The 54,603-nt window shown below is 68.8% G+C and carries 53 protein-coding genes and 1 tRNA gene; 25 read left to right on the plus strand and 29 right to left on the minus strand.

The genetic code is table 11. The features are described 5' to 3' along the window. The first annotated feature begins 618 nt into the window (after positions 1-618). Positions 619-1,455 carry a hypothetical protein gene (locus F0L46_RS04560; protein ID WP_149815855.1) on the plus strand — a complete coding sequence of 279 codons (837 nt, stop codon included), beginning with the start codon at positions 619-621 and terminating at the stop codon, positions 1,453-1,455. A 21-nt stretch (positions 1,456-1,476) separates the two neighbouring features. Here F0L46_RS04560 and F0L46_RS26020 read toward each other — a convergent pair whose 3' ends face one another. The 3 genes from F0L46_RS26020 to F0L46_RS04570 all read right to left on the minus strand — a co-directional run bounded on the left by F0L46_RS26020 (position 1,477) and on the right by F0L46_RS04570 (position 3,591). After that, positions 1,477-1,647 (minus strand): hypothetical protein, encoded by a 171-nt coding sequence (locus F0L46_RS26020; protein WP_188311851.1) that lies wholly within the window; start codon positions 1,645-1,647, stop codon positions 1,477-1,479. A gap of 144 nt (positions 1,648-1,791) precedes the next feature. Next, on the minus strand, positions 1,792-3,006 hold the full coding sequence (locus F0L46_RS04565) for an NADP-dependent isocitrate dehydrogenase (RefSeq protein WP_149815856.1): 1,215 nt from the start codon (positions 3,004-3,006) through the stop codon (positions 1,792-1,794). A gap of 141 nt (positions 3,007-3,147) precedes the next feature. Beyond that, positions 3,148-3,591 carry a phospholipase A2 family protein gene (locus F0L46_RS04570; RefSeq protein ID WP_149815857.1) on the minus strand — a complete coding sequence of 148 codons (444 nt, stop codon included), beginning with the start codon at positions 3,589-3,591 and terminating at the stop codon, positions 3,148-3,150. Between the two features lie 137 nt (positions 3,592-3,728). Between F0L46_RS04570 and F0L46_RS04575 the strand changes: the two genes are divergently transcribed. The 4 genes from F0L46_RS04575 (at position 3,729) to murI (ending at position 8,099) form a co-directional block, all read left to right on the plus strand. Then, positions 3,729-4,478 carry an RNA methyltransferase gene (locus F0L46_RS04575; RefSeq protein ID WP_149815858.1) on the plus strand — a complete coding sequence of 250 codons (750 nt, stop codon included), beginning with the start codon at positions 3,729-3,731 and terminating at the stop codon, positions 4,476-4,478. A gap of 65 nt (positions 4,479-4,543) precedes the next feature. Then, positions 4,544-5,695 carry a dienelactone hydrolase family protein gene (locus F0L46_RS04580; protein ID WP_149815859.1) on the plus strand — a complete coding sequence of 384 codons (1,152 nt, stop codon included), beginning with the start codon at positions 4,544-4,546 and terminating at the stop codon, positions 5,693-5,695. 126 nt (positions 5,696-5,821) lie between these two features. Beyond that, entirely contained in the window at positions 5,822-7,123 is a 1,302-nt protein-coding gene (locus F0L46_RS04585; RefSeq protein ID WP_149815860.1) for a flavin monoamine oxidase family protein, read from the plus strand. Between the two features lie 106 nt (positions 7,124-7,229). Continuing rightward, on the plus strand, positions 7,230-8,099 hold the full coding sequence (gene murI, locus F0L46_RS04590; protein WP_149815861.1) for a glutamate racemase: 870 nt from the start codon (positions 7,230-7,232) through the stop codon (positions 8,097-8,099). 12 nt (positions 8,100-8,111) lie between these two features. Here the strand turns inward: murI and F0L46_RS04595 are convergent, their stop codons facing one another. From F0L46_RS04595 to F0L46_RS04605, 3 genes are all read right to left on the minus strand, one after another. Next, a complete protein-coding gene (locus F0L46_RS04595; RefSeq protein ID WP_149815862.1) occupies positions 8,112-8,849 on the minus strand; it encodes a TerC family protein in 738 nt (245 codons plus the stop codon). Positions 8,850-8,924: 75 nt separating this feature from the next. Beyond that, positions 8,925-10,004: a tartrate dehydrogenase gene (locus F0L46_RS04600; protein ID WP_149815863.1), complete on the minus strand. Its 1,080-nt coding sequence runs from the start codon at positions 10,002-10,004 to the stop codon at positions 8,925-8,927. Between the two features lie 139 nt (positions 10,005-10,143). After that, positions 10,144-11,013, minus strand: a complete 870-nt coding sequence (locus F0L46_RS04605) for a DUF2182 domain-containing protein (RefSeq protein WP_149815864.1) — start codon at positions 11,011-11,013, stop codon at positions 10,144-10,146. 89 nt (positions 11,014-11,102) lie between these two features. Between F0L46_RS04605 and F0L46_RS04610 the strand changes: the two genes are divergently transcribed. After that, positions 11,103-12,305, plus strand: a complete 1,203-nt coding sequence (locus F0L46_RS04610; RefSeq protein WP_149815865.1) for a UbiH/UbiF family hydroxylase — start codon at positions 11,103-11,105, stop codon at positions 12,303-12,305. Positions 12,306-12,309: 4 nt separating this feature from the next. Here the strand turns inward: F0L46_RS04610 and F0L46_RS04615 are convergent, their stop codons facing one another. Continuing rightward, positions 12,310-13,392, minus strand: coding sequence for a CaiB/BaiF CoA transferase family protein (locus F0L46_RS04615; RefSeq protein WP_149815866.1), 1,083 nt, complete (start codon positions 13,390-13,392; stop codon positions 12,310-12,312). 7 nt (positions 13,393-13,399) lie between these two features. Further along, a complete protein-coding gene (locus F0L46_RS04620; protein ID WP_149815867.1) occupies positions 13,400-14,371 on the minus strand; it encodes an AEC family transporter in 972 nt (323 codons plus the stop codon). 292 nt (positions 14,372-14,663) lie between these two features. Here F0L46_RS04620 and F0L46_RS04625 point away from each other — a divergent pair, with 292 nt between their 5' ends. Next, positions 14,664-15,719 (plus strand): HpcH/HpaI aldolase/citrate lyase family protein, encoded by a 1,056-nt coding sequence (locus F0L46_RS04625; protein ID WP_149815868.1) that lies wholly within the window; start codon positions 14,664-14,666, stop codon positions 15,717-15,719. Between the two features lie 49 nt (positions 15,720-15,768). Further along, positions 15,769-16,098, plus strand: coding sequence for a heat shock protein HspQ (gene hspQ, locus F0L46_RS04630; protein WP_149815869.1), 330 nt, complete (start codon positions 15,769-15,771; stop codon positions 16,096-16,098). Here hspQ and gcvA read toward each other — a convergent pair. Both gcvA and F0L46_RS04640 read right to left on the minus strand, forming a co-directional pair. Then, on the minus strand, positions 16,095-17,000 hold the full coding sequence (gene gcvA, locus F0L46_RS04635) for a transcriptional regulator GcvA (protein ID WP_149815870.1): 906 nt from the start codon (positions 16,998-17,000) through the stop codon (positions 16,095-16,097). The genes hspQ and gcvA overlap by 4 nt on opposite strands. A gap of 283 nt (positions 17,001-17,283) precedes the next feature. After that, positions 17,284-19,002 (minus strand): SulP family inorganic anion transporter, encoded by a 1,719-nt coding sequence (locus tag F0L46_RS04640; RefSeq protein ID WP_149815871.1) that lies wholly within the window; start codon positions 19,000-19,002, stop codon positions 17,284-17,286. A 109-nt stretch (positions 19,003-19,111) separates the two neighbouring features. Here F0L46_RS04640 and F0L46_RS04645 point away from each other — a divergent pair, with 109 nt between their 5' ends. Then, positions 19,112-20,086, plus strand: a complete 975-nt coding sequence (locus tag F0L46_RS04645; protein ID WP_149815872.1) for a quinone oxidoreductase family protein — start codon at positions 19,112-19,114, stop codon at positions 20,084-20,086. A 136-nt stretch (positions 20,087-20,222) separates the two neighbouring features. Here F0L46_RS04645 and rimO read toward each other — a convergent pair whose 3' ends face one another. After that, positions 20,223-21,539, minus strand: coding sequence for a 30S ribosomal protein S12 methylthiotransferase RimO (gene rimO, locus F0L46_RS04650; protein ID WP_149815873.1), 1,317 nt, complete (start codon positions 21,537-21,539; stop codon positions 20,223-20,225). Between the two features lie 219 nt (positions 21,540-21,758). Between rimO and hydA the strand changes: the two genes are divergently transcribed. Then, the gene (gene hydA / locus F0L46_RS04655) at positions 21,759-23,225 is read left to right on the plus strand and encodes a dihydropyrimidinase (RefSeq protein WP_149815874.1); all 1,467 of its coding nucleotides are present in this window, start codon (positions 21,759-21,761) and stop codon (positions 23,223-23,225) included. Positions 23,226-23,231: 6 nt separating this feature from the next. On the opposite strand, the gene F0L46_RS04660 is transcribed toward hydA, so the two are convergent. The 4 genes from F0L46_RS04660 to F0L46_RS26030 all read right to left on the minus strand — a co-directional run bounded on the left by F0L46_RS04660 (position 23,232) and on the right by F0L46_RS26030 (position 26,476). Continuing rightward, positions 23,232-23,789 carry an RNA pyrophosphohydrolase gene (locus tag F0L46_RS04660; protein WP_149815875.1) on the minus strand — a complete coding sequence of 186 codons (558 nt, stop codon included), beginning with the start codon at positions 23,787-23,789 and terminating at the stop codon, positions 23,232-23,234. After that, positions 23,737-25,440, minus strand: a complete 1,704-nt coding sequence (locus F0L46_RS04665) for a Na/Pi cotransporter family protein (RefSeq protein WP_149815876.1) — start codon at positions 25,438-25,440, stop codon at positions 23,737-23,739. Before F0L46_RS04665 ends, F0L46_RS04660 begins: the two co-directional genes overlap by 53 nt. A 107-nt stretch (positions 25,441-25,547) precedes the next feature. Then, positions 25,548-26,213, minus strand: a complete 666-nt coding sequence (locus F0L46_RS26025) for an acetoacetate decarboxylase family protein (RefSeq protein WP_188311852.1) — start codon at positions 26,211-26,213, stop codon at positions 25,548-25,550. Next, positions 26,210-26,476 carry a hypothetical protein gene (locus tag F0L46_RS26030; RefSeq protein WP_188311853.1) on the minus strand — a complete coding sequence of 89 codons (267 nt, stop codon included), beginning with the start codon at positions 26,474-26,476 and terminating at the stop codon, positions 26,210-26,212. Before F0L46_RS26030 ends, F0L46_RS26025 begins: the two co-directional genes overlap by 4 nt. A gap of 202 nt (positions 26,477-26,678) precedes the next feature. Between F0L46_RS26030 and F0L46_RS04675 the strand changes: the two genes are divergently transcribed. Further along, a complete protein-coding gene (locus tag F0L46_RS04675) occupies positions 26,679-27,185 on the plus strand; it encodes a VOC family protein (RefSeq protein WP_188311854.1) in 507 nt (168 codons plus the stop codon). A 67-nt stretch (positions 27,186-27,252) separates the two neighbouring features. Continuing rightward, on the plus strand, positions 27,253-28,311 hold the full coding sequence (locus F0L46_RS04680; RefSeq protein ID WP_149815879.1) for an SDR family oxidoreductase: 1,059 nt from the start codon (positions 27,253-27,255) through the stop codon (positions 28,309-28,311). Between the two features lie 16 nt (positions 28,312-28,327). Here the strand turns inward: F0L46_RS04680 and F0L46_RS04685 are convergent, their stop codons facing one another. Beyond that, entirely contained in the window at positions 28,328-28,744 is a 417-nt protein-coding gene (locus F0L46_RS04685) for a hypothetical protein (RefSeq protein WP_188311855.1), read from the minus strand. 111 nt (positions 28,745-28,855) lie between these two features. On the opposite strand from F0L46_RS04685, the gene hpf reads away from it, so the two are divergent. Further along, positions 28,856-29,185 (plus strand): ribosome hibernation-promoting factor, HPF/YfiA family, encoded by a 330-nt coding sequence (gene hpf / locus F0L46_RS04690; RefSeq protein WP_188311856.1) that lies wholly within the window; start codon positions 28,856-28,858, stop codon positions 29,183-29,185. Between the two features lie 95 nt (positions 29,186-29,280). On the opposite strand, the gene F0L46_RS04695 is transcribed toward hpf, so the two are convergent. Then, entirely contained in the window at positions 29,281-29,571 is a 291-nt protein-coding gene (locus F0L46_RS04695) for a PilZ domain-containing protein (protein WP_149815882.1), read from the minus strand. A gap of 251 nt (positions 29,572-29,822) precedes the next feature. On the opposite strand from F0L46_RS04695, the gene F0L46_RS04700 reads away from it, so the two are divergent. The 4 genes from F0L46_RS04700 (at position 29,823) to F0L46_RS04715 (ending at position 33,670) form a co-directional block, all read left to right on the plus strand. Beyond that, positions 29,823-30,776 (plus strand): PIG-L deacetylase family protein, encoded by a 954-nt coding sequence (locus F0L46_RS04700; protein ID WP_149815883.1) that lies wholly within the window; start codon positions 29,823-29,825, stop codon positions 30,774-30,776. Positions 30,777-30,781: 5 nt separating this feature from the next. Continuing rightward, a complete protein-coding gene (locus tag F0L46_RS04705; protein WP_240539867.1) occupies positions 30,782-31,819 on the plus strand; it encodes a glycosyltransferase family 4 protein in 1,038 nt (345 codons plus the stop codon). Beyond that, positions 31,816-32,805, plus strand: coding sequence for a GNAT family N-acetyltransferase (locus F0L46_RS04710; protein WP_149815885.1), 990 nt, complete (start codon positions 31,816-31,818; stop codon positions 32,803-32,805). The genes F0L46_RS04705 and F0L46_RS04710 overlap by 4 nt, the downstream gene beginning before the upstream one ends. 115 nt (positions 32,806-32,920) lie before the next feature. Continuing rightward, complete coding sequence (locus F0L46_RS04715; protein WP_188311857.1) at positions 32,921-33,670, plus strand: class I SAM-dependent methyltransferase; 750 nt, start codon at positions 32,921-32,923, stop codon at positions 33,668-33,670. A gap of 13 nt (positions 33,671-33,683) precedes the next feature. Here F0L46_RS04715 and F0L46_RS04720 read toward each other — a convergent pair whose 3' ends face one another. Then, positions 33,684-34,997 (minus strand): lyase family protein, encoded by a 1,314-nt coding sequence (locus F0L46_RS04720; RefSeq protein ID WP_240539868.1) that lies wholly within the window; start codon positions 34,995-34,997, stop codon positions 33,684-33,686. Between the two features lie 290 nt (positions 34,998-35,287). Further along, on the minus strand, positions 35,288-36,055 hold the full coding sequence (locus tag F0L46_RS04725; RefSeq protein WP_149815888.1) for a sulfite exporter TauE/SafE family protein: 768 nt from the start codon (positions 36,053-36,055) through the stop codon (positions 35,288-35,290). 231 nt (positions 36,056-36,286) lie between these two features. Here F0L46_RS04725 and F0L46_RS04730 point away from each other — a divergent pair, with 231 nt between their 5' ends. From F0L46_RS04730 to cueR, 5 genes are all read left to right on the plus strand, one after another. Next, positions 36,287-36,877, plus strand: coding sequence for a GbsR/MarR family transcriptional regulator (locus F0L46_RS04730; protein WP_149815889.1), 591 nt, complete (start codon positions 36,287-36,289; stop codon positions 36,875-36,877). A 5-nt stretch (positions 36,878-36,882) separates the two neighbouring features. Next, positions 36,883-38,256, plus strand: a complete 1,374-nt coding sequence (locus F0L46_RS04735; RefSeq protein WP_149815890.1) for a cytochrome ubiquinol oxidase subunit I — start codon at positions 36,883-36,885, stop codon at positions 38,254-38,256. Positions 38,257-38,268: 12 nt separating this feature from the next. Beyond that, on the plus strand, positions 38,269-39,279 hold the full coding sequence (locus tag F0L46_RS04740) for a cytochrome d ubiquinol oxidase subunit II (RefSeq protein WP_149815891.1): 1,011 nt from the start codon (positions 38,269-38,271) through the stop codon (positions 39,277-39,279). A gap of 119 nt (positions 39,280-39,398) precedes the next feature. Then, the gene (locus F0L46_RS04745) at positions 39,399-41,909 is read left to right on the plus strand and encodes a heavy metal translocating P-type ATPase (protein WP_188311858.1); all 2,511 of its coding nucleotides are present in this window, start codon (positions 39,399-39,401) and stop codon (positions 41,907-41,909) included. Next, complete coding sequence (gene cueR / locus F0L46_RS04750; RefSeq protein ID WP_149815893.1) at positions 41,906-42,349, plus strand: Cu(I)-responsive transcriptional regulator; 444 nt, start codon at positions 41,906-41,908, stop codon at positions 42,347-42,349. Before F0L46_RS04745 ends, cueR begins: the two co-directional genes overlap by 4 nt. 38 nt (positions 42,350-42,387) lie before the next feature. Here cueR and F0L46_RS04755 read toward each other — a convergent pair whose 3' ends face one another. The 8 genes from F0L46_RS04755 to F0L46_RS04790 all read right to left on the minus strand — a co-directional run bounded on the left by F0L46_RS04755 (position 42,388) and on the right by F0L46_RS04790 (position 50,196). Continuing rightward, on the minus strand, positions 42,388-43,191 hold the full coding sequence (locus F0L46_RS04755) for an MBL fold metallo-hydrolase (protein WP_149815894.1): 804 nt from the start codon (positions 43,189-43,191) through the stop codon (positions 42,388-42,390). After that, positions 43,188-43,985 carry a TatD family hydrolase gene (locus F0L46_RS04760; protein WP_149815895.1) on the minus strand — a complete coding sequence of 266 codons (798 nt, stop codon included), beginning with the start codon at positions 43,983-43,985 and terminating at the stop codon, positions 43,188-43,190. The genes F0L46_RS04755 and F0L46_RS04760 overlap by 4 nt, the downstream gene beginning before the upstream one ends. A gap of 76 nt (positions 43,986-44,061) precedes the next feature. Continuing rightward, complete coding sequence (gene metG, locus F0L46_RS04765) at positions 44,062-45,609, minus strand: methionine--tRNA ligase (protein ID WP_149815896.1); 1,548 nt, start codon at positions 45,607-45,609, stop codon at positions 44,062-44,064. Positions 45,610-45,647: 38 nt separating this feature from the next. Next, positions 45,648-46,712 (minus strand): DNA polymerase III subunit delta', encoded by a 1,065-nt coding sequence (locus F0L46_RS04770; protein WP_149815897.1) that lies wholly within the window; start codon positions 46,710-46,712, stop codon positions 45,648-45,650. Positions 46,713-46,716: 4 nt separating this feature from the next. Further along, on the minus strand, positions 46,717-47,376 hold the full coding sequence (tmk, locus tag F0L46_RS04775; protein ID WP_149815898.1) for a dTMP kinase: 660 nt from the start codon (positions 47,374-47,376) through the stop codon (positions 46,717-46,719). 46 nt (positions 47,377-47,422) lie between these two features. Next, positions 47,423-48,619: a D-alanyl-D-alanine carboxypeptidase family protein gene (locus tag F0L46_RS04780; RefSeq protein ID WP_149815899.1), complete on the minus strand. Its 1,197-nt coding sequence runs from the start codon at positions 48,617-48,619 to the stop codon at positions 47,423-47,425. A gap of 73 nt (positions 48,620-48,692) precedes the next feature. Next, positions 48,693-49,760, minus strand: coding sequence for a septal ring lytic transglycosylase RlpA family protein (locus tag F0L46_RS04785; protein WP_240539869.1), 1,068 nt, complete (start codon positions 49,758-49,760; stop codon positions 48,693-48,695). Positions 49,761-49,965: 205 nt separating this feature from the next. Further along, a complete protein-coding gene (locus F0L46_RS04790) occupies positions 49,966-50,196 on the minus strand; it encodes a hypothetical protein (RefSeq protein ID WP_149815900.1) in 231 nt (76 codons plus the stop codon). Positions 50,197-50,424: 228 nt separating this feature from the next. Between F0L46_RS04790 and F0L46_RS04795 the strand changes: the two genes are divergently transcribed. Beyond that, positions 50,425-52,407, plus strand: a complete 1,983-nt coding sequence (locus tag F0L46_RS04795; RefSeq protein ID WP_210247601.1) for a transglycosylase domain-containing protein — start codon at positions 50,425-50,427, stop codon at positions 52,405-52,407. Between the two features lie 63 nt (positions 52,408-52,470). On the opposite strand, the gene F0L46_RS04800 is transcribed toward F0L46_RS04795, so the two are convergent. Both F0L46_RS04800 and F0L46_RS04805 read right to left on the minus strand, forming a co-directional pair. Next, a complete protein-coding gene (locus F0L46_RS04800; protein ID WP_149815901.1) occupies positions 52,471-52,785 on the minus strand; it encodes a ribbon-helix-helix domain-containing protein in 315 nt (104 codons plus the stop codon). Next, on the minus strand, positions 52,769-53,431 hold the full coding sequence (locus F0L46_RS04805; protein WP_149815902.1) for an AAA family ATPase: 663 nt from the start codon (positions 53,429-53,431) through the stop codon (positions 52,769-52,771). The genes F0L46_RS04800 and F0L46_RS04805 overlap by 17 nt, the downstream gene beginning before the upstream one ends. A gap of 275 nt (positions 53,432-53,706) precedes the next feature. Between F0L46_RS04805 and F0L46_RS04810 the strand changes: the two genes are divergently transcribed. Together F0L46_RS04810 and F0L46_RS04815 are read left to right on the plus strand one after the other, a co-directional pair. Continuing rightward, positions 53,707-53,796 (plus strand) — tRNA-Ser (locus F0L46_RS04810). 357 nt (positions 53,797-54,153) lie between these two features. Continuing rightward, positions 54,154-54,546, plus strand: a complete 393-nt coding sequence (locus F0L46_RS04815; protein WP_240539870.1) for a hypothetical protein — start codon at positions 54,154-54,156, stop codon at positions 54,544-54,546. Positions 54,547-54,603 lie beyond the last annotated feature (57 nt).

A 54,603-nucleotide genomic window follows, 5' to 3' on the forward strand; every position in this document is an offset into this window, starting at 1 on the left:
CGATACACTTGTCAAAGAGCAACGGGCACACACCCAGAAACCAGAGGCACGAAGCCCACACGGCGCCCGGAAAACCCAGGAAGCAGAACCAACCAACCGGCCGGCGCCGCCCCGATGAACACCATGTAGACCTAACCAGAGAAACTGTCAACAAGGCTCCAGAAAAAAGTTGGAGCCAACTCGTGGACCGTTCTCAAGCATCTCCAGAATTCAGACAAAGCATTGCTTTCCGCAGAAAACAGGTGTTTTCTTCGGTGATGCCCGGCCGAACCTTATTCGGATCGACGAAACCAGTGATGTTGCAGAGGAGCACACAGGCGCCCTGGTCGAAACCATAGGCCGGAGCTCATGCGGATCTCTCCAGCGACGGCGACCCGTCGGCGCATGTGCTAGGGAACGCTGGTTCCCCGCTATCATGGCAGAAGCGCAGAAGGCGCCCCGGGGCTTGAGGCCTCGGATCGACCGTTCAGGCTTGTCAGGAGGCGACGCTCGTCCGATCGACGTCGGCGTCACGGCGCTCGATATAATCGATCCGGGCGGGGACGCAAGGGGGTCAGGTCGGCCCTCCCGGGAGCTCGCCCGGACAGGGCTCCGGCCGTTCACCGATCGAAGGGTACCATGCTGGCCGAACTGCTGCTGCGTCTCGCGACCCCGTCAGTCCTCCACCGGTCCCTCGGCTTCGTGAGCGACAGCGTCGCCCTTTGGTCGCGCGCCACGCGGCGGCGGTCCGATTGGGCGCCGCACGAGGAGCGATGCAAAGGGCTCGTATGCGAGGCGATGCGGGATCTGGAGCGCCGACATACGGCGCTCGTCCTCGGGTCGGGTCTGTGCCGGGACATTCCCCTCGAGGCGCTCTCCGACGGCTTCCAGCGGGTCATCCTCGTGGACGCCGTCCATCTCCCGTTGATTCGTCGTCGCGCGAGGCGCTTTGCCAACGTGTCGCTGGCGACGGTCGACCTCACGGGCGTCGCCGATTGGCTGCTCGGACGCGCGGATCGACGCGGCGACCCGCTCAGGCCGTTCGTCGCCGATCCCGCGATCGATCTCGTCGTCTCCGCGAACGTGCTGTCGCAACTGCCGCTCGCGCCGGAGCGCTACCTAGCCCGCAATGGGCGCCCCCATGTGCCGGAGGACCTGCCCGAGCGCATCGTCGGCTGGCACATCGACGATCTGGCGCGGTTCCGGGGGCGCGTCTGCCTCATGACCGACGTCGAGTGCCTGGACGTCGCAGCGACGGCTCGTGGCTTGCGCGCAGCCGAACCACCCGGCGGCCATGCCGTCTTGGCACGTCTCGATCTGCTGCGTGGTCACGAGCTGCCGGTGCCGGATGCGGCATGGACGTGGACCGTCGCTCCACCTGGCGAAGTCGAGCGAGGGGTCGCTCTCGTCCATGTGGTTCATGGCTACAAGGATCTCGCGGCCACCTGGCGAAGAACGGCTCATCCCGCCCCGTGAGAGGCGGGCAGGGCAGAGGAGCTATTCCTCCTCGCTAAGCAGCACGTCGTCGAGGGTGTCGGCCATCATGTCGAGCTGGTCCAGGGTGGCCTCGATCTCGATCACCTCGCCGCCCTCGAGCTCGATCGTCAGGCGGGTATGATCGCCGTCCGGAACGGCGAGGAAACGTTCGAGCTTCTTCGGCTTGGGCATGGTCTCTCCAGAACGGGTTCGACGACGGGCCGGACAGGCGAAACACACGATCGGCGGGACCCGTTCCGCCGACCCGGGCGGGGGATCATCCGACGAAAAAGCCCGGCGCGAGGGCCGGGCTTTCTGATGGTTCTGCGCCTGGGATCAGGCCGACATGGCCTTCTTGAGGTTCTCGTCGATCTTGTCGAGGAAGCCGGTCGTGGAGAGCCACTTCTGGTCGGCGCCCACCAGCAGGGCGAGGTCCTTCGTCATGAAGCCGGCCTCGACCGTGTCGACGCAGACCTTCTCCAGCGTATCGGAGAAGCGGGCGAGCTCGTCGTTGCCGTCGAGCTTGGCCCGGTGGGCAAGGCCGCGGGTCCAGGCGAAGATGGAGGCGATCGAGTTCGTCGAGGTCTCCTTGCCCTTCTGGTGCTCGCGGTAGTGCCTGGTCACCGTCCCGTGCGCGGCCTCGGCCTCGACGGTGCGGCCGTCGGGGGTCATGAGCACGGAGGTCATGAGGCCGAGCGAGCCGAAGCCTTGCGCCACCGTGTCGGACTGGACGTCGCCGTCGTAGTTCTTGCACGCCCAGACATAGCCGCCCGACCACTTGAGGGCCGAGGCCACCATGTCGTCGATGAGGCGGTGCTCGTAGGTGATCCCGGCGGCCTTGAATTTGTCCGCGAACTCGTTGTCGTAGATCTCCTGGAAGAGGTCCTTGAAGCGGCCGTCATAGGCCTTCAGGATCGTGTTCTTCGTGGAGAGGTAGACGGGGAACTTGCGGTTCAAGCCGTAGTTCAGCGAGGCGCGGGCGAAGTCGCGGATCGAGTCGTCGAGGTTGTACATCGCCATGGCGACGCCGGCGCCCGGGAACTTGAATACCTCCTTCTCGATGACCGTGCCGTCGTCGCCCTCGAACTTGATCGTCATCCGGCCCTTGCCGGGAACCTTGAAGTCGGTGGCACGGTACTGGTCGCCGAAGGCGTGACGGCCGACGACGATCGGCTGCGTCCAGCCGGGTACGAGGCGCGGCACGTTGCGGCAGATGATCGGCTCGCGGAAGATCACGCCGCCGAGGATGTTGCGGATCGTGCCGTTCGGCGACTTCCACATCTCCTTGAGGCCGAACTCCTGCACGCGCTGCTCGTCGGGCGTGATCGTGGCGCACTTCACGCCGACGCCGTGGCGCTTGATCGCCTCGGCCGCGTCCACCGTCACCTTGTCGTTCGTGGCGTCCCGGTGCTCGACCCCGAGGTCGTAATATTCGAGGTTCACGTCGAGATAGGGGTGGATCAGCTTCTCTTTGATATTCTGCCAGATGATCCGGGTCATCTCGTCGCCGTCGAGCTCGACGACCGGGTTGGCGACCTTGATTTTCGCCATCATTCTCACCTTGGGCTTGAGTGTCTCGTCCGTCGGCGGCTGCCGACGCTGTCGAGGCGGGCCTATAGCGCGGCCCGTGCCGTGGGGGAAGCGAAGCCTTGGTCTAAGGCCCGGTTTTCCGCGGGCCTCCCGTACGGTTGTCTACCGGCAGGGCAGGATCTGGAACGCCGCCGCGACGCTCGCCGCGCGCCGGCGAAGCTCGGGCGACTGGCCCGGATCGTCGGCAATCGCGAGGCTCCGCTTCTCGATCAAACGATCGCAGGAACAGGCGCTATCGCCGACGCGGTCGTAGCACTCGTCGTGGGCCTTGCAGGTCGCATCGAGGACGTCGATCGGATCACCGCCGAGATTGCCCCGCCCACAATAGTGTCCGTGGAACGGCACTCGCCCTGCGATCGCATCCCGGAACGCGCCCGTGGGCGGGGGAGGGGGGAGCTTGGTCGGGTCGGGGGGTAGAGGGGCTGGAATGGGGTCGCCCTCGATGACGATCGCGGGTTCGTCGGTAGTCGTACGGGGTTCCGTCTGCGCCACGCCCGGGCTCGCGAGGAGCACCAAGAGGAGAGTGGCAGCGATTTCACGCAACATCGGACGAGACGGCTCCTCGCGGGCCGGAACCCCGCCTGCTTTCAACCGAATTCCGGGATGACTGGTTCCGCGATTTGCCCTTTTGCAGCTCGTGCCGAGCCCTTAATGACGGGGCGTCCCTCCGCCGAGGTCCAGTCATGGCCGTCCCCGATCTCGTCGCCCCCGCCATCATCCTCGTCGAGCCGCAGATGGGCGAGAATATCGGCATGGCGGCCCGTGCGATGGCGAATTTCGGGCTCACGGAATTGCGGCTCGTGGCCCCCCGAGATGGCTGGCCCAGCGAGAAGGCGGTCAGCGCGGCGGCCGGGGCTGCCAAGATCATCGAGGGGGCCCGCCTCTACCCCGACGCGCGCAGCGCGGTGGCTGATCTTCACCTCGTGCTGGCGACGACGGCTCGGGAGCGGGGACAGATGAAACGGGTCTTCTCCCCCGAGGAGGCGATGGACCCGATCCGCGAGAGGCTAGCCGTGGGGCAGCAAGTCGGCATCCTGTTCGGGCGCGAGCGGACGGGTCTCGAGAACGACGAAGTCTCGCTCGCCGACGCGATCGTCACCTTCCCGGTCCATCCCGCCTGCCCGTCGCTGAACCTCGCGCAGGCGGTGCTTCTGGTCGGCTACGAGTGGTTCAAGCGAGAGACCGGCTCGGCCTTGCCGTTCGGGGGCGAGCCCCTCTCCCCGCGGGCCCCGCGCGAGATGCTCGTCTCCTTCTTCGACTACTTGGAGGGAGAGCTCGACGGCGCCGCTTTCTATCCGCCGGACAAGAGGCCGATCATGGCCCGCAACATGCGCGACATGTTCCTGCGCATGGAGATGACGGAGCAGGACATCCGCACGATCCGCGGGGCCGTCAGGGCGCTTGCGGAAGGGCGAAGAGTGAGAAAAGGTTAACGCGACTGTGTGAAACCAGGGAGCCCCTCCGCTGGTGGCTCCAGCGGATCTCCGAAGGCCCTCCCATGCGCCGCACGATTTTCATTGCCCTCGCGCTGACCGCGATCCTCGCGGCGCCCCCCGCCTTCGCGGCCAAGCCGCCCGACCAGGCCCAGAGCGGGCCTGGCGGCACGGACTACGTCACCAAGGACGTCGCGAAGCGAGCGCTCGGGCGGGCCAGCGCTCCCATCTACGTCTTCCATCCGGCCGAAGCCGCCGCCGAGCCGCGCCCCGTCATCGTGTTCCTGCATGCATGGGGGGCCAACAACCCGGCCATCTATGGCGGCTGGATCGAGCATCTGGCGCGCAAGGGCAACCTCGTCCTCTTCCCCCGCTATCAAGACGTGAACCGGACCCGGCCGGCGGACGCGACGGCCAACGCGGTCCAGATGACCAAGGAGGCATTCGCTGCGCTCGCGTCCGACGCGAACGCGCGTCCCGACCTCGAACGGGTCGTCTATATGGGCCATCTTGCGGGAGCCGCCGTCGCCGCGAATCTTGCGGCGGCCGCTCCCGAGACCCAGGGGCTGCCGCGGCCGAAGCTCTATTTCGGGCTGATGCCCGGCGGCATCGCGAGCGACGCCAAGGAGCGGGGCATCATGCTGGAGGCGCTCGACAAGATCGACGACGCCCTCATGGTGACCATGATCGGCGACCGGGATCACATCCCGTCCGACCGAGCCGCGCGGCGGATCCACCGGGGGGCGAGCGGGGTCGCGCTGGAGCGCAAGGCCTTCCTGCGGATCCTCTCCGACGACCATGGCTTCCCGCCCGTGTCGGCGACCCTCGCCTCGCCGGGCTCGTACAACGCGGCCTATGACGGAACGAAGCTTCAGGCGCCGCCGGATCCGCCGCGCGACCCGAAGGGGCAGCGCTGGAAATGGTCGGCCGACATGGCGCTCACGGGTCCCCAGACGGTCATCTCCCAGCAGCTCGCGTCGAACGCCACGGACGTGCTCGACTACAACGGCTTCTGGAAGACGCTCGACCTCGCCATGCAGACGGCATTCGCGAACGGCGACGGCATGACGCTTCGCCGCATCCCGGCGCTGTTCGAGATGGGGCGCTGGAGCGATGGGTGGCCGGTTCGCCGCATCACGGCCGACAACCTGAAGCCCGAACCGCCGGCGGCAAGCCGGCCGCCCTCGGCAGCCGCAGCCCCGGCGGGCAAGCGCTAGGCGTCTCTCAGGCCGGGGTCGCGCACGCACGTTCGCGTGATCGGTCATCTTTTTGCTTTCCTCGCGCGTAGTGTTGGCACGGCACCGCTTGTTGCTTGGGCGGTGGCCGGCCCACAGGACGCATCCATGCAGGTCACCCGACGCTCCATCGTGCTCGGCGCGGCAGCCGTTGCCGCCGTGCGCCCCTCGGTCGCCGCGAGCGATGTCGACGTGGCGGTCATCGGGGCCGGCGCCGCCGGCATCGCGGCGGCTCAGGAGCTGACCCGCAGCGGGCGGTCTGTCATGGTGCTCGAGGCCCGCGACCGGGTCGGCGGCCGGGCCCACACCGACACGTCGCTCGGGATCCCGTTCGACGCCGGAGCCCTCTACATCCACTGGGGTGAGCGCAATCCCTGGAGGAAGATCGCCGAGGAGCTGAAGGTCCCGCTCGAGCCCGACGGCTGGGGCGAGGTTCCTCTCGTGTTCCGGAACGGCCAGCGCCTGTCCGAATCGGAGCGGGCTCGGCGGCGTGGCGGATTCGGCTGGGTCTGGAGCGCGATCGAGCAAGCGGGCGAGGACCGCTCGTTCGTCGATGCCGTACGCAACGCACCCCAGGAGGTGCTCGACGCGGCGGCCGGCCTCACCCTGTTCTCGCTCGGCGAGGATCCGCAACGGGTCTCGGTCGCCGACTACCAGGAGCTCTGGAGTGGCGACGACTACCTCGTTCCGAGCGGCTATGGAGCGCTCGTTGCCCGGGCAGGACAGGGGCTGCCCGTCCGGCTCGGCACGCCCGTGACGGCGATCCGGTGGGACGGGCCGGCGGTCGAGATCGAGACTGCGACGGGAATTCTCAAGGCTGGGGCCGTGGTCGTCACCGTGCCGGTCGGGGTGCTCAAAGCCGAGGGCATCCGCTTCACGCCCGACCTGCCGAGCGCCACGCGAGACGCCCTCGATGGGCTCGGGATGGGCGCCTACACGAAGATCGCCTTGCGCATCGACCGCAAGCGGATCGAGCCGCTCGAATCGACGAGCTATTTCGAGATCGGCGACAACGGAGCCGTGACCTCGTACGATTTCTGGCCGTTCGAACGCGATCTGATGATCGCTCTGCTCGGGGGCGACCATGGCCGGGCTGTCTGCGAGGCCGGCGAGCGCGAGGCTGTCGCCTTCGCGACCGATCGCCTGGCAGCGATGGTCGGGGAGCGCGCGCGCAAGGCCGTGACCGGTGGCCGGCTCGCGGCGTGGTGGACGGATCCATACGCGCATGGCAGCTACTCGATCGTGAAGCCCGGACGGCTCGCTGCCCGCGAGGCCTTGCGCCAGCCCGTCGGCGGCCGAATCCACTTCGCCGGCGAGGCGACGGCGGGCGGCGGCGCCATGACGGTCGGGGGAGCGACGCTGGAGGGCATCCGCGCCGCGCAGACCATCATCCGGGGCAAGAGCGGGTGAAGCCGCAGGAGCGTGCATGCCTCACGAAACGCTTCCCGCTCCCAATGATTTTTAACGATCATCGCCGAAGCTGGCGGTCCGACCGGTCCCCAGGCCTGCTTCTCCCATGCGCGTCGACCTTCTTGCCGGAGCCGCGGCTCCCTTGCGCACTGTGATCACACCCGTGCCGACGATCCTCGTCTTCGATTCTGGGGTGGGTGGCCTCTCCGTCTTCGCGGAGCTGATCCGCGTGCGTCCCGACGCGCGGTTCGTGTACGCGGCCGACGACGCCGGCTTTCCCTATGGCGCCCTCGCGGAGGACGCTCTCGTCTCCCGCGTGGTCGCGGTCATGGAGCGGCTGATTCGGCGCACGGCGCCCGATCTCGTGGTCGTCGCCTGCAATACGGCCTCGACCCTGGTTCTGCCGCACCTGCGGCGCCATTTTCCGGACCTGCCATTCGTCGGGACGGTCCCCGCCATCAAGCCGGCCGTGGCTCAGTCCACGAGCGGGCTCGTCAGCGTGCTCGCGACGCCCGCGACGGTGGTGCGGGACTACACGCATGACCTGATCCGCACCTATGCGAGCGGCTGCCGCGTCACCCTCGTGGGCTCCCGGCGCCTCGCGGGAATCGCCGAGGCGGAGCTGTGCGGCGCGCCCGTGCCCGACGCCGAGGTGCTGGCGGAGCTCGCGCCGTGCTTCGTCGAGGCGGACGGCGCAAGGACCGATGTCGTCGTCCTAGGCTGCACCCACTTCCCGCTGCTTAAGGCCCGTCTCGAAGCTGTCGCGCCCTGGCCCGTCGCGTGGGTCGACCCCGCACCCGCCATCGCACGTCGCGTGGTACAGCTCATCGGCGGGCCACTGGCCGGTCACGAGGGGGACGGCGACGACGCGACCGCCATCTTCACCAGCGGCGCGGGGATCACGCCCGCCCTCAGACGTGCCCTGGGCGAGCGCGGGCTGCCGGCGATCGAGCTCGACGCGATGCCGATGGGCTGATCCCCCGAGGCTCTAGACGCTCGTCGCGGTATCCCGGCTCGACCGGCGCGAGAGGACGAACCCGACAGCCAGCACCAGGATCGCACCCAGGGTAGCAGCGCCGTACAACACGGGTCCCGTCGGATGGAAGCCGCTGACATGCGTGGCGTCCGGCACCACAAGGCTCGGATTGCCCGACAACCAGCTCATCAGCGCGGGATCGGTCACGATCATCTCGGCCGCGATCCAACCGAGAAGGGCGGCGCCCGCCCAGACCAGAAGGGGGAATCGCTGGATGATCGTGGTGATCAGCGTGGCACCGACCATGATCAAGGGAATCGAGAGGAGGAGCCCGAAGATGAACAATTCGGGGTGGCCCTTCGCGGCGGCCGCGATCGCGACCACGTTGTCGAGGCTCATTACGGCGTCGGCGATGGCGATGGTGCGCACGGCACGCCAGAGATTGTCGGTCTCCGCGATCTCGTGCGTCTCGTCGTCCTCTCCGACGATGAGCTTCACCGCGATCCAGAACAGCAGGCCCCCGCCGATGATCCGCAGGTACGGCACCGCGAGCAGATAGCTGATGATCAGCGCGAACACGATCCGAAGCCCGACCGCCACGCCGGCGCCGAGCAGGATGCCCGTGCGCCGCTGGTGAGGAGGCAGCGAACGGCAGGCAAGCGCGATGACGACGGCGTTGTCGCCGGACAGGAGGAGGTCGATCCAGATGATCTGGAGAACCTGGACGACGAACTGACCTGAGAAATCCATGAAAAGCGGGTACCGCGAAACGTGGCCGATGGCAATCGCACGACCAAGGCGGCGTGTAGTTTCGCGGCTGCCGGCTCAGGCCAGCATGTCGGCGATCGCCTTGCCGCAAATGGTGGTATCGGCCTGGCCCTTGAGATCGCGCGTGCGCAGCCGCTCGTCGGCGAGAGCCCGCTCGATCGCCGCCACGATCTCGGCCGCTGCTTCGTGCTCGCCGAGGTGCTCCAGCATCATGGCGCCGGACCAGATTTGGCCGACGGGGTTGGCGATTCCCATGCCGGCGATGTCCGGCGCGGAACCGTGAACCGGCTCGAAGAGGGACGGCGAGGTGCGATCCGGGTTGATGTTGCCGGACGGCGCGATGCCGATCGTCCCCGTGCAGGCGGGGCCGAGATCCGAGAGGATGTCGCCGAAGAGGTTGGAGGCCACGACGACGTCGAACCAATGCGGGTTGAGGACGAAATGCGCCGTCAGGATGTCGATGTGGTATCGGTCGTGCGCCACCTCGGGATAGGCGCTCGCTATGACTTCCACCCGCTCGTCCCAGTAGGGCATCGTGATCGAGATGCCGTTCGACTTCGTGGCGGAGGTCAGGTGGCGCTTGGGCCGGCTTTGCGCCAGCTCGAACGCGAAGCGCAGAACCCGGTCGACCCCGACGCGGGTCATGATGGTCTCCTGGATCACTACCTCGCGCTCGGTGCCCGGGAACATGCGGCCGCCGATGGACGAGTACTCGCCCTCGGTATTCTCACGCACCACCCAGAAGTCGATGTCGCCGGGCTTCCGGCCTGCGAGCGGGCAGGGCACGCCCGGCATCAGCCGAACCGGCCGCAGGTTGACATATTGGTCGAACTCCCGCCGGAACTGCAGGAGCGAGCCCCAGAGCGAGACGTGGTCCGGGATCTTGGCCGGCCAGCCCACCGCGCCGAAGAAGATCGCGTCGTGCGTGCCGATCTGGTCCTTCCAGTCCTCCGGCAGCATGCGGCCGTGCCGCTCGTAATAATCGTAGGACGAGAAATCGAACCAGTCCTGCCGCAGCTCGAAGCCGTGCCGGCGGGCGACCGCTTCGAGCACCCGCACACCCTCCGGCATGACCTCCTTGCCGATGCCGTCGCCCGGAATGACGGCGATGCGGTAGACGCGGTTGGTGGCGGCCATGGAATCGTCTCCCTCCGAGCAGCTGCGACGGCAGCCTAGAGGTTTTTCGCGTCGGGTCGATCCGGTGCGCGCCGGGAATCGAGGCCTCCTTCCGGCGTGAGCTTGCCGCGGGAGCCTCGCCGACGAGCGCCCAAACCCGTCAGAAACCTCCGAACGCGAGGAGGCGAGCCAGCCCGACGGCGCTGAGGGACAGCGCCGTTCCGGCCGCAAGGAACGCGACGCCGATGCCTCGCGCGAACCGGGCGCTTCCCGAGAGCTTCTCGGCCGCAATCAAGGCCGAGAACAGGGCCATCCAGATCAGGTTCATCGCCCCGATCGCGAGCATGACCGCCATGAGCGCCCAGCAGGACCGAAAGCACCGCATGCCCTCGGCGACGCCGAGACGCAGGACACCGCGCACGTCCTCGGCCCAGAACTCGCGCAACAGGGGAGTGGGATCCCGGAAGCTGGTCAGGCAGGCCAGCTTCGTGGGCGAGAACTGGTACAGGCCCGCAGCGCCGAGGCCCGCTCCCGCCAGGATCGTTGCCGCGGGTGCCGGAATGGCGACCCCGGTCAGCGCGACGCCGACGAACGCCTGCGCGAGGGCGGCAAGAACCGACACAGCAGCCCAAGAGGCGAGATAGCCGAGCGCCGGCACGATCGGCGAGATCGTACGGTGACCGCGGCCCCCGCGCTCCTCCGCGATCTCGGCATAGCCGACAAGGAACGCGCTCGCCGTCGGGAGCATCATCGCAACGCTCATGGCGACCCACAGGCCGGCCGCAAGGCCGATAGCCGCGGCTCCCTCCAGAGCGGATCGCGCTCCCAGGATGCCCCCGGGCGAACACAGGGCCCCAAGAAACGCGGCGATTCCCGCCTCGCGGCGCCAGGCTTGCGCGAGAAGAACCGTCCAGGCCGCAAGCGTCAGCACCGCTGTCAACCCGAGGGCCACGGGAACGGGGCGCAGGAGCATGGGAGGCGGCGCGCTGAGCGTCGGGGCCTTCACGGCGTAAGCGTCCCTGTGCCACATGGGCGAGGTTCCGAAGTCGGGCTTGAGTCCGTGGCAGGTCAAGCCGGCGTTGAGTTTAGGGGATGGCAGTGAACTCCGATATTCGCGGAATGCCTGACGCAACCGCCGAGATTGCAGTCGTCGGCGCGGGCGCGGCCGGCCTCGCGGCTGCCCTCGCTTTCCACCGAGCCGGGTTCGACACCGTGCTCGTCGGGCTGATCGAGCCTCGAGCCGACGGGCGGACGGTGGCCCTCCTCGATGGCTCCGTCCGCATGCTCCGACGCCTGGGCGCCTGGGAGCGCCTCAGGGACGACGCCGCGCCGCTCGAGACGATGCGCCTCGTCGACGACACCGGCAGCCTGTTCCGCCCGCCTCCGGTGGCCTTCCAGGCGAGCGAGATCGGGCTGGAGGCGTTCGGCTGGAACGTCGAGAGCGCTCGCCTGGTGCGCGGCCTCGGAGCGGTTCTGGAGGAGACGGAGCTCCGCCGGATCGATGCGGGGGCGGAGGGCTACTCCACCGAGGAGGATGGTGCGGTGATCGCCCTTGCGGGCGGAGGAAGCGTGCGCGCGGGACTTGTCGTGGCTGCGGACGGGTGGCGCTCGGTCCTGCGCAGCCAGGCCGGCATCAAGGTCCGGGAGTGGTCCTACCCGCAGGCTGCGCTCACGACGATCCTGGCGCATGACCGCGACCACCGGGAGATCTCGACAGAATTCCACACCCGCCATGGCCCGTTCACCCTCGTCCCGCTCCCCGGACGCCGCTCGAGCCTCGTTTGGGTGACGAACCCGGTGGATGCCGAGCGACTCGGCGAGCTCGACGATGCGGGGCTCGCCCTGACGATCGAGCGGCAGGCCCATTCCATCCTCGGCGCGATGCGAATCGACGGTCCGCGCGGGCTCGTGCCAATGACGGGGCTCTCGGTCGACCGCTACGGCGCCGGGCGGCTCGCTCTCGTCGGCGAGGCGGCCCACGTGTTCCCGCCGATCGGCGCCCAGGGGCTCAATCTCGGCCTGCGCGATGTGGCGGCCCTCGTCGATGCCGTCTGCGACGCTCGCGAGGCGGGCGAGGACATCGGCGGCGAGGGAGCCTTGCGCCGGTACCAGCGCGGCCGCGATCTCGACGTCCGGCTTCGGACCACGGCCGTGCACGCGCTCAACAGGACGCTTCTGACCGACTTCCTGCCGGCCGACCTGCTCCGCGGCGCCGGCCTTCTGGTCCTGGACAACATCCGGCCCCTGCGGCGCATGGTGATGCGGGAGGGCGTACTGCCTCGCCTGAGCACGCCGCGGCTGATGCGCGCCGAGGCACGCTGACCGATCAGTCCTCGTCGAGCCCCGGTACCGTCCGGACCTCTTGGGGATCCCGTCTCAGATGCGGGCCGATCGGCAGCGGCGTTCCGGGCAGGGTCGAGCCGGACGACAGGTGGGCTCGCGCCCCGAACAGGCCCCTGGCGGCAAAATGCGGGTCGGAGGTCGCCTCCGCGAGGGATGCCACGATCGTGCAGCAGCAATCGCGGGAGGCCAGCGCCGCCTGCCACTCGCCGGCATCGCGTGCCGCGACGAGCCTCGCGACCTCGGCCCGGGTCGCCGAAGGATCGGCGCGGTCGTCGCGCAGCGCCGGGGCGAGCGCAATCGCCTCGCAAAATGCCATCCAGAACTTCTGCTCCAGCGCTCCGACGGCGAGATAACGGCCGTCGCGGGTCGGATAGAGCGCGTAGCGAGGAGAGCCGCCTGCGAGGAGATTTTCATGGGCGCCCGGATAGCGCCCCGTCGCGGCCCCCTCGGCGAGAGCGAACCAGGCGAAGGTGAACATCGCGTCCGCCATGGCGATGTCGAGGCGGCTGCCGCGTCCCGTGAGATCGCGCTGGCGCAGGGCGAGCAGGATGTTCATCACGGCCGGCATCGCGCCTCCCGCGATGTCGGCCACCAGGGCGGCGGGCATGGAGGGCGCCAGCGACAGCAGGCCCGTCACGGCCTGGTAGTTGAGGTCGTGGCCGGCCTCCCCCGCCCGCGGGCCGTCCTGCCCGTATCCCGTGATCGAGCAGTAGATAAGCCGCGGATTGGCGGCGGACAGCGTCTCGTAGCCGAGCCCCAGCCGATCCATCACCCCGGGCCGGAACTGCTCGACCAGGACGTCGCAGGTGGTGAGCAGCGGGCGCAGGCACTCCATAGCGTCCGGGGCCTTGAGGTCGAGGACGAGGCTCTCCTTGCCCGCGTTGAGCACCGCGAAGGGAGCGGACGTCCCCTCGACATGCGGCGGGAAGCCCCGCATGTCCTCGCCGCCGGGCCGCTCGACCTTGATCACGCGCGCGCCCGCTTCTGCGAGAATGAGCGTCGTCAGGGGCCCTGGCAGGAGCGTGGAGAAATCGAGGACGGTGATGCCGGCGAGCGGCAGGGTCATGGGCAGCTCACGATGGAAAAAGGTCGGGCCGCAGAGTGCCCGTCTTCACGAGCCAGAGGAACCCGGTGAGCGTCACGATGGACACGATCGTGCCGATGAGCACGCAGGCCGAAGCGCGTTCCACGCCGACATCGTACTGGGTCGAGATGACGAAGATGTTCAGGGCCGGCGGCAGCGCGGTCATGATGATGGCGGCATAGACCCAGAGGGGATCGAAGTCGCCGAAAGCCGAAAGCAGCACCCAAACCAGGAGTGGGTGGAGCACGAGCTTGATCGCGACGAGCCAGGGTACCTCGCCGGGGACCCGGCCGAGCGGGCGCAGGGCCACCGTGACGCCAAGCAGGAACAGCGCGCAGGGTGCAGCCGAGCCGAACAACCAGGTCACCATGCGGTCGATCGGGGCGGGCAGGGTGAGATGGAGATAGCTTGCCGCGACGCCGAGCGCCGTCGCGAGATTGAAGGGGTGTGTCGCGATGCGCCAGCCGATCTCGGCGAGCGTCGCCGGAAGGCTTCGCTTCTCCACCCCCGCCAAGGCCATGAGCAGCGGCACGAGCGAGAACAGGAGCAGGCTGTCGAACACGAAGATGAGAACGACCGGCGGGCTCGCGGCAGGTCCCAGAGCCGCGAGGATGAGCGGCGGGCCCATATAGCCGATGTTCGAGTAGGCCCCCGCGACCCCCTGCATCACGGCCTGCGGCAGCTCGCGGGTGTAGCGGTAGCCGATGGCGAGCGCGAGCGAGAAGGCCAGGAAGGTCGAGAGCGTGGTGGCGACGACGAAGCTCCAATTCGAGAGCTCGTCCAGGGGCTTGTCGGCGATCAGCTTGAAGAAGAGGCAGGGGAGCGCGACGTAGATCAGGTAGAACTGCATCCAGGCGAGCCCGCCCTCAGGGCGGCGAACGACCTTGCCGCAGAAGAAGCCAAGGCCGATCAGGCCGAAGAAGGGCACGACGAGATTGAAGAGCCCGACGAGGTCGGACATCGCGGGCTCCGCGTGGCACGGGGGAAAGCGCCGTGTAGGCGGGATGCGACCAGGGCGCAAGGCACGCACTTCCCCTCCCCCTTGTGGGGAGGGGTTGGGGGTGGGGGTCGGGACGCCACCCGCCGTCGGTCCAGGATCAAGCCTGTACGAGCGTGCGTCCTCCAAACCCGTTCCCGCCAGCTTCGGCTTTTTGACCCCACCCCCTGCCCCTTCCCACAAGGTGGAGGGGAGGGCGCTTGACCTCTCGCTCTGGCCCCCCGAGAAGGCAACTGCCGCAACGGAGGCCTGCGCTATGAAACTGCCCCGCCGCTTCTTCCAGCCCCTGGCCGCCGGCGCGCCGCAGCCCTATCGCGATCTGCCGGTGCGGCTCGAGCGCATGATCCATTTCGTGCCGCCGCACCTGGACAAGGTCCGGGCCAAGGTCCCCGACCTGATCCCCCAGGTCGACGTGATCCTCGGAAACCTCGAGGACGCGATTCCGGCTGACATGAAGCTCGAGGCGCGTCGCGGCTTCATCGCGATGGCGAAGGCCAACGATTTCGGCGGGACGGGGCTATGGACCCGGGTGAATGCCCTGAACTCCCCATGGCTCCTCGACGACCTGATGGAGATCGTCGCTGAGGTCGGCGACAAGCTCGATGTCGTGATGGTGCCCAAAGTCGAGGGGCCATGGGATATCCACTACATCGACCAGCTCCTCGCCCAGCTCGAAGCCCGCCATGGCGTCTCGAAGCCGATCCTCGTTCACGCGATCCTGGAGACGGCGCAGGGCGTCGCCAATGTCGACGCGATCGCCTGCGCCTCGCCGCGCCTGCATGGCATGAGCCTCGGGCCCGCCGATCTCGCCGCGTCGCGGGGCATGAAGACCACGCGCGTCGGCGGCGGGCATCCCGACTACCGGGTGCTCGCCGATGCCACGGAGGGGACGGCGCGAGCATCCTACCAGCAGGATCTCTGGCACTACACGATCGCCCGGATGGTCGACGCCTGCCAGGCCAACGGGCTCAAGGCCTTCTACGGCCCGTTCGGGGACTTTTCGGACGCGGCCGCCTGTGAGGCGCAGTTCCGCAACGCGTTCCTCCTCGGCTGCGCCGGCGCCTGGACCTTGCATCCATCCCAGATCGAGATCGCCAAGCAGGTCTTCGCGCCGGATGCCGGCGAGATCGCTTTCGCCCGCAAAATCCTCGCTGCCATGCCCGACGGCACGGGCGCCGTGATGATCGACGGCAAGATGCAGGATGACGCGACCTGGAAGCAGGCGAAGGTAATCGATGATCTGGCCCGGATGATCGCCGCGAAGGATCCGGAGCAGGCCCGTGCGCTCGGCATCGATGCCGCGGGTGATTGAAAAGCCTGGCCTCCCGCTTAAATCCTGCGTTGACGAGGGAGTTGGGGGCATGGAGACGCAAACCGCACGGTTCACCATCGGCCAGGTGGTGAAGCACCGCATCTTTCCGTTCAGGGGCGTGATCTTCGACGTCGATCCCGTCTTCGCGAACACCGAGGAATGGTGGCTCTCGATCCCGCAGGCCGTGCGCCCGCGCAAGGATCAGCCCTTCTACCACCTGCTCGCCGAGAATGCCGAGACCGAGTACGTGGCCTACGTCTCGGAGCAGAACCTGCTTGCGGACGAGTCGGGCGAGCCCCTGCGCCATCCGATGATCCGGGAGGTGTTCGCGATCGGCCCCGACGGCTCGTACCGCATGCGCAGCGAGGCGGCGAACTAGCCGGCGCTCACGCCGTCCTCCGCCATCTCGGCGAGGAGCCAATCCCTGAACTGCCGGATTTTCGGCACCCGGGCGCGCGCTGCCGGGTAGACGAGCCAGTAGGAACGTCCGGTCCCGGCGACGACGTCGAAGAGCTGGATCAGCCGACCGCGTTCCAGGTCGCGCCGGAACAGGGCTGGCGTGAGGAGCGCCGCGCCCTGGCCGTCGATGGCCGCTGCCGCGTCAAGATTCTGGCCGCCGAAGGCAAGGTCCGGCTTCGTCGAAAGATCGACGCCGGTCACCCCGGCCGCGTCGAACCAGATCGGCCACCACGGATCGGAGTGCGTCATCAGGGGCACCCGCCGGAGATCCGAGGGCTCCCGGAACGGGCCATGCCGCTCCAGGAAGCAGGGACTGCACATCGGTGTGAAGTGCACAGGCAAAAGCTCGTGGCAGGCCAGACCCGGCCAATCTCCTGCATGGCCGCTGCGCAGGGCCACGTCGTAGGCACCATCGTCGAGTTCGACCATCTGCCGCGACGGATCGAGCCGCACCGCGATCTGCGGGTGGGCGACCTGAAAGCGCCAGAGCCGCGCCACGAGCCAGGTGGCGGCCAACGTCGGGATCGCCGTGATCGACAGGACCGAGTCGTCGACTCGCCGCACGTCGGCGAAGGCCGCGTCGAGCGCGTCGAACGCCTCGCGCACCTGCGGCGCGATCCGCCGCCCGGTCGCGGTCAGAGACACCTCCCGCGGGCGACGCACGAACAGGGCCTGACCCAGCCGATCCTCCAGCATCTTGATCTGATAGCTCACGGCAGCCTGCGTCATGCCGAGCTCCGCAGCGGCCCGGGTGAAGTTGCCGTGGCGAGCCGCCGCCTCAAAGGCGCGAACGGCGGTGAGCGGCGGAAGTCGGCGGGTCATGAGCCCAAACTCTCCTTATGACAGAGGCCTGAGCTTCACTTTGTCAGATCGGCGGGCCTCGCACCATAGTGCTTCGACACCAGGAGTCGGCCATGCTGATGAGAACGCCCGAGCCACCCCGCCGTAGATCGCCCGCAGAACTCGTATGGCATCTGATCGCTGCATTGGTGGGCCGGTCCCCGCCGATCAGCCACGGGGCCATCGACGATCTTCCCGACCGGCTCCGCCGTGACGTCGGCGCGCCGCCGAGGCTGCCCTCCCGCTACGATCCCCACACGAAGGGTTAGGTGTGCTTATGCCTCGCGAGCTGCCGCGCCGCCATGCGGGCGTCCGCTACGCTCGGCGCAAAGCCGATCTCGGGCTCGAATAGGCCCTCGTTCTCCAGCTCGGCTCGCACGGGCGGGCTCGCTCCCGCCACCCAGGCCGCAGCTCCCCGCCGACGGGCCCTGGCGAGGAAGGCATGGAGGGATGCGGCGGCGTCGGCGTCCACGAGAGGCACGGCGGAGAGATCGAGGATCAAGGTGGCCGGGTATTCGCCGATGCGCTCGAGCACCCAGGCGATCCGGGTCGCGGCGCCGAAGAAGAGGGGGCCGCTCAGGCGCACGACGACGAGGTCGCGCCGCACCTCGTCGGAGAGCGCCGCGCTGCGGGCGGGGTCGACGATGTCGCGCCGGTCGCCCGCGGGCATTGGCTGGCCGAGCTCCACCGCGACGAGACCGGCCATGCGGTGCATGAACAGGAACGACCCGAGCACCACGCCAGCCACGATCCCGTCCGTGAGATCGCGAATCACGGTGAGAAGGAGAGTCGCAAGGAGGACCACCGTTTCGCCGCGCCGTCGCCGCACGATCGCGACGACCTCGTGCCGCTCGGCCATGTTCCAGGCGACCACGGCCAGCACACCCGCCAGAGCGGCGAGCGGTATGTAGGAGGCAAGCGGCGCCGCGAGCATCATGAAGCCGAGGAGAAAAGCCGAATGCAGCATGCCGGCGACGGGCCCGATGGCGCCCGAGCGCACGTTCGTGGCCGTTCGCGCGATCGTGCCCGTGACAGGGATGCCGCCGAACAGCGCCGAGGCGACGTTCGCCACTCCCTGCGCGACGAGCTCGCAGTTCGAGCGGTGGCGCCGCCCGCTCATGCTGTCGGCCACCATCGCGGAAAGAAGCGACTCGACGCCGCCGAGAAGCGCGATCGCGATTGCGTCGGGAAGGATGTCCATGGCCTTGGCCCATGTGACGGGCGGGAGACCGGGGACGGGCAGCGACGACGGCACGCCGCCGAACCGCGACCCGATCGTCTCCACGCCGAGACCCAGGAACGCGGCCGCGGAGGTCGCCACCACCACGGCCACGAGCAGGTTCGGCAGCGCGGGCGCGTACCGTCGCAAGCCGACGATGAGGGCGATGGTGAGCCCGGCGACGGCCGCCGCCGCGGGCGTGAGCGTCGGAAGCGCGACGGCGAGGGCCTGGAGCTTCGGAAGAAGCGCTGCCGGCTCCTTGGTGGCGAGGCTGAGCCCCAGAAGATCCCTGATCTGGCTGGCGAAGATGATGACGGCGATCCCGGCCGTGAAGCCGACGATGACAGGATGCGGGATGTATTTGATGTAGGTGCCCAGCCTCAGAAACCCGACCGCCGTGAGCATCACGCCGGCCATGAGGGTTGCGAGCGCGAGGCCGTCGATCCCGTGCCGGTCGATGGTCGCCGCCACCAGCACGATGAACGCGCCAGCCGGCCCGCCGATCTGGAAGCGGCTGCCGCCGAGGAGCGACACGATGAAGCCGCCCACGATCGCCGTGTAGAGGCCCCGCTCGGGCGTTGCCCCAGAGGCAATGGCGATGGCCATCGAGAGCGGAAGCGCCACGATGGCGACGGTCAGGCCCGCGAGCGCATCGGCCCGAAGCTGTCGGGTGCCGTAACCCTCGCGCAGGACGGTGACGAGCTTCGGGGTAAACAGCTCGGCGAAGGTCGGTTCGGGGAGGGCAAGGCGGCGCTGCTGCAACATCGGTCGGAAAGCCCCCTGGCGCATCCATCGTGCCGGCGGCCATTGCTCGGCGCGTCGCGGACTACCTATGATGCCGCGCAACGGGCGGGCGCGACAGGGAGAACGGACGATGGGGACTGCTATACGGGTTCACGCGCATGGAGGGCCCGAGGTCCTGACCGTCGAGGACGTCCCGACGCCGCTGCCCACAGCGGGAGAAATCCGCGTCCGCCACACCGCGATCGGCGTCAATTTCATCGACACCTATTTCCGCACGGGCCTCTACAAACCCCCGGCGCTGCCGTTCATCCCCGGCAACGAGGGCGCCGGGATTGTCGAGGCGTTGGGGGAGGGCGTGACCGGCCTACGCGTCGGCGAGCGGGTCGCCTATGTGGGGACGCTCGGATCCTATGGGGCCGAGCGCGTCCTGCCGGCGCAGTCCGTCGTGCGCATCCCGGACGGGATCGACGACGACACGGCGGCGGCTATGATGCTGAAAGGCATGACGGCACAGTACCTTCTTCGGCGCACCTTTGCCGCGAAGCCCGGCGACACAATCCTCTTTCACGCCGCTGCTGGCGGAGTGGGACTGATCCTGTGCCAGTGGGCGAAGCACCTGGGCTGCACTGTCATCGGCACCGTCGGATCGCAGGATAAGGCGGAGCTTGCCCGGGAGAACGGCTGCGACCACGTCATCCTCTACCGGGAGGAGGACTTCGCGGCGCGGGTCAAGGAGATCACGGGCGGGGCGGGCTGCGCGGTGGTCTATGACGGCATCGGCAAGGCGACGTTCCCGGCCTCCCTCGACTGCCTGCGCCCGTTCGGGACCTTCGTGAGCTTCGGGAACGCCTCGGGGCCGGTCCCGCCCTTCGATCTAGCCCTCCTGTCGCAGAAGGGCTCGCTCTTCGCGACCCGGCCGACGCTCTTCACCCATATTGCTAAGCGCGAGGACCTCGAGGCGATCGCAAGCGACTTGTTCGAGGTGGTGCGCTCCGGCGTCGTGCGTATTCCCGTCCACGCGCGAGCGAAGCTCGCTGACGCGGCCGACGTCCACCGGGCTCTGGAGGGCCGGGAGACGACCGGCGCGACGGTGCTCCACCCGTAAAGAGGCAGGGGCTCGCCCCACAGAGGGGAGGGGCCTCACACGGCGGTTGTGCCGTCTTCCGAGGAAGATGGTCGGCCTTCCGCGCAAGCCGCCCCGGCATAATGGGGAGGGAGAACGACCCTCCCGGTTCAGCTTTTCAGACAGCTACGCCGTGGAGGTCGTACTCGTCGGCGCGCTCGATCTTCACCGTGACGAGGTCCCCCGGTCGCAAAGGCCGGCGCGACGCGATGAAGACCGAGCCGTCGATCTCCGGCGCGTCGTACTTCGTGCGGCCCTTGGCCACCGTCGGCCCGCCCTCGTCGACGATCGCCTGGATGCGCCGGCCCACCTTGTTCTTGAGGATCCGGGCGCTCACACCCTGCTGCACCTTCATGAAGCGGTGCCAGCGCTCGTCCTGCACCTCGCGGGGCACGGGATCGCCCAGCGCGTTGGCCGGGGCGCCGTTCACGGGCTCGTAACGGAAGCAGCCCACGCGATCGAGCTTCGCCTCACGCAGCCAATCGAGCAGGAGCTCGAAGTCCTCCTCCGTCTCGCCGGGGAAGCCGACGATGAACGTGGAGCGGATGGCAAGATCCGGGCACATCTCGCGCCAGGCGCGGATGCGGTCCAGGGTCTTCTCCTGGTTGCCCGGGCGGCGCATCGCCTTCAGCACCTTCGGCGAGGCGTGCTGGAACGGAATGTCGAGATAGGGCAGCACCTTGCCCTCGGCCATGAGCGGGATGACCTCGTCCACGTGCGGGTAGGGGTAGACGTAGTGCAGGCGGACCCAGGCCCCGAGATCGCCGAGCTCGCGCGCGAGGTCGTAGAAGCGGGCCCGCACCTCGCGGTCCTGCCAGGGACTCGTTTGGTACTTGATATCGACGCCGTACGCGCTGGTATCCTGGGAGATGACGAGGATTTCTTTCACCCCCGCCTTCACCAGGCGCTCGGCCTCCCGCAGCACGTCACCAACCGGCCGGCTGACCAGGTCGCCGCGCAACTTCGGGATGATGCAGAAGGTGCAGCGATTGTTGCACCCCTCGGAGATCTTCAAGTAAGCGTAGTGGCGCGGCGTGAGCTTCACCCCATGGTCAGGCACGAGGTCCACGAAGGGGTCGTGGCTCGGGGGCACGGCCTGGTGCACCGCCTGCACGACCGACTCGTAGGCCTGAGGGCCGGTGATCGCGAGAAGGTTCGGGAAGCGGTCGCGGATCTGGTCCGGCTCGGCTCCCATGCAGCCCGTCACGATCACCTTGCCGTTCTCGGCCATGGCCTCGCCGATCGCGTGGAGCGACTCGGCCTTGGCGCTGTCGAGGAAGCCGCAGGTGTTGACGATCACCACGTCGGCCCCGTCGTGCTTCTTCGTCAACTCGTAGCCCTGGGCCCGCAGCTGCGTGATGATCCGCTCGGAATCGACGAGCGCCTTGGGGCAGCCGAGCGAGACGAATGAGACTTTGGGCGCGGGGGCGTTCATGGGCAACGAGAAATCCTTGAGCCGCCGCTCTCGTGCACGCGCAACCGGCACTTGGCAAGCGGCCGGGCTGCGGGGGCAGGCCGGGCGGTCTGGGGTCCGCCGCCATATGGTGGGCGATGACGGCAGCTTGAAGGCCGGGCTTCCACGGATGCGCTGGCTCGACAGGTCTCGAAGGCAGGCTTAGCGTTGCTCGAACGTACCGCTCCGCCGGAGGCCGCCTTGTCCCAAGCCCCTTACGATCTCGTCATCCGCGGCGGCACCGTCGCGACGTCGAGCGACGTCTACGAGGCCGACGTCGCGGTGCAGGGCGAGAGGATCGCGGCGGTAGGGCAGGGCCTTGGGCCAGGTGCGCGCGAGATCGATGCGCGCGGCAAGCTTGTCCTGCCTGGCGGCGTGGACAGCCATTGCCATATCGAGCAGCTCAGCGCCGCCGGGCTGATGAATGCCGACACCTTCGAATCCGCCACGCGGGCGGCCCTTTTCGGCGGCACGACCACGGTGATCTCGTTCGCGGCCCAGCATGTCGGTATGGAGCTGCCCAGGGTCGTCGAGGACTATCATGCGCTGGCGCGCCGCGGAGCGCTGGTGGACTACGCCTTTCATATGATCGTGGCGGACCCGACCGAAGCCGCGCTCAAGGAGCACATCCCCGCTCTGGTGCGCGCCGGCCACGGCTCGATCAAGGTCTTCATGACGTATGACCGGATCCGGGTCGACGACGAGCGCCTGCTCGACATCCTGGTCGCGGCACGAGAGTCGCGGGCGATGGTATGCGTCCATGCCGAGAACCACGGCATGATCGCCTGGATGGCGCGCCGGCTCGTGGAGCGGGGCTACACGGCGCCGAAATACCACGCCGTCAGCCATCCCCGGGTCTCGGAGACGGAGGCGTTCCGGCGCCTCGTCGCCATGTCGGCTCTCGTCGACCAGCCTGTCATGATCTTCCACGTCTCCACCGCCGAGGGAGCGGCGGTGATCCGCGAGGCGAGGGGGGAGGGGCTGAAGATCTTCGCCGAGACGTGCCCGCACTATCTTTTCCAGACCCGTGACGATCTCGATCGCGAGGGCGTCCAAGGCGCGAAGTGGATGTGCAGCCCGCCGACCCGCACCTCCGCGGATCAGGAGGCCCTCTGGCGCGCCCTCGATCTCGGCGACCTGCAGACCGTATCCTCCGACCATGCGCCCTACCGCCTCGACGAGACCGGCAAGCTGCGGGCAGGCCCACGGCCGGACTTCAAGCAGATCGCCAACGGCCAGCCGGGCCTCGACGTACGCATGCCGCTCCTCTTCGACGCGATGGTCTCCGGCGGGCGGCTCGGCGTCTCGAAGTTCGTCGAGCTCACGGCGACCGCGCCGGCGCGGATCTACAACCTCGGGCGGAAGGGCTCGATCGCGGTCGGCAAGGACGCCGACATTGCCATCTGGGATCCGGGGGCCCGCATGACCTTCTCCGATGCCACGGCCCCCGACGGGACGGGGTACACGGCCTATCCGGGACGCACCGTGCGCGGCTGGCCCACTACCGTGCTCGTGCGCGGCACGATCGCCGTGGAGGATGGCACCATCAAGGTGTCGGCGGGCTCCGGGCGGTTCATCGCCCGCGACGGCGGCGAGGCTGCAACGCCCACGGGGCGGCTCTCGGCCGACATGGACCCTGCCCAGATCTTCGGCGCTAGACTTCTGTGATGAGACCTACATCCGGCGAGCGAAGCGCATGAAGGCCTGCACGACTCGCTCGTAGATGGGGCGCCGGAACGGCACGACGAGATCCGGCACCCGCTCAAGAGACTCCCACCGCCATGCGTCGAACTCCTGCGGCGCCTCGGGCGTCGCCCGCGTCACGTCGATGTCGGCGTCCGGGCCGTCGTGGCGCATGGCGAACCAGCGCTGGCGCTGGCCGCGGAAGCGGTCGAGCCGGTGAGGCGGGCCCGTATAGGACGGGAAGTCGTAGGAGAGCCATTCATCCAGGGCGGCGAGCGGCGTCACGTGGGTGATCCCCGTCTCCTCCCGCAGCTCGCGATGGGCGGCGACCTTGGGGTCCTCATCAGGATCGATGCCCCCCTGCGGCATCTGCCACTCGAAGCCGGGCAGGATGATCTCCGGGCCGTCGCTCGCGATGCGCCGCGCGATCAGCACCCGCCCGTGCGCATTGAACACGCAGATGCCGACATTCGCGCGGTAGGGTTTTGTCACCGCCTCAGCGCAGCCCCGCCCCGAGCTCGCCCGGCAGAATGGCGGGGAGATCCGCATGCGACCGCTCGCGCAGGCGCGATTCGCTGAGCTCGCCCTCCGCTTCGAGGATGGGATAAGCGACGGAGGTGAGGTGGCCGTGGATGCGCTTGAAGTCGCGCAGAATATCGAGATGAATCGCGCTCGTCTCGATCGACTCGGTACGGCCGTTGCGCAGGCGCGTGAAATGGCTCTCCGCCGCATTGCGCTCGACGCTCCGGGTCACGGATTTCACCGCGAATAGCCGGCGCGCGAGTGAGATGTCGCGCGTCGCAAAGACGTTAAGGGCAAGCCGCATCGTCTCTTCGAGGTGCGCGTGGAAGGCGCGGATCTCCCCGGCGCCCTCGGGCGAGAACGAGAGCTGGCGCCGGATCTTCTTCGCCGCGAGCTCCATCAGGTTCTTGTCGATGATGTCGCCGATATGCTCGAGATTGGTGGTGAAGGTGAGGATCTCGACGAAACGGCGGCTCTCGTCGTCGGACATCTCGGCCCGCGAGGCCCTTACGAGATAGAGCTTGATCGCTTCGTGCAGCCGGTCCACCGCGTCGTCCGCCTTCTCGACGTCCTTCACGCGCTTGGGGTCGTTGCCCTCGATGGCGGCGAGCGACAGCCGTAACATCTCGTTGACCTGATCACCGAGGCGAAGCGTCTCCCGCATGGCGCAGGCCAGTGCCTCGGACGGCGTGTCGAGGACGCTTGGATCGAGGTGGCGGGGTACGCCTATGTCGCCGCTCTCAAGGCGGTCCGGTTGGACGCGGAGAAGGAGCCGAGCCAGCGGTCCGGTCAGGCCGAGACCAAGAACCGCCACGGCGAGGTTGAACGTCATGTGGAACAGGACGACGCTCTGGCCCGGATCCGCGACGAGCTCCCGCCAGGCCTCGCCCATTCGCCAGGCAAGCGGGATCGCGGCGACCGCGGCGAGACCCCGTAGGATCAGGTTGCCCAGGGGCACGCGCCGGGCGGCGGGCGGGGAGCCCGAGAGCATGAGCCAAGGCGCGAAGGCGCCGCCGAGATTCGCCCCGAGCACGAGAACGAGGGCTAGCGGCGTCGCGACCACGCCTGCCACCGCAAGCGACATGATGAACAGGACCACGCTGAGGCTCGAATGAGCCGCCCAAGTGAGCACCGCCGCGAGCAGGAAGCCGATGACGGGATCGATGCCCGCGTCGCCCAGCACGGCCCGCAGCAGCGGCGAATCCTTGAGGACAGCCGTGGTGTCACCGAGCTCCTTCAGGGCGAGAAGCATCAGGCCCAAGCCCAGCACCGCCCGCGCGATGCCTCGGGGCCGCTCGCCCTCGCGGCTCATGAACACGAGCACCGCCGCCGCGACGAGCGCGGACCACAGCCATTTGATGTCGAAGGCGAGGAGCTGTGCCACGAGCGTCGAGCCGACATCGGCGCCGAGCATGATGGCGAGCGCGATCGGGAGCGCGATCAGGCCGCGCCCGGCGAACGAGCCGACGATGAGCGCGGTCGCGGTGCTCGATTGCAGGAGGCCCGTGACGCCGATGCCGCTGGCGAAGGCGGCGAAGCGGTTACGGGAAGACAGGGAGATGAGCCGGCGGAGTTCCGTTCCCAGAGCCCGGGTCACCCCCGTTCGCACCAGGCGCACGCCCCAGACGAGGAGGGCGACGCTGCCGAGGAGCTGAAAGAGAACTTGGGTGCCGCTCATGATGCCTTCGGTGAACCTCCGCACGGGTCGGATTCGGACAGGCTAAGACAACCCCGTCGCCAGCGAAAGGTTTACCGGCGATCTGACGTTATTTACGGCTAAGGCTCCTATCCGCCGAAGGTGAGCGTCACGTCCCGCAGGCAGACACTCGCAGAGGGCGAGCGGCCCGCCAGGAAGCCGAGCGGCCCATCCGGCGCGATGGTCCAAGCCGCAGTACCGAGGCTCACGCGAGCCGAGGCGCGAACCTTCGTCAGCGCCCGCTTCGACGAGGCCGTCCCCGCAAACGCCCATTGCGCCAGCTCGGTCCGGACGGGCCAGCGGCCGGGGAGGGCAATCGTCGGCTGGAAGGCGATCTCGGCAATGCGGCAGCCCTCGAGGGTGTCGGCCGCGGCCGAGAGAGCGACGCCCCCGAACGTGCCCGAGAACCGGGCCAGCTCCTTCGGGATCAGCCACATCTCCCGCGCTCCCGCGACCGACGCCGGCAGGTCGACCCAGATGCGGGGCACATGGGTGTAGGTTCGACCGTCGACCCTCACACGCACCGCCGCCAGGATCTCGCGATAAACGAGATCTCCGCCAGAGCGGTAATCGGCGAAGGCCGTGGCGACGAGAGTTCTGTCCTGGAAGGTCTGCAACCGCGCCTCGCTGCCGAGCGCATCCGTGGGGACGAGCGTTCTTGGAAGCTGCCAGAGCGACACCCAGACAGTTGCCAGCAGGCGCCACGGCGCAGGCGGATAGGCGGCGTCCGCCCCCTCGTTCGGCGAGACGGTCACTTCACTGCGAGATTGGAGAACATCAGCACCTTGCGGTCGAGATCGAACGTGACGTAGCCGCTTTTCGCGAACAAGGTCAGCATCGGCTCGAGATCTTCCGCCTCGACCGCGAGGATGTACTCCTCCACGCCGTTGTCGAGGATCAGCTGCAGCGTAAAGGTTCCCTCGTCGCCGCGCCGCCGCTCCGTCCAGGATGCCTGGACGTTGGTCACCTGACGAACCTTGTAGCGACGCTCGAGTCCCTGCTCGTCCTGATCGGGCATGATGCCGGCTCCCCTCTGGTTGGTCGTCCCGACGACCTCGGACCTGGGAAATCTCCGGCCCCGCGGTCCGTTCCGCTCGCGATCCCGTGCGCGGGGTGCGGAGCGGCGTTTCGTAGCAACGGCGCTCCAGCCCGGAGCGTATCAGGAACCCCGTCCGAAATCGGCCGTTGCCGAGCCGTCCTCATCCGCAGGAGTTGGGCTCATGGCCGTCACCGTGTCGCGCGTCCACCATGTCGGCTTGCTCGTGACCGATTTCGACCGGTCCCGCGCGTTCTACGACAAGCTGTTCGGGAAGGAGCCGACGATCGCGACGACGGTCGGCAACTCCGGCGAGTTCGACGGCCAGGTTCAGGCGAAGGGCGCCCGTGCGAGGGTCGCGTTCTACGACGTGGCAAACACCTCGGTCGAGCTCATCGAGTTCCTGACGCCCAAGGAGCCGCGCGACGAGCGGGGCGACAACCCGCACGTGCCGGGCTCCAAGCACCTGTGCTTCCTCGTCGAGGACTGCGACGAGGCCTACCGTGAGATGAAGGCGGCGGGCTACGATTTCCTTGCGCCGCCCTGTCACTTCGGCGACGAGAACCGGGACCTGAAGGGCGTCATCTTCGCCTATTTCCGCGATCCGGACGGCAACATCATCGAGATCCTGGAGGATCCCAAGCAGAGGGGCCTCCTCACCAAGGCGGCTCACGCCGTCGGGCTCAGCTGAGCCGAGCCATGCCGCGCACCCCATGGGCACGTTCGGCGTCGCCATCATGAAGCGGGAGACATCCAGCATGCGCAACAACCGGCCTGTCGTCGCCGTCACGGGGGCCTCGGCGGGAGTCGGGCGCGCCGTCGCGCTTGCCTTCGCCCGGGAGGGCTGGGCGGTCGCGCTCATCGCGCGCGGGCGCGAACGCCTGGAGAGCGCGGCGAGCGAGGTCGAGGCCTCGGGCGGGCGGTCGATGATCCTTTTGGCCGACGTCGCCGATGCCGGCGCGCTCGACAGGGCCGCCGATGAGATCGAGGGATCCCTCGGACCGATCGACGTCTGGATAAACAACGCCATGGCGACCGTCTACTCGCCGATCGCGGAGCTGGAGCCGAGCGAGGTGCGGCGGGTCACGGAAGTCACCTATCTGGGCCAAGTGCATGGCACGATGGCGGCGCTGCGGCGCATGCGAGCGCGCGACCGGGGCACGATCGTCCAGATCGGGTCGGCTCTGGCCTATCGCTCGATCCCGCTGCAATCGGCCTATTGCGCCGCGAAGGCCGCCGTCCGCGGCTTCACCGACTCGCTGCGGACCGAGCTCCTTCACGAGGGAAGCCACATCCGGCTCACCATGGTGCAGCTGCCTGCCGTCGATACCCCTCAGTTTGATTGGGCGCGTAGCCGGATGAGCCACCGGCTCCAGCCGGTGCCGCCGATCTATGCTCCCGAAGCCGTCGCCGAGGCGATCGTCCGGGCGGCTCACGAGGCGCCGCGTGAGCTCTGGGTCGGTGGGCCCGCTGCTCAGGCGATCCTCGGCACGCTCGCGATGCCGGGCACCCTGGACCGGATGATGGCGCGCCAGGCCTGGGCGGGCCAGCAGACGAGCGAGCCTGCGCGGCCGCACGCCGACAATCTCTTCGAGCCGCCTCCCGGCGACCCGGGCGCGCACGGACGGTTCGGCGACCGCGCCCGGACGCGGGTGAACGCCGTCTCGGCGACCACCGCCCGTGGCTTGGTGGCGCTCGCGGCCGTCGGCGCTGCGGCGGGGCTTGCGGGTCTCGGCTATTACCTTGGAGCGCGGCGCACGACCTTCCCGCGTCCGCGCCTGGGCGATCGAGAAAGGGCGGCCCGCTTGGTCACCTGACGGAGGCGCTCCGCCCTCAGCCGACCTTCGAGGGTGGCTTGGCGAAGCGGCGCAGGCAGGCGGGGAGGGGCCTCTCGGAGACGCCGACGCGCAGCTTGAGCGTCCGGATGATCGCGCTGTGCCGCCGTTCCATGTCGAGCCGCGCGTTGCGCCGTGCCAGCGTCCAGAGGATCGTTGCGCCGCCGGCGAGCGCCACGGCGAGCCCGAGCGGCCAGGCGATGAGCCCGCCGACGATGGCAAGCGCGCCGATCCCCGTCGCGACGATCGCCTCCTCCCCATAGCCGTCCATCAGCGCGATCAGCGCCGGGATCGACATGAGGAGCGCCCAAAACCAGCCCGCGTCCATCGTGACCCTCGAAATGCCGTCCGTGGCGGGGCGCGCGGTGCGCCGGCCCGGAATGGGATGCTGGGGCCGGGTGATAGGCCCAAGCATCGCGTCCCGATACTCCGTAGGGCACCTTACGCCTCTTCCCGCAGGGGATCATGGACGCCGCCGCGAACTCCCGTATTTCAGCTTCGTTGTTTCCCCGAACAGGAGGAGCGCATGAGCGAAGAGAACATCACGGTCGGCAGCGCCAACGTTTCGCTTGGGTCGAATTTCCCGGACCTCGCCCGACGGCAGATCCGCGAGGTGGCCGACAAATATTTCGGCGACCTGACCACCGCATCGGTCCATGTCTCGAAGGAGGGGACCGCGTTCCGCTGCTCCGTGAACATTCGCATGGGCGCGCTGCGCGTGATGAGCGCGGAGGCGCAGGCGCGCGAGGTGCCGCTCGCCTTTCGTGAGGCCCTCGGCAAGGTTGAGAAGCAGCTCCGGCGGACGAAGCGCGAGCTGCGCGAGGACAAGCCGCGCCCGCCGGAGACCACGCTTTGAGCACCGCCAGAGAGGACTGAAAGCCTCCGCCGAGCCACGCTGCCTGTCGATGCCGGGCAGGGTAGGGCGGGGGGGGGCGACCCCGCTCCGCCCGCTCAGGCAATGTGCTGCGCCCGCTCGGCCGGCGCCTGGTGAATGCGCAGCGACCTGAACTCGACGCCGACCTGGTTGTCCTTGCGCCAGCGGACCTCGGCGTTGGCCGTCCATTCGCGGCCGAAGATGGCGAGCTTGAACCGGTCGGGGACCCAGGTCGCGTCGCCGAAGGTCAGGCGGGCGCCGCCCTCGGACAGGTCGCGGATCGCGCAGCTCATCACCATCCCGGTCAGGGTCGTGATCTCACCCCGCAACAGGGTCTTCTGGCGCGGCCTCCTACGCAGATCGGTCATCTTTGAACTCCGTATCGATGTGCCGCGATGATAAAATCAGCCACATTTCAAGTCTACGTTACGTAAGACAGTCTAACCTGACGATTTTGCTTGCCGCAAATGTGCGTCTATTGCACGCCAGTCTCGCAAGAGAACGGGCGTTTCATTCCGATACGATCACATGTCCCAAATCGACGCAGTTTTGATCCCCTGGACGCCCCTTCGCTGCATACGATTTGGCGCGAGCACGGCTCGACCGGGAACCGTTCGGCATGCCGATGCATTGGCGAGAGTTCCTGATCCACCTCACCCTACGCCCCAGCATGCCCCCTCCGGCCCGACCTGCCGCATCGCTCGACAATTATCCCTCAGAGCGCACCGCGCGGCAGGGGAACGGGAAGGCAGGGCGGTTCCTCACAGATCTCGCCGACGCTGCACGCCCGCCCATCAACTCCCGCTCCGTGATGCTCGTCGTGGCTCACCCGGACGACGAGACGATCGGCCTTGGCGGACAGCTGAGGCGGCTGACCGGCATACGGATCGTCCACGTGACGGACGGAGCTCCGCGATCCGGCTCGGATGCGCTCGATCGCGGCTTTTCATCGCCCGCCGACTACGCTGCCACACGACGAGAGGAACTCCGGAGGGCGATGGGACTCGCCGGCATCCCGCCAACCGCTCTCACGTCCTTCGACGTGCCGGACCAGGGAGCCACGGCGGCGCTTGCGCAAATTGCGCAGCGCCTCGCCGCGATGATGAACGCCGACAGAATCGACGTCGTCCTCACGCACGCCTTTGAGGGTGGTCACCCCGACCACGACGCCTGCGCCTTTGCGGTCCAGGCCGCCTGCAGTCTGGTCGCGGCTCGGGGTGGTCTCCGGCCGCAGGTCGTCGAGATGCCCTACTACGCGCTTGCACCCGATGGATCCTGGCGCATCCAGGCTTTCGCGGAGGCCGACCCGGACGACGTCACGATTGATCTCGGACCAGCGGAGCGTCGGGCCAAGCAGGCCATGCTCGACGCGCACGCCACGCAAAGGTCGGTGCTCGCGCTCCTACCGCCCGGTCCCGAGCGCTTCCGGATCTCGCGGGGGCACGATTTCACGAGGCCGCCGAACGGTGGCGCGCTCATCTACGAGCGCCAGCATTGGGGCATGACGTTTCCCCTCTGGCGCGACGCCGTCAGCGCAGCCCGGCGCGAACTGGGGGTTGAGGCATGCCCCTGACGGTCTTGAGCGTCGCCTACCCGCTTGCGTCGGTCGGGCCCGATACAGCGGGCGGCGCCGAGCAGGTGCTCTGGGCGCTCGACCGGGCCCTGGTCCGCGCCGGCCATCGCTCGCTCGTCATCGCGCAGGAGGGCTCCCGGGTGGCAGGTGAGCTGATCGCGACCCCAATGCAGCCCGGGCCCTTGACCGAGCGGGCGATCCGCTCGGGGCACGCCCACCTCCGGGCGCTGCTGCCGCATGTTCTGGGACGGGAGCCCATCGACCTCATCCACATGCATGGTCTCGATTTCCATGCCTACATGCCCCCGGCAGGATCGACGGCCCTCGTCACGCTTCATCTGCCGCCGGCGTACTACCCGCCGGGATCCCTCTCGCCGTCCCGGCCGCGTACGTGGTTCAATGCAGTCTCACGTGACCAGCACCGACGGCTGCAGCCGATGTCGTCGCTCGTTGAGCCGATCGAGAACGGAATTCCCGTCGAAGCTCTCCAGGCGCGCCACGCGAAACGGGGATATGCCCTTTGCCTCGGGCGTGTGTGTCCGGAAAAGGGTCAGCACCTCGCGCTTGAGGCCGCAAAGCAGGTGGATGTCCCGCTGCTCGTCGCGGGTGAGGTTTTCGGGTACGAGGCGCACGAGAGCTATTTTCGAAAGGAGATCCTGCCCCGCCTCGATGCCCAGCGCCGGTTCATCGGGCCGGTCGGGTTCGCCCGGAAGCGCCGCCTTCTCACGGCGGCTCGGTGCCTGCTGATCACGAGCCTCGTCGACGAGACGAGCTCTCTCGTCGCGCGCGAGGCGCTGGCGTGCGGCACGCCGGTAATCGCCTTCGGGAGGGGAGCGCTGCCCGAGACGATCGCTCACGGACGCACGGGCTACCTGGTCGATTCCGTCGGCGAGATGGCGAGGGCCATTCGCGCCGCCGATGGCATCTCCCCCGAGCGATGCCGCGCCGAAGCGCGCGACCGCTTCCCTGAGGAGCGGATGACGGCGCGTTATCTGTCTCTCTACCGGGAGCTCGCCGATCAGCGGCGGGCTGGCGCGGCATGAGCGACCTCACCGCCGACGTGATCAGGACTGCCGACGGCCTAACAGCGCTGGAAGCCGAGTGGTGGAAGCTATGGCGCCGCTGCGAGAGCGCCACGCCGTTCCAGTCGCCCGCGTGGCTCCTGCCCTGGTGGCAGGTGTTCGCCCCGGGCGAGTTGCGAGCGATCGCGGTTCGCGACGCCGGGCGGCTTGTCGCCCTCGCACCGTTCTACCGCGAGGACGGGGCTCATGGACGGCGCTTGCTGCCCCTCGGCATCGGGCTGAGCGACTACGGCGATATCCTCCGGGATCCCCTTCGCGGGGACGCCGCCCTCGCCATCGTGCATGCGGCCGCTCAGATCGAGGGCTGGGACAGTTTGAGCCTTGAAGACCTCGCTCCCGGTGCCGCCGCTCTCACGCTTCGGGCGGGGCCAGGGATGAGCGACGCCACGGAGCGGCAATGCGCCTGCCCCGTGCTCGACCTCACCGCCGCGCCGGTGCCGGCGGGGAAGCGGCGAAAGCTCCGGATGGCGCAAAACCGAGCCGCCCGGAGGGCCGGCTTCTCCATCGAGAGCGTGGAGGCGGACGGGATCGACGCCTTCCTCGACGCGCTCTTCGATCTGCACGGCGCACGGTGGGCGACGCGGGGGGAGGGGGGCGTCCTGGCCGAAGATCCCGTGCGGCGATTTCACCGCGCGGCGGCCCCCGCCCTGCACCGCGCGGGCCTTGCACGTTTCGCGCTGATGAGACTGGAGGGGAGGGTGGTCGGCGCCTATTACGGATTGGCGGACGCCCGGCGGGCCTACGCCTATCTCGGGGGCTTCGACCCAGCCTTCGCCTTCGAGAGTCCCGGCACCCTCCTCGTCGGCCATGCGATCGACTCGGCGGCTCAGGCGGGCGCCGGGGAGTTCCACTTCCTGCGAGGCCAGGAACCCTACAAATACGAGTGGGGTGCCGTCGACCGATGGTCGATGCGCCGAGTCCTGACGCGGCAGGGCGCCCATGTCTGAGGACGAACGCCTCGCGGAACTCCTGGCGGACGCGGCGTCAGGCGGCCTGCCCCCGGCTGTAATCGCCATGCGCCTGCTGATGGAAGCATCGGGCCCAGGGCAAGCCCGGAGAGCGTTGGATGAGGCTCTCCGGAACGCGCCCTCCGAGCCCCTGGCCGCCGTGTCGAACCTCATGGATCGTGAGCCCGGCGCCTGGCATGTCGTCCGGACCGTGATCGATGCCGTGGCGCACGAGGCGCCGCATGACGACCCGGTCGCCCATTGGGCTCGCCTCTTCGACAACGCGGTGCAAGCCTCGCCCGAGGGCAGCGTCGCCCTCTACTCGCTGGGCAACCCGAGCCTCCTCGCGACGGCGACGGATGAGATCGTCGGGCGCATGCGCGACTGGGAGCTGATCGGGCCTAACCGTGCGGTGCTCGACGTGGGTTGCGGCATCGGGCGTCTTGGCGCGCGCCTAGCACCCCATGTCGGCGAGATCATCGGCCTCGACATCTCGCCCGGGATGATCGCCGAAGCCGAGCGCCGCTGTGCTGCTGTCCCGAACCTGCGTTTCGCGGTGAGCGGCGGCCGCGATCTTGCCGGGATCGGGACGAGAACCATGGACCTCGTGGTCTTCGTCGACAGCTTTCCCTATCTCCAGCTCTCCGGAGAGGATCTGGCCGGCGGGCATGTCGCCGAGGCCGCACGGGTTCTGCGGCCGGCTGGCGCCGTCCTGATTCTCAACGCCTCATACGGACGGAGCATTCCGGAGGATCGAGCCGACCTGGCCCGCTTCGCACAGGCTGCAGGCCTGGTCTTGAAGCGTGTCGAGAAGCGCCCGTTCCAGACCTGGGATGCCCCAGCCTTCGTGCTCGCGGAGCCCTGACTCGCAAGCGATTTCAGGCGAGTGCCGCGAGTTCCGCCCGTGCCCTCGCACAAGTCGGAAGCGCACGGTCGACCCAGAGACTTGCCGCCTCGACGGCCCCTTCGAGGTCACCCGAGGTGTCAAGCAGATCGGGCGGGAGCGCGGCAAGGGCCGCGTCGTCCCGCAGCGCCGCCTCCAGCGACGGCGTCCCGCCGCGTACCCGCTGGGCGGCCCGTTCCACCGCCGCATGCGCCGCCTCGCGTCCCAGAACGCCCGCAAGACGCCCGGCGACGGCATCGGCGAAGAGGAGGCCGCGGGTGATCTGGAGGTTAGCGCTCATGCGCTCCGCGTCGACGACGAGGCCCTCGGCCAGGAGCGCCGCCTCCCGCAGCGCGCCCGACGCGAGGCCGAACAGGGAGGGGAGGGCGTGCCACTCCGCATGCCAGGCCCCCGCCGGCCTTTCGTGGGCCGCCACCATGGCGTCGAGCAGCGTCACGACATGACCCTTCGCTGCCATGCCTGCGGACAGGATCAACGTCGCCCCGACTGGGTTGCGCTTGTGGGGCATGGCCGAGGACCCACCGCGCCCCGGCATGGCTGGTTCTGCCACCTCCCCGACTTCCGTCGTCGCGAGATGAGCTACGTCGCCCGCAAATTTTCCAAGCGCCCCCAGAAGCATGGCGACCCATGTTCCGATCTCGCTCAAGGCTGCACGGCGCGTATGCCAGGCGAGCGGCGGTGCCCGGAAGCCGAGCTCCGCCGCGAAGGCATCGAGCACGGCGGGTCCGTGGCCGCCCATCGCGGCGAAGGTGCCGACCGGGCCGCCGAGCGACGGGACAAGGCTGCGCTCCACGAGGCCGGGCAGCCGCGCCGCCACATCCGCAATGCCCGTGGCCCAGACCGCGGCCTTGAAGCCGAACGTCACCGGCGCCGCGTGCTGACCGTAGGTTCGGCCAGCGCAGGGCGTTGCGCGGTGCCGTCCGGCAAGGCGCTCCAGCCCCAGCAGGACACGGCCGAGCTCGTGCGCGATCAGACGCAAGCCCGCTCGCAGCTGGATGACGAGCGCCGTGTCGGCGATGTCCTGCGTGGTCGCGCCCTTGTGGACATGGGGCTCGAGATCGGCCGGGAGCCGCGACTGGAGCGCCTTGAGGAACGGGATGACCGGGACGCCCACGACCGCCGTGGCGGCACCCAGGGCGGCCGGGTCGAGGTCGCGGGCACCGACCGCGGCGATCGCGTCCGCCAGGCCGTCCGGCACGAGCCCGAAGCGCGCCTGCGCCCGGGCGAGCGCGGCCTCGGCCGTCACCATGGCCGCGACGCGTGCCTCGTCGGAAAACACGTCGCGCATCGCGTCGCTTGCGAAAAGGGGGCCGAGGAGTTGGGAGTCGAGTGCCGAGAAGGTCATGGATCCGGTGTAGCGCAGCCTGCGGCAGGATTGAACGGTCAGACGTCCTTGGGAATGAGGATGACGCACGGCGGACAGCCCCGGACCCGGCTGCTCACAGGACTAAGTTCCATAATATATCTTATGCGAATAGAACTCGGGAGGCTGGATGGGGTCGTCTAACCAGGTCGGCGGCTGTCGATCCGTATCCTCCTGACAACCACCCTGCCCTGCGCGGGTCCGTGGCTATCGGCTTAGCGAATGAAGAAGTACGCGGTCAGCGCGGCGCCGACCGCAATCACGAGATAGCGGATCGTGGCAGCCGGCAGTCGGCGGCCGAAGGCTACGCCCGTATAGCCGCCGACGATCGAGGCCGCGCCAACGACGAGCGTCTCGGGCCAGCTCACGAGACCCGCCGCGATGAACAGCACCACCGCGCTGAGCTGGATCACGGTCGAGCACAGGTTCTTGGCGGCGTTGATCCGGTGGAAATTGTCGCCCTCGGTGATTGCGAGCGCCGCCAGCATCACGATGCCCATGCCGGCTCCGAAGAAGCCGCCATAGACGGACACCAGGAGCTGAAACCCCAGGCCGATCGCATTGGCCGAGCGGCCCGACGAGCCCGGGCGAGCCAGGGCGCGGGCCTGCCGGACGATCCACGGGCTTGCCGCGAACAGCAGCGTTGCGAACAGCAAAAGCCACGGTACGACCTGCCGGAAGGCCTCGTTGCGGGTCTGCGTGAGGATATAGGCGCCGATGGTCCCGCCGATGAGGCTCAAGACCGAGAGCACGGCGAAACGGCGAAGGTTGGCGCCGATTTCCCGCCGGTAAGCCCACGAGCTCGACAGGTTCGCCGGGCTGACCGCGACGGCGCTCGTGGCATTCGCGACGACCGGCGGTAGCCCCGCCGCCATGAGGGCTCCGAAGGTGAAGAACGTCCCGCCGCCCGCCAGAGCATTGACCATTCCGGCCAGGAGGCCGGAACCGGCGAGAAGCGCGATCGTCGCGGGCTCAAGGCTCATGCCAGGCTCCGGGCCGGCGTCGGGACGGGGTGAGGGCCGGGTGGCTGCATCGTTCGGTCTGCCGCGAGGTTGAGCAAGGTGCCTGTCTAATGGGCGTCAACGTCGCAACACAAGGGGCGTTCACGGGCGTCCAGAACCCCGCAAAATGCTCACGCTCGCGACATCTCGCCGCTTTCGCAGCGCCCTGCCCCATCCGATATTTCAGAAAGTTCTGAAACGTAGGAAACGGCCGTGAACCTTCCCCCGCTCGTCCAGACCTTCGTGCTGCATTTCGGCGAGATGGGATCCCGCTGGGGGATCAACCGCACCGTCGGGCAGATCTACGCGCTTCTCTATGTCAGCGCCGAGCCCCTGAACGCCGAGGACATTGTCGAGCGCCTCGGCGTCTCGCGCTCGAACGTCAGCATGGGCCTGAAGGAGCTCCAGGCCTGGAACCTCGTGCGCCTTCAGCACAAGCCGGGCGACCGGCGGGACTATTTCACGACCCCCGACGACATCTGGCAGATCGTCAGGACGTTGGCCGAGGAGCGCAAGAAGCGCGAGGTCGACCCGACCATGACGCTGCTGCGCGAGGTCCTGATGCAGGAGCCCGCGAGCGTCGAGGAGCGCCATGCGCAGGAACGCATGCGCGAGATGCACGACCTCTTCGAGCTCCTCACGGCCTGGTACGCCGACATGCGCCGGCTTGAGACGGAGCGCCTCGTGCAGCTCCTGAGCCTCGGCTCCAAGGTGCAGAAGATCCTTGAGATGAAGGACCGGCTGATGGTCCTCCCCGGCGGGCGCAAGGGTGCCCGCCGGACCCCCTCCCCCGACAGCGAGTGATCGTCATGGACGCCCTCACGCTTGCGCGCATCCAGTTCGGCGCGAACATCTCCTTCCACATCCTGTTTCCCACGATCACCATCGCTCTGGGCTGGGTGCTGCTGTTCTTCAAGCTGCGGTTCAACGCCACCGGCGAGGACCGCTGGATGGACGCCTACAAGTTCTGGGTGAAGGTCTTCGCCCTCACCTTTGCGCTGGGCGTCGTCTCGGGCATCACGATGTCCTTCCAATTCGGAACGAACTGGCCGGGCTTCATGAACACGGTCGGCAACGTGGCGGGTCCGCTGCTCGCCTACGAGGTCCTCACGGCGTTCTTCCTGGAGGCGTCGTTCCTCGGGGTCATGCTGTTCGGGTACAACCGCGTCTCCAACCGCGTCCACACCTTCGCGACCGTGCTCGTCGCGGGCGGCACGACCCTGTCGGCGTTTTGGATCCTCGTCCTGAACTCGTGGATGCAGACGCCCGCCGGCTACGAGCTGCGCGAGGGGGTCGTCCACGCGACCGACTGGTGGGCGATCGTGTTCAACCCGTCGATGCCCTACCGCGTCGTCCACATGCTCCTGGCCTCGGGCCTGACCGCGGCTTTCCTCATCGCGGGCGTTTCGGCCTTCCGTTTCCTGCGAGGCGACCGCGCGCCCGGCGTCATGGCGGCCCTGCGCACCGGCATCGTGCTCGGCGCCGTGCTCATCCCGCTCCAGATCGTCGCCGGCGACGCCCACGGCCTCAATACCATGGAGCATCAGCCCGCGAAGATCGCCGCCATGGAGGGACTCTGGGAGACGCAGAAGGGCGCCCCCATGGTCGTCTTTGCCCTGCCCGACGACGCGGCCGGCCGCAACCGGTTCGAGATCACGATCCCGCACCTCGCCTCGTTCTACCTGACCCACGATTGGCACGGCGAGGTGAAGGGCCTCAACAGCTTCGAGCATCGTCCGCGCATGGCGCCCGTGTTCTTCTCCTTCCGGGTCATGGTCGGCATGGGCCTCCTGATGCTGGCGGTCTCCTGGCTCGGCGCCTGGCAGCTGTGGCGTCGCGGCGAGCCGCACCCCTACCTTGCACGGGTCCTGGTCGGCATGACATTCGCCGGCTGGATCGCGACGCTCGCGGGTTGGTACGTGACGGAGATGGGACGCCAGCCCTGGCTGGTGACGGGCGTCCTCACCACGGCGCAGGCCGCGTCCAAGACGGTCGGCGCCGGCATGGTGGCATCGACCCTCGCGGGCTACCTCGCCGTCTACCTGGCCCTGCTCGTGGCCTACATCGCCACCATCTTCTACCTCGCGCGCCGCTCCGGCTCACCCGCGAGCCATGAGGCCGCCGAGCCCGTGCGCGACGGCGGCGCGACCGCCGCCGGCGCCGGCGTCGCGGCCACGGCCTGATCGGAGATCGACATGGACACGCTCACCCCCGGGGTCTGGCTCCCCGTCGCCTTCGCGGTGCTGATGGGGGCCTCGATCCTCCTCTACGTAGTCCTCGACGGCTACGATCTCGGCGTCGGCATCTTGGCCGGCGCCCGGGTCGAGCCCGAGGACAAGGACCGGATGATCGCCTCGATCGGCCCGTTCTGGGATGCGAACGAGACGTGGCTGGTCCTCGCCGTCGGCCTCCTGCTCGTCGCATTCCCGCAGGCGCACGGCGCGATCCTCGGCGCGCTCTACCTGCCGGTCTTCGTGATGCTGTTCGGCCTCATCCTGCGCGGGGTCTCGTTCGAGTTCCGCGCCAAGGCGGCCGCCGGGCAGAAGCTGTGGTGGGATCGCGCCTTCGTCGCCGGCTCCGCGATCACGGCTCTGTCGCAGGGCTACATGCTCGGGCTTTACATCGTGGGCTTCGAGCGGACCGGCCCGCACGTGGCGTTCGCCCTGCTCACCGCCGTCTGCCTCGTGGCGGGCTACGCGTTCATCGGCGCGGCCTGGCTCGTCATGAAGGCCGAGGGCGAGCTGCAGCGGCGCGCCGTCGCCTGGGCTCGGGGGACGCTCTGGCTCACCGGCGTGGGCATCCTCGTCGTCTCGGCCGTCACGCCGCTCGTCAGCGACCGCATCTTCGACAAGTGGTTCAGCCTGCCGAACCTCCTCCTGCTCGCGCCGATCCCGCTCGTGACGGCCGTACTGTTTTGCGGCCTGCACCTGGCTCTGCGCCACCTGCCGACGCGGACGGACCGGTTCTGCTGGCTGCCGTTCGCGGGCGCGATCGGGCTGTTCCTCCTCGGCTTTCACGGCCTTGCCTACTCGTTCTTCCCCTACGTGGTGCCCGAGCAGCTCACGGTCTGGCAGGCGGCTGCGTCGGAGGAATCGCTCTTCATCATCTTCGTCGGCGCCATGGTCGTGCTGCCGATGATCGCGCTCTACACGGCCTTCGCCTACCGGGTCTTCTGGGGCAAGGCGACGGAGCTGCGCTACTACTGAGCGCCTCCTCGGCGCGCGGGCGAGGGGCCTCAACCCCCCTCGCCTCTTCAAATCGGGGCTTGACCTTCCCATCATGGGAAGCACGACAACCCCGGGTCATGATGGAACAGGAGGTCCCCATGACCAGATCCAAGGCACTCGACATCCCGATCCAGGGCATGACCTGCGCGTCCTGCGTCGGCCGGGTCGAGAAGGCGATTCGCGCCGTACCGGGGGTGGAGCGCGTCGCCGTGAACCTCGCGACGGAGCGGGCGCATGTCGACCTCGGTGAAAAGGTGGAATCGGGCGCGGTGCTGGAAGCGATCCGCGCGACCGGCTACGACCCCGTCGAAAGCCGCGTCGAGCTTGCCGTGCTGGGCATGACCTGCGCCTCCTGCGTGGGCCGCGTCGAGGGTGCCCTCGCGCGGGTCCCGGGCGTCGTCTCGGTCGCCGTGAACCTCGCGACGGAGCGCGCGAACGTCGCTTTCGTCGGCGGCCCGGAGGCCGTCATCCGCCTCGTCCAGGCCGTCGAGGAGACCGGCTACGAGGCGGAGGAGGTTCGCTCCGGCTCGAATCTTGCGGAGCGGGAGCAGGCGTCCCGCGACGCGGAGCTCGAGGCCCTGCGCCGCTCCCTCATTCTCGCGGCGATCCTCTCCCTCCCCGTCTTCGCGCTCGAGATGGGCTCGCACGCGATCCCTGCCGTGCATCACTGGGTGGGGGCGACGATCGGCGACCGGGCGAGCTGGCTGCTGCAGTTCGCGCTCACCACGGGTGTTCTGGCCGGCCCCGGCCTTCGCTTCTACCGCAAAGGCCTGCCGGCGCTCCTGCGAGGCGCCCCGGACATGAACTCCCTCGTCGCGATCGGCACCCTGGCGGCCTACGGCTATTCCGTGATCGCCACCTTCGCGCCCGGCCTCCTGCCGGCCGGTACCGGCTACGTCTATTTCGAAGCCGCAGCCGTGATCGTGACCCTCGTGCTGCTCGGCCGCTATCTCGAGGCGCGGGCCAAGGGGCGGACGTCCGAGGCGATCAAGCGGCTGGTCGGCCTCGCGCCGAAAGTCGCCCACGTGGTGCGCGACGGTGCGGTGGTCGAGGTCCCGGCAGACAGCGTCCGGGCCGGCGACGTCGTGCAGGTGCGGCCCGGTGAGCGTGTTCCCATCGATGGCGAGGTGATCGAGGGATCGAGCTTCGTCGACGAGTCGATGATCACGGGCGAGCCGGTGCCAGTCCGGAAGCAGGCCGGTGCCGCGGTGGTCGGCGGCACCGTCAACAAGACGGGCGCCTTCACGGTGCGCGCCACCCGGGTCGGTGCCGACACGGTGCTCGCCCAGATCGTGCGCATGGTCGAGGCGGCCCAGGGGTCGAAGCTGCCGATCCAGGGGCTCGTCGACCGGGTGACGATGTGGTTCGTGCCCGCTGTCATGGCCGCTGCGCTCGCCACCTTCGCGGTCTGGCTCGTGCTCGGTCCGGAGCCGGCGCTGACCTTCGGCCTCGTGAACGCAGTTGCCGTGCTCATTATCGCCTGCCCCTGTGCCATGGGCCTCGCCACCCCGACATCGATCATGGTCGGCACCGGGCGGGCCGCGGAGCTCGGGGTTCTGTTCCGCCAGGGAGAGGCGCTCCAGGCCCTGCGCGATGTCGCCGTGGTCGCGCTCGACAAGACGGGTACGCTCACACAGGGCAAGCCTGAGCTGACGGATTTCATCGCCGCGGACGGATTCGCGGAGATTGATGTGCTTGGCCTCGTGGCAGCCGTCGAGGCGCGGTCCGAGCATCCGATCGCCGCGGCCATCGCGGACGCGGCGCGCCTGCGCGGCGTTGCACTGCAGCAGCCGGAAGCGTTCGAGGCCGTGCCGGGCTACGGGGTGTCGGCGCGGGTCGGCGGGCGCCTCGTTGAGGTCGGCGCCGACCGGTTCATGGAGGCGCGGGGGCTGTCCGTCGCGGCCTTCGCCGAGGCTGCCGAGCGCCTGGGCCACGAGGGCAGGACGCCGCTCTACGCCGCGATCGAAGGTCGCCTCGCGGCCGTGATCGCCGTCGCGGACGCGATCAAGCCGTCGACGCCCGAGGCGATCCGCGCCCTGAAGGCGCTTGGCGTCGAGGTCGCCATGGTGACCGGCGACAATCGCCGGACCGCGGAGGCCATCGCAGCGCGCCTCGGCATCGACACCGTCGTGGCGGAGGTGCTTCCCGACGGGAAGGTGGAGGCGATCGAGCGCCTGCGCGCGGGTGGGCGGAAGCTCGCCTATGTCGGCGACGGCATCAACGACGCCCCTGCCCTCGCGGCTGCGGATGTGGGTCTTGCCATCGGAACGGGGACCGACATCGCCATCGAGAGCGCCGAGGTCGTGCTGATGTCCGGCGACCTGCGCGGCGTCGTGAACGCGATCGCGCTCTCGCAGGCGACGATCCGGAACATCAAGCAGAACCTGTTCTGGGCCTTCGCCTACAACATCCTGCTGGTTCCGGTGGCCGCCGGAGCCCTGTATCCCCTGAGCGGCATCCTGCTCTCGCCGATGGTCGCGGCCGGCGCGATGGCGCTCTCCAGCGTGTTCGTGCTCGGCAACGCGCTCCGGCTCCGGGGCTTCGCGCCGCCCTTGCGGAGCGACGAGGCTCCGGCCCCGGTCGGGACGGCCGTGGAGGCCCTGCGATGAACATCGGCGAAGCGGCCGCCGCCTCGGGCATTTCGGCCAAGATGATCCGCTACTACGAGTCGATCGGCCTCGTGCCGAGCCCGATGAGGACCGAGTCCGGGTACCGGGTCTATTCGGACGCGGAGGTGCACATCCTCCGCTTCGTGCGGCACGCCCGGGACCTCGGCTTCCCGGTCGAGCAGATCCGCGACCTCGTCACGCTCTGGCGTGACCGGTCCCGGGCGAGCAACGACGTCAAGCAGATCGCGCTCGCCCATGTCGCGATGCTGGAGGACAAGATCCGCCAGCTCCAAGCGATGGCCGGCACGCTTCGACACCTCGCCGCCACCTGCCATGGCGACGAGCGGCCCGACTGCCCCATCCTCGACGAGCTCGCGGCCGATCGGCCCGAGGCGCCGCACCGACGGCGTAGGCCGGGCCTCGACGGGCTCGGAATGTAGGTTAGAAACTGAGCGCCCGGGGACGGTGGACCCAGCTCTCACGCCCCTGCGCCATCAATGCGCAAGCCGTCGAACGCCGGGGTCACGTAGGGCGGCAGCTCGCTCTTCAGCCGCTCGTAATCGAGGTCGGAGTGCAGGTTCGTGAGAACCGCACGGGCCGGGCGGGTGCGCTCGATCAGCGCCAGGGCCTCGGCGACGCTGTAGTGGGTCGGGTGGGGCGTGTAGCGCAGGGCGTCGATGACGAGGACGTCGAGCCCGTGCAGCAGCCGCTCCGTCGACTCGGGCATCGTGCTCACGTCGGGCACGTAGGCGAGGTCGCCGAAGCGGAAGCCGAGCGCGCCGATCGTCCCATGGCGCACGGGCAGCGGCAACGCCTCGATCGCGCCGCCTGGGCCCTCGATGCGGATGGGCGCCTCGTGGTGGATCTCGCGCTCGTCGAGGATCGGCGGATAGTCGCTGCCCGGCGGGGTCTCGAAGCAATAGGCGAAGCGTGCCCGGATGACGGCGCGGGTCTCCGCGTCCATGTAGAGCGGCATACGGCGGCGCATTTGGATGACGAGCGGGCGGAGATCATCGATTCCGTGCGTGTGGTCGGCGTGCTCATGGGTGAGGAGCACGGCATCGAGGCGCGTCACCCCTGCCCCGAGAAGCTGCTCGCGCAGATCCGGCGAGGTATCGACGAGGACGTTCGTCGTCCCCTCCCCGCTCCGGCGTTCCACGAGCACCGAGCAGCGCCGGCGGCGGTTGCGGGGATCGTTGGGGTCGCAGGCGCCCCAGCCGGATCCGACCCGGGGCACGCCGCCGGACGAGCCGCAGCCGAGGATGGTGATCGCCAGGCTCATGCGGCGGCGACCCCGTCGAGGGCGGCGGCCTTTGCGAAGAGGCGGTAGAAGTTCGCGGTGGTCACGCGGGCAAGCTCCTCGGGCGGCAGGCCGACGGCCTCGGCGAGCCGCGCCGCCGTCAATGCCGTGTAGGCCGGCTCGTTCGGCTTGCCGCGGTGCGGCTCTGGAGCCAGATAGGGCGCATCCGTCTCGACGAGGAGCCGGTCGTGGGGCACCCGCGCCGCGATGTCGCGCAGCTCCTGCGATCGCTTGAACGTCACGATACCAGAGAACGAGACATAAAGCCCGAGCTCGACGCCAGCCTCGGCCAGCCGCGCGCCCGACGAGAAGCAGTGCAGGACCGCCCCGAAGGCGCCCGAGGCCATCTCTTCCGAGAGGATTGCGATCATCTCGTCATCCGCCTCGCGGGCATGGATGACGAGGGGCAGCCCCGAACCCCGCGCCGCCGCGATATGAGCGCGGAAGACCCGACGCTGCACGTCGCGCGGGCTCTTGTCGTAGTGGAAGTCGAGACCGGCCTCGCCGATGGCAACGCAGCGCGGGTGGCCGGAGAGGGCGACGATGCGCGCGGGCTCCACGTCGGGCTCCTCGGCGGCATTATGGGGGTGCGTGCCTACGGTGAAGAACACCCGGGCATCGCTCTCGGCCAAGGCCCGGTAGGTCTCGAAGCGCCCGACATGAGTCGAGATCGTCACGACCCGGCCGACGCCCGCGCGTTCCGCGCGATCCAGCGTCGCGGCGAGATTGCCGCCGAGATCGGGGTAATCGAGATGGGCGTGGCTGTCGACGAGCATGGGGCCTCAACGCGGGAACGCGGCAATTGGTGGCGATGCGACGACCTCCCGGCCCCGCGCGGCGCGGGGAGCGGGCCTACGCCTCCTCCGGCTCCACATAGCGCGGGAAGATCGGAGCCGGCGCGGGAAGCGGGGTGCCGGGGGCGAGCCGATGCCCCTCCCCTACCCTCGCGAGAACCCGCCCGTCGGGCGCGACGGCGAGAAGGTTGAGGAGCTTGGCGGCGGCCGTCGGCACGAACGGTAGCGCCAAGACGCCGACCGCCCGCAGCACCTCCGCCGTAACGTAGAGCACCGTCGCCATGCGGGCCGGGTCGGTCTTGCGCAGGGTCCAGGGCTCCTGCGACGCGAAGTACCGGTTGGCCTCCGCCACGACGGCCCAGATGTCCGCCAGCGCCGTGTGGAGCGCGTAGTCCCCCATGGCGCGGCGGGCCCGCTCCGGGAGCGCGTCGGCCTGGGAGAGGATCGCGCGGTCGGCCTCGGTCAGCTCGCCCGGCTCGGGCACCCTCCCCTCCAGATTCTTCGCGATCATGGACAGCGAGCGCTGCGCGAGGTTGCCGAGGTCGTTGGCAAGATCCGCGTTGATCCGGTTGACGATCACCTCGTGCGAGTAGCTGCCGTCGCCGCCATAGGGCACCTCGCGCATGAAGAAGTAGCGCAGCTGGTCGACGCCGTAGGCATCCGCGAGGTCGAACGGATCGACGACGTTGCCCACCGACTTCGACATCTTCTCCCCCTTGTTGAGGAGAAAGCCATGGCCGAACACCCGCTTCGGGAGCGGCAGGCCCGCCGACATCAGGAAGGCCGGCCAGTAGACCGTGTGGAACCGGACGATATCCTTGCCGATGATATGCACGTCCGCAGGCCAGAAGCGCCAGCGTCGGTCGGACGCGTCGGGAAAGCCGCAGCCCGTCACGTAGTTGGTGAGCGCGTCGACCCAGACATACATGACGTGCTTCGGATTGCCCGGAACCGGCACGCCCCAGTCGAACGTGGTGCGGCTGATGGAGAGATCCTCCAGGCCGCGCCGGACGAAGCTCACGATCTCGTTGCGGCGGGTGTCCGGACCGATGAAAGAGGGCTGCGAATCATAGAGCTGGAGCAGGCGGTCCTGGTAGGCCGAGAGGCGGAAGAAGTAGCTCTCCTCCTCCACCCACTCGACCGGGGTGCCGGTCGGCGCAAGGCGCGAGCCGTCGGGCTGGAGCGTCAGCTCGCCCTCGTCGTAATAGGCCTCGTCACGGACCGAGTACCAGCCGGCATATTTCGACAGGTAGATGTCCCCATTCGCCTCCATGCGCCGCCACAACTCCTGGACGGAGGCATAGTGGTCCGGGTCGGTGGTGCGGATGAAGCGGTCGAAGGAGCAGTCCAGGCGCTCGGCCATGGCGCGGAACACGGGCGCCATCTCGTCGACATAGGCGCGCGCGGTCGTGCCGTTCTTCGTCGCGGTCTGTTGGATCTTGAGCCCGTGCTCGTCCGTGCCGGTCATGAAGAAGACGTCGTAGCCGTCGAGGCGCTTGAAGCGCGCGATCGCGTCGGCCGATACCATCTCATAGGCATGCCCGATATGCGGACGGCCGTTCGGATAGTGAATCGCCGTCGTGATGTAGAAGGTCTTGTCGCCCATGGACGGCGTGCCTCTCGGACCGGACGTGAAGGGAGCGTTCAGGCCGCCGCCCGGACGGCGTCGGCGAGATCGCCGAACAGGGTGAGGACGAGCGGCCGCCGGTCGAGGTTGTACACGTCGACCTCCCTCGCCGATCGGCGGATCTTGTCACACACCTCCACAAGGGGTGCAAGACGGGCCGGGCCTGCGCCTGCGGCCGCCGAGATCCGGTCGCCGATCCAGCGCTCGACCGTCTCGAGGGCCAGTTCGTAATCCGCTTCGGCGTCCTTCTTGGCAAGGCTCTCGGCAAGGGTCAGGACCCGTTTCAGGTCCTGCTCGGGCAGTCGGTCGAGCATGGCGCGCACGCTCTCGACCAGCCGCGCGCGGGCCGGGTCGAGCATCTCCAGGCAGCGGCGGGCAGAGCCCTCGCTCAACTCGATCGCCCGGGTCACATCCTCGCCGGGCGCCTCCGACCAGGGCGAGCCGAGCGAGCCGATCACGTCGCGCAGGTCCGGTGGCTCCAGCGGGCGCAGGAGCAGACGGCGGCAGCGGGACCGAATCGTCGGCAAGACGCTCTGCGGCCGGTGGGCGACGATGAGAAAGACCGAGCGGGCCGGGGGCTCCTCGACGAGCTTGAGAAGCGCGTTGGCGCTGGCCGTCGTGAGATCCTCGGCGCTATCGACGATGCAGACCCGGTACCCGCCGTTCGCCGCCGTCGAGCCGAACATCGACACCGCCTTGCGCACCGTCTCCACGGGGATGGTGGTCGAGGGTCCTTTCTTCTCGGTGGCGGGCTGCCGCCGCAGCACCATCAGGTTCGGATGCGCCTGAGCCGCGACCTGGCGCGCGACTGGCGAATCCGGCGAGACCGCGAGGGAACCGCCCGGTCGCGGAGCGCCGGGGGTCTGCGCCAGGAGGAAGCGCGCGACCCGGTACGCGAATGTCGCCTTGCCGATCCCCTGCGGCCCGCCGATCAGCCAGGCATGGTGCAGACGGCCGGCTGCATAGGCGTCCAGCACCGAGGCCTCGGCTTGAGTCTGGCCGAACAGGACCAGTCGCTCGCGCGGATGGGGCGCGCCCTGCAGGGCGTCGGGTTCGATCTCGGCGGACGAGGGTGCTTTCATCCTGTCAGGGTCTCGTAAGGAGCGTTTTCACGCCCACGCGCTCGCGGATCGTGCGCCAGATCTCGTCGGCGACCTGACCCGGCTCGCCCCGCGCGTCGATGACCGCGCACCGCTCGGGCTCGGCCCGGGCGATCGCCAGGAACGCTTCGCGCAGGCGGGCATGGAAGTCGATGTCCTCCTGCTCGAACCGGTCGGCCGCCTGACGTCCCTCGCGCCTGCGGGCGGCCGCGCGGGTAAGGCCGATGTCGGCCGGCAGGTCGAGGATGAGAGTGAGGTTGGGCTTGGTCGCCCCGACCACCACCCGTTCGAGAGCCCGGAGCGTCGCCTCGTCCACCTCGCCCCGTGACCCCTGGTAGGCGCGGGTCGAATCGGCGAAGCGGTCGCACAGAACGACGGCGCCCCGGGCGAGGGCCGGCCGGATGACGGTTTCGACGTGGTCGGCGCGCGCTGCGGAAAACATCAGCGCCTCCGCCAGCGGGCCGAACGCCTTCCCCTCCCCTGCCAGGATGCTTGCGCGGATCAGTTCCGCGCGTGGCGAGCCGCCGGGCTCACGGGTCACGACCGTCTCGCGGCCGCTGTCGCGCAGCCGCCGGCTCAGGCGCTCGACCTGGGTCGACTTCCCCGCGCCCTCCCCGCCCTCAAGGGTAATGAAGAGCCCTTTCATCGATGCCGGGCGCTCCCTACGCTCAGGCCGGCCCGCTTTAGGGCTATCACGAGCCCTTGACGGCCGCGAAGCCGCGCCGGAACAGATCGCCGCCGAGCTCCAGCGCCCCGTCGAGCGCCCTCTGCGGCAGGCTCCCCACGCCGACCTCCTCGGCCGCGTAGAGGGGAATGTCGAGCGCCTGGATCTCGCCGCGGGTAATGCGCAGCCGTGCCACGGGGGCGCCCTGCTTCACCGGTGCGGTCAACGGTCCCGTGTAGAGAATCTTCGCCGAGATCCGCTCGTTCGCCCCGCGAGGGACGAGAACGCTGATCGGCTTCTTCGCGATAAGCGGGACGGAGCGCTGAGACCCGCCGAACACCCTCGCTCCACCGACCGGCTCGCCCTCCGCGAAGAGCTGGCGCGCCTCGAAGGCGCGGAAGCCCCAGTCGAGGAGCTTGCGAGCCTCGTTGGCGCGGTCGCGGCTGTTCTTGAGCCCGTTCACCACCACGATCAGCCGCTGCCCGTTCTGGACCGCCGAGCCCACGAGGCCGAACCCGGACTCGTCGATGTTGCCGGTCTTCACCCCGTCCGCGCCGATATCCATCGACAGCAGCGGATTGCGGTTACGCTGGCGGATCCGGTTCCAGGTGAATTCTTCCTCCTTGAAGATCTTGTAGAGGTCCGGGTAGGTCTCGATGACATGGAGCGTGAGCTTGGCGAGGTCGCGGGCGGTGACCTTCTGGTCGGGATGCCCGAACCCGGTCGCGTTGCGGAACGTGCTGTTGGCGAGGCCGAGCTCCCGCGCCCGCGCCGTCATCATGCGGGCGAAGTTGTCCTCGTTGCCGGCGATACCCTCCGCGACCGCGATGGCCGCGTCATTGCCCGATTGAACGATGATGCCGCGCAACAGGTCGCCCAGCTTGATGCGGCTTCCCACCTGGGCGAACATCGAGGATCCGCCCGACGGACCGCCGCCGCGCCGCCAGGCGCCCTCGGAGATCGGGAACTCGCTGTCGAGGGTGAGCTTGCCCTGCTTGAGCTGGTCGAACACCACCTCGACCGTCATGATCTTGGCCATGCTGGCCGGCGCCATCGGCTCGTCGGCGGCTTTCTCGAACAGGACGGTGCCGGAGCCGGCATCCACCAGGATCGCCTGCGGGGCGGCTGTCTGGAAGTTCTGCGCCAAGGCCGGCGGGGCGGCCAGCAGGGCCGCCAAGCCCAGGATCGTCAGAAGGTGCAGGCTCCAGGCTTCGACGCGACGCATGACCGGGCTCCAGATGTTGGCCGGCCGGACTGTGCGAAAACGTTCGCGAAAAAGCAACGCGCCCGGGGGCGGATCAGCGCTCCGTCCGCAGGGAAACGAAGCGCTGGGGAGCCAGGCCCGCGAAGGGGTCGTCGCGACGGAACGAGGCCGTGTCATGCCCGGCGGGCGCGAAGAAGAGACCGGCGACGGTCGGACGATCGGCCCGAGCGTTGGACAGGCGCAGCGCAGGCCCGGCTGCGGCTGCCGCGCGGCCGAGGTCGTAGGGGCGCTCGGGCGGCATCGGGACGTTGCTGACTATGCGAGGCGGCTCGGCGCGCGTCTCGACCGGCGCCATCGCGAGGCGGGTCGGCACGACGGTGGGGCTCGCGACGAGCGCGGGTGCCTGCGGCGCCTGACGGAGGACGGGCAGCGTCCGGGTCTCGGGCTCGGCGCTCGCGACCATGACGGGCTGGGTGGTGCCCGGCATCGTGGCCGGGCGGCCGTCGGTCCGGAGCGAGGCCATCAGGATGCGGTCGTCGCTGCCCGCGAGGCTCGCCCGCCCCACGTAATCGACACGCACGCGCGCCGTCCCGACCTGACGGAACGACAGGGCGTCGGCGACTGACTGCGACACGTCGATGAGGCGGTTGGCGTGATAGGGGCCGCGGTCGTTCACCCGAACGATCATCGAGCGGCCGTTTGAGACGTTCGTGATGCGGGCATAGCTCGGAAGCGGCATCGTCGGATGGGCCGCCGAGACGGAATGCCGGTCGAATACCTCGCCGTTTGCGGTGCGGCGGCCGTGGAACGCGGAGCCGTACCAGGAAGCGAGACCCTCCCGGCTGTAGTTGCGATCCTCGCGGGGCACGTAAGTCCGACCGGCGACGCGGTAGGGTTGCCCGATCTGATCGCGGCCGCCGCCTTTCGGCACGGGCTCACCCTCGGCGACCACGCGTGGGCTGGGCGCCACGCCGTATTTGGGATCGATCCCGCCCCCGCCCGCCACCCGCTGCTGCGAGCCGCAATTCGCGGTCAGGAGAGCCGCACCCGCCACGCAGGCGAGCTTCACGAGCGTGGGCGATACGAGCGCAGCACGCTTGGGCGAGATCGCGGCGGCGTCTGCCCCGGTCCGGTGGAACTGCATGCGATCTCGCCCCGTCATTCCGATTATCGATTGCTAGCCGAACAGCTCCCAACGATCCGTTAAAGCGGACCTGAGGAGAAGACCCCATCACACGATTAAGCGTGAGTGTGGCGCGCCGGAAACAGCCGAGCTCGGTCGTTTCTCTGTCCGCCCAGCAACGGTCGAAGTGGGGCGAGATTGCGGCAGCTTGGCCGCAACGTGGCGAGCATCCACAGCATGGGCCTCAAGTGTTGCCGCGTTGCTGCAGCAGCTGTCCCTCGACCGCACGGGAGCGGGTCATCAGCCGGTCGAGCTCGCGCAACGCATTGCGTTCGTCGGCCTGTGCATTCGCCACGATCTGTGGATCGCCGGCGAAGCGCTGGCGATCAAGGGCACCTCGCAGGACCCGCTCGATGCGCTCGCGCCGCTCGTCCAGGTCACGCAGCTCGGCTTCGAGAGTCGTGCGATCGGGCATGTCTCCGCTCCAGCAGTCCCGTAGGAGAACAACTGCATGTGGCTGAGCTTGGTTCAAGCTGCCAAATGCCGGGCCGGCACGCCTTCGTGCCATCGTCCACCGGAGAACCCATGAGCCCGGGCGCCCCAAGCAACGGCGACATCTTCCGATCTTGTGAAACCCATTCTCCGATCGCACATCGAGTGGGACGTGGCGCGTTCCGCGCCGCCGGAGGCCGTTCGGCACAGGATGAAACGCCTTCTCGGGACGGCCGCCGTTCTGGCCGCCTTCGCCCTCCCCTCCCCCGTCGCGGCGGAGGAGGGCCGCTCGATCTGGGACCTGAGCCCGAAGGAGATCCGCACCCTCGTAGCGGCGCCGCAGGTGATGGTGACCCGTACCGCGACCGGTTGGGAATCCTATTGTCGCTGCCCGGTGGTGCTGAAGCCGGCCGAGATCCCCGAATCGGTGAAGAAGGCGATCATCGCCGTCGAGGACCGCCGCTTCCTCGAGCACGGCGGAGTGGATTTCCGGGCGCTCGCGGCGGTGCTGCGTGGGGGACTCAGCCGGGGCGGCAGCACGATCCCCATGCAGCTCCTCAAGAATCTCGTGTTCCACGACCTCCAGCGCTCGGATCTTGTCAGCAAGCTGGAGCGCAAGCGCGCCGAGATCTGGCATGCGGGTGCCTTCGACGAAGCGGTCGGCAAGCAGGAGCTGCTCGCCGCCTACCTGAACCAGATCGAGTTCGGTGGTCGCGAGATCGTGGGCCTTTATCGCGCGAGCCGGCACTACTTCCGCAAGGAACCGAAGGACCTCAACCTTTACGAATCGGCCCTGCTTGCCGGGATGGTGCAGGCGCCCGCGCGCCTCAACCCGCTCAAGGAGTCCACGCGCGAGCGGGCGCACGAGCGGGCCAAGCTCGTCCTGGAGCTCATGGCGCAGCAGGGGCGAATCACCCGCGCCGAGCAGCAGCGCGCCTTGAAGCTCGGCATCCGTCCGGGAATCCTGCCGCCGTTCAAGATCCAGCCACAGCCCTTCACCGAGTGGATCACCCAGGTCTGGGCCCCCGACCACGTGAAGGAAGGCGAGACCGTCCGTTTCTTCGTGACCCTCGACGCCCGCAGCCAGCGCCTCGCCGAACGAAATCTTGCCGAAATGGTGACGCAAGGCGCTATCCCGGCCGAGTACGAGGCTGGCGCCGTGATGATGACGGGCGACGGTCGGGTCAGGGCCATGATCGGGGGCATCGACTGGTCGAAGCGGCAGTTCAACACGGCCGTCAAGTCGCAGGTGCAACCCGGCTCGACGGCGAAGCTCGCTCTCATGGTGGCAGCCTGCGAGGCCGGCCGGAAGCCCACGAGCCCCATCCTTGACCTCCCCGTGACGGGTGACTGGCCCTCGAACGGCGCCGTCGGCTACCGGGGCCAGACGACCTTGATGGAGGCGTTCGCCCAATCGCGGAACGCGGCGGCGGTGCGTCTTGCCTGGGAGATCGGCGTCAGGAAGGTCGCGGAGGTCAGCCGGGAACTCGGCGTCGATCCCGGGGCCAATCCCGATTCGGCCTTCGTGCTCGGGACGTTCTCGACGAGCGTCATGACCATGACGGCAGCCTACGCGAGCGTAGCCAACGGCGGCTTCCGGGTCGCTCCGAGCGGCGTGCTGGCCGTCGTCGACGGCCGCGGGCAGGTGCGCGCGAGCTTCATGGACCCCATCCGCACGCGGGTCATCCCGCAGCGCTGCATCGAGCCCACCCGGGCGATCCTTCGCGAGGTGGTGCGCAGCGGAACAGGGCGCGGCGCGAGTCTGCGATCCGCGGCGGTCTACGGCAAGACCGGCACGAGCACCGGCAACGCCGACGCCTGGTTCATCGGCTGGAGCGAGAGCCGGGTTCTCGGCGTCTGGATGGGCAAACGCCGGGATGTTCCCGGTGGAGCGCTCGCCGGAGGTGGCGCTCCGAGCGAGCTCTTCCGGCGGATTGCGGGCGGCGTCGGCGGCCTCGACGGCTCAGGTTCCGAGAAGCCCCCCGCTCAGTTGAGCCGCGCCCGATCGATCCCGGCCGCTCCGGAGCGCGTTCGCGAGCCGGTGGCCCGCACGGGCCCGGCCGACGAGATGGTGCCGAGGCGGCAGACCCCGGCGCCGGACCGCGGCATCGCCCGCCTGCGGGCACCGCAGGAGGGGCCGGCCTGGCTCCGGGACCCCTGGTCAGAGATCGACGACTGGGTCGAGACCTGGTGAGGGCTCCGGACGCCCGCGTCGCCCAGGCGGGCTTGCGGGCGTCCGGCCCGTTCGTTCGCTGCCTCAGCGGGGGACGCGGGCGTTGAGCTGCTTGATGGACGAGGCGCCCCGCTTCTTGAAGAGCAGATCGAGTCCTTCGAGCATCAGCGCATGCATCTTCTTGCGCTCGGCGTGCGCGATGTCGCGCAGCTGATCGTGCACCGCCGGCTCCAGATAGACCGACATCTGCTTCGCCCGCTCCTTCAGCGGGCGCAAGCGCTCCATCGAGGACGGCGACAGGGCGGGCGGCAGCTGGATCGCGTCGTGCTCGCCCTGGACGGACGAGGACACCGACGCGGCCACGATGGACTTGAGGCTGAGTTTAGGCGGCTTTGACATGCTTGGTCACCTGTGTCCGCTTGTCGGTGCTGGCCGAAGCCCGCTTCTCGATCCATGCCCAGAGCTTGCGGATTTCCTGCGCCGCCTGGCCCGAGGGGTTGTACTCCGTGACGCCCTTGCCGAGGCCGATGGCGTCCTGATGGTCCGTCCGGGCGACGACGTTCACGTCCGGCAACACCCCGAGCACGGCGAGGCCGTCGGCGGCGTCGCGATTGCGGTAGGAGCGCGGCGGCGTCTGGTTCAGCACGAAGGCGAAGCGCTTCTCCAGGCGGTAGATGGCCGCGAGGGTCGGCTTGAAGGCCCGCAGGTCCGCGGGCGTGGGCCGGCACGGGATGATGCAGAGGTCGGCGGCGCGGATCGCCGAGAGCGTCCCAGGGCTGTCGACGCCCGGCGTGTCGATGAAGACGTAGTCGTAGGCCGAGCCCTGGAGCACGCGCATCACGTCGGCGAGCTGCGTCTCGTCGACCTGGGCGACCTCCGGCGTCTCGCTCTGGCGGTGCTCCGCCCAGTCGCTCACCGTGGCCTGACGGTCCATCTCCAGGATGCACACGTTGGCTCCGGCCTCCTGGGCCGCGACGGCCAGAGAGATGCAGAGCGTGCTCTTGCCGCTGCCGCCCTTCTGGGTCACGAAGGTGATGGCCTTCATAGAAAGTCCCTTCTGGTTCCGGTCAGGGCCGCGGCGGGAAGTCGGCGCGGCCCGCGACGCTCCTTGAGGCCGGCGGATCAGGTGATCCTTTGACCGAAGGAGGCCGGTCTCCAGAAGTCGGCCAAGATGGTTAACGAACGGTTAAGCAAGGGGCGCGGGTCACAGGATCCGTTGATCCGCGGATCATGGCCCGCTCCCCGCCGGCTGTTGACGGCCCACGACCGCCAGCCCTAAACAGGGCGAGCCTCGCGCCGCCGCTGCCGGGGCACCTGACGGGAAGGGTGGCCGAGCGGTTTAAGGCAGCGGTCTTGAAAACCGCCGTGGGGGCAACTCCACCGTGGGTTCGAATCCCACCCCTTCCGCCAACTTACCAGTGTAAGTCGTTGGCAAATCTGATGGATTTTCAACGACTGGTTTGATCGCCCTAACAATCACCCTAACACTTGCTCGTTAGGGGCTTCGCCGGGGTGGTGCGCAGCCCTGAACAGGCGCGGCGGTTCACTTCAGCCCCCTCCCCTGGCTAGGTGTTGCCATCATGGCATCCGAAAGACGCTTTGCGCGTTAGTGTTGCAGCGCCACAACCCGAATCATCTCAGGGTCTGATTAGGGTCCTCTCAATGAGCTTGGGGGCACCAATGAGAACCATTGTCGTTGTGGCGTTGATCGCAGGAGCTTTGGGCGGCTGTGCGGGGGCCTCAGCCACTCGCACATCAGCCAACACGATGTTGATCGACGCCGGCGCAGCGCCAGCTTGCGGTTCACAAGGCGCGGCTCGGGTCGCGGCGAAAACCGCTGCCATCGAGACAATTCGCGCTGGCTATGACCGCTACATCATCGCCGGCGGCGCAGCTCAGAATAATGTGTCGGTCTCTCAGATGCCCGGCAGCTACCAGACGGCCGGCACCATGAACTATGGGCGCGGCTACGGCAGCTACAATGCCACGACCACCTATGTTCCCGGCCCTACGATCGTAGCCGGGTCACATGATCGCCAGCTCTCGGTCGTCATGTTCCGTGAAGGCGAGCCGGGCGCGGAACAGGCTATTGATGCGAAGTCAGCTCTTGGACCCGAGTGGCAGGACCTCGTGAAGTCCGGCGTTCGCACCTGCCTTTGATTGGGTGCGGCTAGCTCGGCACCTAGCCAAGGGGAGGCCACCACGGCCCGTCCTCGG

Source organism: Salinarimonas soli, assembly GCF_008386575.1.
GTDB classification, from domain to species: domain Bacteria; phylum Pseudomonadota; class Alphaproteobacteria; order Rhizobiales; family Beijerinckiaceae; genus Salinarimonas_A; species Salinarimonas_A soli.

Bases quoted from the DNA above. Each gene is read 5' to 3' on its own strand.
- F0L46_RS04560 (WP_149815855.1), top strand. From the start codon at position 619: ATGCTGGCCGAACTGCTGCTGCGTCTCGCGACCCCGTCAGTCCTCCAC.
- F0L46_RS26020 (WP_188311851.1), bottom strand. From the start codon at position 1,647: ATGCCCAAGCCGAAGAAGCTCGAACGTTTCCTCGCCGTTCCGGACGGC.
- F0L46_RS04565 (WP_149815856.1), bottom strand. From the start codon at position 3,006: ATGGCGAAAATCAAGGTCGCCAACCCGGTCGTCGAGCTCGACGGCGAC.
- F0L46_RS04570 (WP_149815857.1), bottom strand. From the start codon at position 3,591: ATGTTGCGTGAAATCGCTGCCACTCTCCTCTTGGTGCTCCTCGCGAGC.
- F0L46_RS04575 (WP_149815858.1), top strand. From the start codon at position 3,729: ATGGCCGTCCCCGATCTCGTCGCCCCCGCCATCATCCTCGTCGAGCCG.
- F0L46_RS04580 (WP_149815859.1), top strand. From the start codon at position 4,544: ATGCGCCGCACGATTTTCATTGCCCTCGCGCTGACCGCGATCCTCGCG.
- F0L46_RS04585 (WP_149815860.1), top strand. From the start codon at position 5,822: ATGCAGGTCACCCGACGCTCCATCGTGCTCGGCGCGGCAGCCGTTGCC.
- murI (WP_149815861.1), top strand. From the start codon at position 7,230: ATGCGCGTCGACCTTCTTGCCGGAGCCGCGGCTCCCTTGCGCACTGTG.
- F0L46_RS04595 (WP_149815862.1), bottom strand. From the start codon at position 8,849: ATGGATTTCTCAGGTCAGTTCGTCGTCCAGGTTCTCCAGATCATCTGG.
- F0L46_RS04600 (WP_149815863.1), bottom strand. From the start codon at position 10,004: ATGGCCGCCACCAACCGCGTCTACCGCATCGCCGTCATTCCGGGCGAC.
- F0L46_RS04605 (WP_149815864.1), bottom strand. From the start codon at position 11,013: ATGTGGCACAGGGACGCTTACGCCGTGAAGGCCCCGACGCTCAGCGCG.
- F0L46_RS04610 (WP_149815865.1), top strand. From the start codon at position 11,103: ATGCCTGACGCAACCGCCGAGATTGCAGTCGTCGGCGCGGGCGCGGCC.
- F0L46_RS04615 (WP_149815866.1), bottom strand. From the start codon at position 13,392: ATGACCCTGCCGCTCGCCGGCATCACCGTCCTCGATTTCTCCACGCTC.
- F0L46_RS04620 (WP_149815867.1), bottom strand. From the start codon at position 14,371: ATGTCCGACCTCGTCGGGCTCTTCAATCTCGTCGTGCCCTTCTTCGGC.
- F0L46_RS04625 (WP_149815868.1), top strand. From the start codon at position 14,664: ATGAAACTGCCCCGCCGCTTCTTCCAGCCCCTGGCCGCCGGCGCGCCG.
- hspQ (WP_149815869.1), top strand. From the start codon at position 15,769: ATGGAGACGCAAACCGCACGGTTCACCATCGGCCAGGTGGTGAAGCAC.
- gcvA (WP_149815870.1), bottom strand. From the start codon at position 17,000: ATGACCCGCCGACTTCCGCCGCTCACCGCCGTTCGCGCCTTTGAGGCG.
- F0L46_RS04640 (WP_149815871.1), bottom strand. From the start codon at position 19,002: ATGTTGCAGCAGCGCCGCCTTGCCCTCCCCGAACCGACCTTCGCCGAG.
- F0L46_RS04645 (WP_149815872.1), top strand. From the start codon at position 19,112: ATGGGGACTGCTATACGGGTTCACGCGCATGGAGGGCCCGAGGTCCTG.
- rimO (WP_149815873.1), bottom strand. From the start codon at position 21,539: ATGAACGCCCCCGCGCCCAAAGTCTCATTCGTCTCGCTCGGCTGCCCC.
- F0L46_RS04660 (WP_149815875.1), bottom strand. From the start codon at position 23,789: ATGCGGATCTCCCCGCCATTCTGCCGGGCGAGCTCGGGGCGGGGCTGC.
- F0L46_RS04665 (WP_149815876.1), bottom strand. From the start codon at position 25,440: ATGAGCGGCACCCAAGTTCTCTTTCAGCTCCTCGGCAGCGTCGCCCTC.
- F0L46_RS26030 (WP_188311853.1), bottom strand. From the start codon at position 26,476: ATGCCCGATCAGGACGAGCAGGGACTCGAGCGTCGCTACAAGGTTCGT.
- F0L46_RS04675 (WP_188311854.1), top strand. From the start codon at position 26,679: ATGGCCGTCACCGTGTCGCGCGTCCACCATGTCGGCTTGCTCGTGACC.
- F0L46_RS04680 (WP_149815879.1), top strand. From the start codon at position 27,253: ATGCGCAACAACCGGCCTGTCGTCGCCGTCACGGGGGCCTCGGCGGGA.
- F0L46_RS04685 (WP_188311855.1), bottom strand. From the start codon at position 28,744: ATGCTTGGGCCTATCACCCGGCCCCAGCATCCCATTCCGGGCCGGCGC.
- hpf (WP_188311856.1), top strand. From the start codon at position 28,856: ATGAGCGAAGAGAACATCACGGTCGGCAGCGCCAACGTTTCGCTTGGG.
- F0L46_RS04695 (WP_149815882.1), bottom strand. From the start codon at position 29,571: ATGACCGATCTGCGTAGGAGGCCGCGCCAGAAGACCCTGTTGCGGGGT.
- F0L46_RS04700 (WP_149815883.1), top strand. From the start codon at position 29,823: ATGCCGATGCATTGGCGAGAGTTCCTGATCCACCTCACCCTACGCCCC.
- F0L46_RS04710 (WP_149815885.1), top strand. From the start codon at position 31,816: ATGAGCGACCTCACCGCCGACGTGATCAGGACTGCCGACGGCCTAACA.
- F0L46_RS04720 (WP_240539868.1), bottom strand. From the start codon at position 34,997: ATGCGCGACGTGTTTTCCGACGAGGCACGCGTCGCGGCCATGGTGACG.
- F0L46_RS04725 (WP_149815888.1), bottom strand. From the start codon at position 36,055: ATGAGCCTTGAGCCCGCGACGATCGCGCTTCTCGCCGGTTCCGGCCTC.
- F0L46_RS04735 (WP_149815890.1), top strand. From the start codon at position 36,883: ATGGACGCCCTCACGCTTGCGCGCATCCAGTTCGGCGCGAACATCTCC.
- F0L46_RS04740 (WP_149815891.1), top strand. From the start codon at position 38,269: ATGGACACGCTCACCCCCGGGGTCTGGCTCCCCGTCGCCTTCGCGGTG.
- F0L46_RS04745 (WP_188311858.1), top strand. From the start codon at position 39,399: ATGACCAGATCCAAGGCACTCGACATCCCGATCCAGGGCATGACCTGC.
- cueR (WP_149815893.1), top strand. From the start codon at position 41,906: ATGAACATCGGCGAAGCGGCCGCCGCCTCGGGCATTTCGGCCAAGATG.
- F0L46_RS04755 (WP_149815894.1), bottom strand. From the start codon at position 43,191: ATGAGCCTGGCGATCACCATCCTCGGCTGCGGCTCGTCCGGCGGCGTG.
- F0L46_RS04760 (WP_149815895.1), bottom strand. From the start codon at position 43,985: ATGCTCGTCGACAGCCACGCCCATCTCGATTACCCCGATCTCGGCGGC.
- metG (WP_149815896.1), bottom strand. From the start codon at position 45,609: ATGGGCGACAAGACCTTCTACATCACGACGGCGATTCACTATCCGAAC.
- F0L46_RS04770 (WP_149815897.1), bottom strand. From the start codon at position 46,712: ATGAAAGCACCCTCGTCCGCCGAGATCGAACCCGACGCCCTGCAGGGC.
- tmk (WP_149815898.1), bottom strand. From the start codon at position 47,376: ATGAAAGGGCTCTTCATTACCCTTGAGGGCGGGGAGGGCGCGGGGAAG.
- F0L46_RS04780 (WP_149815899.1), bottom strand. From the start codon at position 48,619: ATGCGTCGCGTCGAAGCCTGGAGCCTGCACCTTCTGACGATCCTGGGC.
- F0L46_RS04785 (WP_240539869.1), bottom strand. From the start codon at position 49,760: ATGACGGGGCGAGATCGCATGCAGTTCCACCGGACCGGGGCAGACGCC.
- F0L46_RS04790 (WP_149815900.1), bottom strand. From the start codon at position 50,196: ATGCCCGATCGCACGACTCTCGAAGCCGAGCTGCGTGACCTGGACGAG.
- F0L46_RS04795 (WP_210247601.1), top strand. From the start codon at position 50,425: ATGAAACGCCTTCTCGGGACGGCCGCCGTTCTGGCCGCCTTCGCCCTC.
- F0L46_RS04800 (WP_149815901.1), bottom strand. From the start codon at position 52,785: ATGTCAAAGCCGCCTAAACTCAGCCTCAAGTCCATCGTGGCCGCGTCG.
- F0L46_RS04805 (WP_149815902.1), bottom strand. From the start codon at position 53,431: ATGAAGGCCATCACCTTCGTGACCCAGAAGGGCGGCAGCGGCAAGAGC.
- F0L46_RS04815 (WP_240539870.1), top strand. From the start codon at position 54,154: ATGTTGATCGACGCCGGCGCAGCGCCAGCTTGCGGTTCACAAGGCGCG.